Origin of the sequence: Ochrobactrum sp. XJ1, from assembly GCF_024701725.1 — a bacterium.
GTDB lineage: Bacteria > Pseudomonadota > Alphaproteobacteria > Rhizobiales > Rhizobiaceae > Brucella > Brucella anthropi.
The window spans coordinates 468,732-526,402 of record NZ_VDGD01000002.1; the positions used below are offsets into that span (position 1 = coordinate 468,732).

Below are 57,671 nucleotides of genomic sequence, written 5' to 3' on the forward strand. Positions count from 1 at the left end.
CCGTGTCCGACACCTATCAGGACCTGCTCGGTGAAGGCACCTTCACCGGCAAGGGACTTTACGACATCGATGCCTTCGAGGCAGCGCTGAAGGGCCGCGTGCCTGAGAACACGCTGCTCAGCCACGATCTTCTCGAAGGCGGCTATTCCCGCGCGGCTCTGGTCAGCGATGTCGAAGTGGTCGAGGATTATCCGACCGGCTACAATGTCGACGTATCGCGTCATCATCGCTGGGCGCGTGGCGACTGGCAGCTTCTGCCCTGGCTGTTTTCGACAAGCCGTGGCGTCAGCCACATCACGCGCTGGAAGATGGTCGACAACCTGCGCCGCTCGCTCAATCCGATCCTGTGGCTGATCGCAGCCGTCGTCGGCTGGAGCGTGCTGCCAATCGGGCCTGCTGCCGTCTGGCAGGGCTTCCTCATTCTCTCCATGTTCGTTGCGCCGACATTCGGCATTGTGACCAATCTCATTCCATCGAACATGGACTATTCGCTGAAAGGTCATGCGCAGTCGGTGCTGACTGACATCGCGCTCGGCACGGCCGATGTGGCGCTGCGCACCACCTTCATCGCCCATTCGGCGTTCCTGATGGCGGATGCGATTGTGCGTACCGTCTATCGCCTGTTCGTCTCGCATCGCAATCTTCTGGAATGGCGCACGGCTGCGCAGGCGAGAACCTCGCCCGATACGCTGCTGTTTTATTTCCAGCTGATGTGGCCGGCCATAGCCATTGCGGGTCTGGCGATCTTCATCCCGCTTGCTGCCCAAAGTCATGCGGCAATGATCGCAGCGCCATTTGCCGTCATCTGGTTTGCCTCACCGCTGATTGCATGGCTGGTCAGCCGTTCGGCGAAGCCGCAGGACACGCTGGAAGTGCTTTCTTCCGACAAGTCGGACCTGCGCCGCTATGCACGCCGGACCTGGCGTTATTTCGCCGAGTTCGCAAACGAGGAAAACAACCATCTGCCGCCGGACAACTTCCAGGAAGATCCGGCGCCGATTGTCGCGCAGCGCACGTCGCCGACCAATATCGGCGTCTATCTCCTGTCCGTCGTCGCCGCGCGCGATTTCGGCTGGATCGGCTTCGGTGAAACGCTGGACCGCGTTCAAGCCACTGTCGATACGCTTGAGAAGATGGAGAAGTATCAGGGCCATCTCTACAACTGGTACGAGACCAACACGCTGACGCCGATGCGCCCGCTTTATGTCTCTGCGGTGGATAGCGGCAACCTTGCCGGGCATTTGGTCACGCTGTCGTCGGCGCTGGAAGAATGGGCGGAAGCACCATCCGTCTACATGCAGGGCGACCTCGACGGTATCCTTGATGTCAACGACATCCTTGAAGAGACAATCGCGAAAATCCCGGATGATCGCCGGATTCTGCGTCCGCTGCGCCGCCGTCTGGAAGAGCGGATTGCCAATTTCCGCCGCGCCGTGATTTCCATCAAGGATGAGCCGGAAACGGCCTCCTTCCGCACCATCAACCTGTCGCTGTTTGCAACCGACATCGTTCGCCTGATGGACGAACTCGACGGCGAAATCGAAACCCCGGCAAGCGCTGAAGCCGTGGAATGGGCGCGCATTCTCGTCGATACCTGCAAGGCGCATACTGAGGATTCCATCGGCGAGCACGATACGGACGCGCTGCGTGAGCGTTTGCGCTATCTTGCTACCCGTTCGCGCCAGCTCGCATTCGATATGCAGTTCGGTTTCCTTGAACGGAAGGAACGCCGTCTTCTCTCCATCGGTTTCCGTGTGCAGGAAAACGAACTGGACGAAAGCTGCTACGATCTTCTGGCGTCTGAAGCGCGTCTGGCGAGCCTGTTCGCCATCGCCAAGGGCGACGTTCCGGTCGAACATTGGTTCAAGCTTGGCCGTCTTCTGGTGCCGGTGGGCTGGAAGGGCGCTCTGCTCTCCTGGTCCGGCTCGATGTTCGAATATCTGATGCCGCCGCTGGTCATGTCCGAGCCGCTTGGTTCGCTGCTTGACCAGACCAACAAGCTCGTGGTGCAGCGCCAGATCGATTATGCGACCTCGCGCGGTCTGCCATGGGGTATTTCGGAAGCGGCGTTCAATGCGCGCGATGCGCATATGAACTACCAGTATTCCAATTTCGGCGTGCCCAATCTGGGCCTGCAGCGCGGCCTGTCGCGCAATGCGGTTATCGCACCCTATGCGAGCCTGCTCGCCGCGCAGTATCAGCCTGCTGCCGCTGTCGCGAACCTGAAGCGCCTTGCCAAGCTTGGCGCGCTCGGACGCTATGGCTTCCACGATTCGGTGGACTTTACGCCGTCACGTGTTCGCGAAGGCGAACTCTGTGCTGTGGTGAAGAACTACTACGCCCATCACCACGGCATGGCGATCATCGCGGTCAACAACGTGATCTTTGAAGGCCGGATGCGCGAGCGTTTCCACTCCGATCCGGTGATCGAGGCCGCCGAACTGCTCCTGCAGGAAAAGGCACCGCGCGAAATCCCGATGATCTACGCCAAGACGGAAAATCCGATGCGCGTGGATTCGGGTGGCTTCGACGATGCGCCGATGCGGATTGTCGACAAGCCGTTCAAGGCGCCGCGCACCACGCATATGATGTCGAACGGACAATATGCGCTGATGGTGACAGCAAACGGTTCAGGCTACAGCCGCTGGCACAATTGGGACATTACCCGCTTCCACGCCGATGCGTCGGAAGACCTTCAGGGCACGTTCCTGTTCCTGCGCGACATGGAAAGCGGATACTGGTGGTCGGCAACCGGCGAACCGGTCCGCAACCCGGAAGAGGAAACCAAAACGGTCTTCACCGAAGACAAGGCGGAATTCTACAAGACCGCCGGTGACATCAAGACCGTTATGGAAGTGATCGTGTCGTCGGAATCGGACGGCGAAGGCCGCAGGCTCGACATCATCAACACGTCCGCCCGCGACCGTATGATCGAGGTCACCTCCTATGCGGAGCTGGTGCTGACCGACAGCGACAGCGATGCCGCCCATCCGGCCTTTGCCAAGATGTTCGTGGAGACCGAAATCTCCGATAACGGTTCGACCATCTATGCCAAGCGCCGCAAGCGCGCGCCGTCCGATCCGGACATCCACGTCGCGCATTTCGTGACCGATCTTTCCGGCTCGATCCGCGAAACGGAAGTCGAAACCGACCGCCGTGCCTTTGTCGGTCGTGGCCGCAGCTTGCGTGATGCGGCTGCCTTCGATCAGGGTGCCAAGTTCAACGGCAGCCAGGGTTGCGTGCTCGACCCGATCGCTTCGGTGCGTACACGTGTCCGCGTTCCGGCGCATAAAAAGGTGAGCCTCGTTTTCTGGACCTTCGCAGGCGGCAGCCGCGATGCGGTAGAACACGCCGTGGCGCTGCATCGGCATCCGGAAACTTTCGCCCGCGAATATTCGCTGTCATGGACCAGCTCGCAGGTGCAGCTCTACCATATCGGCATCAAGCCTGCCGAAGCTGCCGACTATCAGAAGGTGGCCGCCTATCTGCTCTATCCGGAGCGGACATTGCGCCAGCCGCCGGAAACCATCGCCAGCGGCCTCGGCAAGCAGTCCGACCTGTGGCCGATGTCGATATCCGGCGACTATCCGATTTTCGCATTGCGTATCGACAACGAAGCTGATCTCGACGTGTTGCGTGGTGTGCTGCGCGCGCAGGAATACTGGCGCTCGAAGGGCCTAACCGTCGATGTCGTGGCGGTCAACGAGCGTGCCTTCTCCTATGCGCAGGACACACAGCGCGCCATCGACTGGATCGTGGAAGGTTTCCGCGCCCGTGGTGGCGGTCAGCCGCACATCTTCGCGGTGCGCCGCGACCAGATGAGCGACGAAAGCTACAACACGCTGCTCGCCTCGGCGCGCATCGTCATGCATGCGCAGAACGGCTCGCTGGCCGAGCAGCTTCGTCGCAGCGAGGAAATCACCGTCGATCTGGCGGCGCGCGATGCCAAGACTGCCATTGGCGGTCAGGCTTCGGCTCAGGGGCTGGGTGCTGCGGGGCTTGCGCCTGTCGCCATCGAACGCGGGACGGAAGAACGCCGTCCTGTGGTCAAGCCTGTAGTAAACCGTCCTGCGCCGTCCGGGGACGATCTTCGTTTCTGGAATGGTTATGGCGGCTTTGCCGAGGACGGCAGCTATGTAGTGCGCGTCAACAACCGCACCAACACGCCGCATCCGTGGATCAATGTGATCGCCAATCCGAATTTCGGCTTCCATGTCTCGGCGGAAGGTTCGGCCTTCACCTGGGCAGGCAACAGCCGCGATTATCAGCTCACCCCATGGGCGAACGATCCGGTCACGAACCGTCCGGGCGAGGCGATCTATGTCCTCGACCGTGAAACGGGCCGCACCTTTGCGCCAACGGCAAGCGTGCTGCGCGATGAGGCCGTGACCTATGAAGCGCGTCATGGCCACGGCTATTCGAGCTTCGGGGCACAGCATGGCGAATTGGCACTCGACCTCACCCACATCGTGGATGCGGACAAGCCGGTGCGCCTATCACGCCTGACCGTGACCAATAACGGGCGTTCCAAGCGCAAGCTGCGCGTCTATGGCTATGTGGAATGGGTGCTAGGCAATGCCCGCTCCAAGAATGTGCCTTTCATTGTACCTTCGCAGGACGAGGAATTGGGCGCACTCTTTGCAGGCAATCCGTATCATCCGGACAAGTCCGGGCAGATCGCCTTCTTTGCGGCAACCGAAAAGCCGCAATCCGTCACTGCTGACCGCAGCGAGTTCATCGGCACCACCGGTTCGGTGGACAAGCCGGAAGTCGTGCTGGCTGGCAAGGCGCTTTCGGGTACGGTCGAAGCAGGCCGCGATCCATGTGCGGCGCTCGCTCTTGATATCGAAGTGGGGCCGGGTGAAGCACGCGAGATCGTCTTCCTGCTCGGCAATGCCGCCGATCAGAGACAGGCGAAGGCGCTGATCGCCGAAACCCGCAAGGTGTCGTTCGGTGACAAGCTTGCTGCTGCCAGACAGCAGTGGGAAGGCCTGTTCGACCGCGTTCAGGTGAAAACGCCAGACCCTGCTTTCGACCTTCTGGTCAATGGCTGGCTGCCCTATCAGGCGATTGCCTGCCGTATATGGGCCCGCGCTGCCTTCTATCAGGCAAGTGGTGCGTTCGGCTTCCGTGATCAGTTGCAGGACACGCTGTCGCTGCTTCTGATCGATCCGACGCTTGCCCGCGCGCAGATACTCAATGCGGCATCACGCCAGTTCCCGGAAGGCGATGTCCAGCATTGGTGGCTGCCAGCGACCGGGGCGGGCGTCCGCACGCTGATCTCGGACGATGTTGTTTGGCTCGGCTATGGCGCTTCGCTTTATGTCGAGACGACGGGCGACCGCTCGATCCTCGATGAAAAGCTGCCGTTCCTCGAAGGGCGCAAGCTGGAGGAGGGCGAACACGATGCCTTCTATCAGCCGGAAATCTCCGAACAGACGGCAAGCCTTTATGAGCATTGCGCCTTGGCGCTCGACCTTGCTGTCGAGCGAACCGGCAAGCACGGTCTGCCGCTGATCCTCGGCGGCGACTGGAACGACGGCATGAATCTCGTCGGCGTGAAGGGAGAGGGCGAGAGCGTTTGGCTTGGCTGGTTCCTCGCCTATACGCTCGGTAAATTCATCCCGATTGCCGAAGGGCGCAAGGACAAGAAGCGCGTCGATATCTGGAAAGCACATCTGGAAAGCCTGACCGAAGCGCTCGACCGCGATGGTTGGGATGGCCAGTGGTATCGCCGTGGTTTCTACGACAACGGCGCACCGCTTGGCTCGAAGGACAGCGACGAATGCCAGATCGATGCCATCGCGCAGTCGTGGAGCGTGTTGTCCGGCGTTGCCGATCCGAAGCGCGCCGAACAGGCGATGGCCTCGCTTGAAAAGTACCTGCTGGATGACGAGGGTGAATTGCTGCGTCTCTTCACGCCGCCTTTCGACAGGACCATTCAGGAGCCGGGCTACATCAAGGGGTATCCACCGGGCGTTCGTGAGAATGGCGGCCAGTACACCCACGGTGCGACCTGGGCCATTCTGGCGCTTGCCCGCATGGGCAAGACGGCTGAAGCATGGCGTCTGTTCTCGCTCATCAGCCCGGTCAGCCATGGTCGCAACCCGGATATCTACCGCGTCGAGCCTTATGTGATTGCAGCCGACATCTATTCTGTCGAGCCGCGTCGCGGGCAGGGTGGCTGGACCTGGTACACCGGCTCCGCCGGCTGGTTCTACCGCGTTGCGACGGAGGGTATCCTTGGCGTCACAAAACGCGGCGACCGCCTGCATCTCGACCCGGCCTTGCCGCCGGAATGGGATGGCTATGAAGCCGAGCTCCGCTTTGGCGAAGCGCTCTACCGCGTGAAGGTCGTGGTAGGTGCCCCCAGTGCCAAGGACAAGGTGGTGAAGCTCAACGGTCGCAAGGTCGGCAAGCCGGAAGAGGGTGTGCCGATCAAGCCGGACGGAGAACACGAAATCGTCGTAGAGCTTCCCAAACAGAAGTGAACCGATTAAAAAGGGCGGGTGAAAACCCGCCTTTTGCACGACTCGGCGAAGTAAAGCCGGATGTTTGTGCTATCGGAAACATGCTTTTTCTGGAGGCCGTCATGGCCAAGACTGATATTGCGCGCCGCGTCTACAATCACGCATGGAAGCTCGATCCCATTGTCCGCAGCCTTCTGGATACGGACTTCTACAAGCTTCTGATGCTGCAGATGATTTGGGGCCTTTACCCCAAGGTGGACGCAACCTTCTCGCTCATCAACCGCACGACATCGGTGCGCCTTGCCGACGAAATCGATGAGGGCGAATTGCGTGCGCAGCTCGACCATGCCCGCACGCTGCGTTTCTCCAAGAAGGAAATGATCTGGCTGGCGGGTAACAGTTTCTATGGCCGCAAGCAGATTTTCCAGCCCGAGTTCCTGAACTGGCTGCACGATTTCCAGCTTCCGGAATATGATCTGCGCCGCAAGGACGGCCAGTACGAGCTGCATTTCCATGGACCGTGGTCGCACACCACCATGTGGGAAATTCCCGCACTTGCCATCATCAACGAGCTGCGTTCGCGCGCGGCGATGAAGAACCTCGGACCGTTTTCGCTCGACGTGCTTTATGCGCGCGCCAAGGCGAAGATGTGGAGCAAGGTTGAACGCCTGCGCCAGCTGCCGGGGCTGAAGATTTCCGACTTCGGCACGCGCCGCCGCCATTCCTTCCTGTGGCAGCGTTGGTGCGTCGAAGCGCTGAAGGAAGGCATTGGCGATGCCTTCACCGGCACCAGCAATGTGCTTCTGGCTATGGATACCGATCTTGAAGCACTTGGCACCAATGCGCATGAATTGCCGATGGTGCTGGCAGCTCTTGCCAAGAATGACGAGGAACTGCGCTCAGCCCCCTATCGCGTGCTGCAGGACTGGAACCGTTACTATGGCGGCAATCTTCTGATCGTTCTGCCCGATGCTTTCGGCACGGCTGCCTTCCTGCGTAATGCGCCGGACTGGGTTGCCGACTGGACCGGCTTCCGCCCCGACAGTGCCCCGCCCATCGAAGGCGGCGAGCGCATCATCGAATGGTGGAAGTCACGCGGCAAGGACCCGCGCGAAAAGCTGCTGATCTTTTCCGACGCGCTCGATGTGGATACGATCGAGGAGACTTACCGTCACTTCGAAGGGCGTGTGCGTATGAGCTTCGGCTGGGGCACCAACCTCACCAATGATTTTGCAGGTTGCGCTCCGAAGGAAATCGAAGGGCTGAATGCCATCTCGCTGGTCTGCAAGGTGACGGATGCCAACGGCCATCCGGCGGTCAAGCTTTCCGACAATCCGCAAAAGGCGACCGGCGATCCCAAGGAAGTGGCTCGTTATCTCAAGTTCTTCGGAAATGAGGAGCGGGTGGAGCAGCTCGTCCGCGTGTGACGAGCTGCAACGAGCGATTAAAGCGCGTTTCGATCTGACTGGATCAGATCGGCGCCCTAATCTTTTGTTTTGACGCGCATCTTATCCGAAAACCGTTTCACACTTTTCGGGATGCGCTCTATTCCATCAACCGTGCGGTGCCGGAAACGCGGATAGAGCCGCCGCGCTCATTGCCGATCTGGGCGCGCAGATGTGACGGACTGCCCATATCCTCGCCCTGAAAGACTTCGATCTCGCCGCCATGCGGCCAGCCGCTATCACGCAGATAGGCGGCAAAGGCCGCCGTGGCCGCACCCGTCGCCGGGTCTTCATAAACTCCGCCGGAGGCAAACGGGTTGCGGCTGTGGAAGCGCTTCGGCGTCTCGGAATAGATGAGCAGGATCGTCGTCCAGCCTTGCCGCTTCATCAGGATGCGCCCGCGCGCCATGTCGTAATGCATCGAAGCCAGCTTTTCGCGTGAACGAAGCGGAAGCACGATATGGTCCGCCCCGGCATGGATCAGGGCCGGTACCAGACCGGGTGCCAGATCATCCTGTTCGAAACTGAACAGTGCCAGCGCCTGTTCCACTTCCGCATCGTTGGCGGCACGCTGGCGCGTCGGTGGCGATTGCAGGCTGGCCGCAAACAGCTCGCCTTCCTTGCGGCCTTCGACGCTGATATCGCCATTGTTGAGCTTGAGTGCGAAACGTCCATCGCCCATGCGCATGGCCAACGCAGCGCCGAGAGCAATGGTAGCGTGACCGCAGAACGGCACTTCCATTTCCGGCGCAAAATAGCGAACGCGCCAGCTGTCGTCCTCCGGCGCAGCAAAGGCGGTTTCGGAAAAGCCCACATCCTTTGCGATTTTCTGCATATCTTGCGGGGAGGGGAGGCGATCGGCGATCAACACTCCAGCGGGATTGCCGCCCTGATTGCCTTGCGAAAAGGCAGCAATGCGCAATACGTCCATGGTTTCTCCTCGCCAGTCTGATTCGTGTCCCGCCCACCCCTATAAAAGGCGTGAAATGTGGCTGGTCAAGCAGTCTGTCGGCTAGCGGAAACTATCAACAGCATAGGTCGTTCCATCTCCTCCGACAGTGCTGGCCATGCCGCGATCTGCTCTGGCGACGGATGCCATTCCTCTAGCCGGTTGATGGCAAATCCGGCCTCAATCAGCGCATTAACGGAGGTGCTGAGGCGGCGGTGATATTTGATGACACCCTCTGCCAGCCAATCGGTCCGCCTCTCACCTTCCACTGCATAATGATAGACCGGCCAGCGCTTCTGGCCGTTGCCTTCCTCGATCCAGCCCGGCGTAAGCGGCGCCATGAAGATCGGATGCTCAATCGTGAAAACAAAGCGACCTTCTGGCCGCAAAGCTGCATGGATCGCTTTCAAAAGACGCGGGAAGTCGCGGATATAGTGAAAGGCCAAAGAACTGTAGACGAGATCGAAGCTTGCTTCTGGAAGTTCCAGCCTTTCCATGTCGGCCTGAATGTAGCGAATGGCGTCATCCTGTGTGTCACGGCGTGCGCGTTCGAGCATGTTTTCTGAAAGGTCGTAGCCGGTGAGGGAGGCAGCTCCCTGTTCGCGAGCAAAGCGGCAAAACCAGCCGAAACCGCAACCGAGATCGGCAACGTCACGGCCGGTCAGATCGGGCAAAAGTGAACGGACAAGTGGCCATTCAGGCGCGCCTTCCAGCCCAAGCACGGAACGTGGCAACTGGCTGTAAGCGGCGAAGAAGTCGTCGCGATCATAAATATTCTGGGCCATGGTCTATCGTTCGGTCAGTGCGAGTTTTGCCCCGAGCGCGACGAAGGCGGCAGCAAAGCTGCGGCGCATCCATGCAAGCACAGCGGGGCGCGAGATGATCTGGTTACGGACGGCGGCTGCGAACACACCGTAGAACGCAAATACCACGAATGTCATCGCCATGAAGACGAGAGACAGTTCCACCATACGGGCAACCGTCCCGCCCTGCTGCGTATTTACGAACTGCGGCAGGAAGGCAAAGAAGAATATCGACAGTTTGGGGTTCAGCAGATTGACGAGGATCGCCGACCAGATGACCTCACGGTCCGAACGCGGCGCGTCGTTGGTTTCGATCTTCAGTGTGCCATGCTCCTTGAGCGTCATCCACGCCATATAGAGCAGATAGGCAACGCCTGCATATTTGATGACCTCGAAAGCAAGTGCGCTGGTATGGAGCAGAGCCGCCAGCCCTGTCACGGCAGCCAGCATATGCGGCACGATGCCGAGCGTGCAGCCGAGCGCGGCAATGACTGAGGCCCGTGCGCCACGGGACAGCCCTGCCGCAAGCGTTACCAGCACGCCAGTACCAGGCGATGCAACGATGATGAAGGATGTCAGCAGAAATTCGATGCTCATGATGTTCTGGACTCCTGTTCGGACCTTGTCGGAAAAGGTCGACGCAGGCCGGACGCATCATGTCACGGCTTTGCCTTGCGTCAATCCTTCATCTCATGCGCCCATGGCGGGTTTGCACCTGCACGCGAGACGGTGACGGCAGCAGCCCGGACCCCGAGCGCGACGGCGGAATGAATCTGGTCTTCAGTCAGTCCGGCAAGCGCGTCCTTGTCGAGAAGGCCCTGATTGTGAAGGCTGGCGAGAATGCCCGCATTGACCGTGTCGCCGGCGCCAACGGTGTCAATCACGTCCACATTCACACCCGGCACGCGCACGGTTGCCTCGGTCGTATAGGCGTCAGCGCCATGCGCGCCCTTGGTAATGACCACCAGTTTCGGTCCGAGCTTCAGCCATTCGGCTGCGATTTCGTCGTGGCTGCCCTTTTCGCCAAACCAGGCGAGATCTTCGTCTGAAAGTTTCACGATATCGGCGAGCGCGATCATGCGCTTCATGCGCGCCAGATGTTTTTCGCGGTTGGTGATGAAGCCAGCACGAATATTCGGGTCGAGGAACATGACCCGCCTTGGTGCCTCACGCGTCATCAGCGCTTCATAGACGCTGCCGCAGGGTTCGGAAATCAGGCTGATGCAGCCGAACAGCATGGCGTCGATGGCATCATCGACATAGGGCATGTCGCTCTCGGCCAGCATGCGGCCAGCAGTATTTTCATCATAGAAGGCGTAACGCGCCTGCCCATCGACCAGACGCACGAAAGCCAGTGTCGTTGGTCGATCTGAGATTGCGGCAAAGGAATAATCGACATTGGATCGCGCCAGATTATCGCGCAGCACCTCGCCGAAAAAATCGGAGGAAATGCCTGAAAAGAAACCGGTTGGGACCTCAAGGCGTCCAAGTGCGATGGCCGTGTTGAAGACGGAGCCACCCGCGAAAGGCTGGAATGCGGTCTCTCCCGCTGCGGTTTCGCGTGGCAGCATGTCGATCAGGGATTCGCCGCAGCAAAGGATCATGAAGGCACAACTCTGTTGTTAAATCGATTGAAACAGACATAAGCACCAAAGCGCGAAGAATTTCAATCTCCGCGCTTTGTTAAGATGTCAGACGTGCTGGCCGCCATTGATATGAATTTCCGAACCCGTCACATAGGATGAGGCCTCGGAGCAGAGGAAGTAGATGGTTTCCGCCACTTCCGATGTCTTGCCGAGGCGGCGCATCGGAAGCTGTTCCACCAGCTTGTCGGTTCCCGGTGAAAGGATCGCCGTATCGATTTCTCCCGGTGCAATGGCATTGACGCGGATACCGTAAGGGCCGAAGTCGGAGGCCATTTCGCGGGTCAGGGCAGCAAGTGCGGCCTTCGATGTAGCATAGGCGGTTCCGGCAAATGGGTGCACGCGGCTACCCGCGATCGAGGTCACATTGACGACCGAGCCATGTGCAGCCTCGAGTTCCTTGAACAGGCCACGTGCCAGCATGATCGAGGCAAGGAAGTTGACCTGAAATACATCGCGCCAGACCGCCATGGGCGTTTCGATGGAATTCATGCGGCGTCCGCCCTCCGCCTTCGGCGAAATGCCTGCATTGTTGACTAGTGCATGAAGCTTGCTGCCATCGGCTTCGAGACGGCGGCGGATTTCGGCGATTGCCTTGCCGACATCTTCCTGATCGGCGAGGTCGACCTTGATGTGATCTTCCGGACCGGCAGGCCAGGGGCAATTGTCGGAAAAATCCTGTCGCGAGCAGGTGATGACGCGCCACCCGGCCCGCGAAAAACGCTTCACCGTCGCATGGCCGATGCCACGGCTGGCACCGGTCAGGACCAGAGTTTTACGTTCGGTATCCGCCTTGGGAGTATCGGAACCGGCAACGTCTGTTTTGGTGACTTGGGACATGGAAACCTCGCTCTCCAATCTTGAATAGACCAAGCCGCTCAAGATTTCGAGGGGAATTAAAGCGCATCACGAAAAGTGTGAAACGGTTTTCGGAAACTGTGCGTGTTAGCGGAAATAGTGAGAGCGTTGATCTGACTTAATCAGATCGAAACGCGCTCGAACAAGCTTGTATTGAAGCTGCTTCACTTGATCGCGAGTAAAGGCCGCCAGTGGCGGCCTCTATTGATGTTACGGTGAATTACCCATGATGATATCGAGCAATGTCGTTGATTTTCCTGGCTGCTGCGGCTGCCCGCCGCCCACGTCGCCTGGCGGCATCGGGCGGTAATTGTCATTGGCATTGGCCGGGTAAGTCGCAGCGCCGGGCTGTTCGGCGAGTGGGCGGCCCGTCTCATTCGACTGCTGGATACCGCTGCGGGCAGCGGAATCCGGAGCAGGTGGCCAGTAGCCGTCATCACCATTAGCCGCCATCGGCTGATTGCCATAGGAATCCTGAGGCATCATGCCGGGATCGTAAGGCGCATTCGGATCGATGCCGTCGCTGCCACCGGGAACGACGTTCTGGATATCGTAATGGCCGGGAAGCTCGGCAATCGGCACGCCCTTATGTGCTTCCTTCATGAAGTTTTTCCAAGCGGCGACCGGTAGGGTCGAACCGAACACGCGCTTCATGCCCTTGCCGTCATCATTGCCGAACCATACACCGGTTGTGAGGTTGGCCGTATAGCCGACAAACCACGCATCGCGGAAATTCTGGCTGGTGCCGGTCTTGCCTGCTGCGGGCCAGCCGAAGGCGGCGCGCTTTGCCGTCCCGTCTTCCACCGTGCGCCGCAGCATGGCGTTCATCATGCCGACATTGCGTTCATCGATGACACGCGGGCCAACGCCATCTTCCTTCTGATAAAGAACCTTGCCGTCGGAATCCGTCACCTTGGTGATGAAATAGACCGGCGCGCGATAGCCGCCATTGGCAAAGGGCACATAGGCATCGGTCAGTTCCAACAGGGTCACTTCCGACGTGCCGAGTGCCAGCGAGGCATTGGCTTCGAGTTTGGACTGAACGCCAAGCCGATGGGCCGTGTCGATCACGGTCTGCGGGCCGACTTCCATCACGAGCTGCGCCGCAACGGAGTTCAGTGAATGAGAAAGGGCGGTAGCCAGCGTCACCTGTCCCATATATTTGCCGTTATCGTTGCTCGGCGTCCATTTGCCGATACGAACCGGAGCATCGTTGCGTACCGAGTCCGGTGTCCGCCCCTGTTCGAGCGCTGTCAGATAGACGAAGGGCTTGAAGGATGATGCAGGTTGGCGGTGAGCATCGGTGACACGGTCGAACTGGCTTGTGGCATAATCGACGCCGCCGACCATGGCGCGAACTGCGCCGGTACTGTCAATGGAAACGAGCGCGCCCTGACTGGCGTTCATCTTTGTACCGCTCTGGGAAATCTGGTCCTTGATCGCCTCTTCGCCTGCGCGCTGCAGGTTCAGATCGATGGTGGTCTGGACGGTGATGTCTTCCTTCGCTTCACCGATCAGCTCGGGTAGTTCCGCCACAACCTTGTCAGCAACATAGTTTTCCGAGCCCTGCCAGTAGGATGGCGCACGCGTCATCGGTTCGCTTTCGGCGATGGCCATCTGGCTGTCGTCGATCATGCCTTCCTCGCGCATGGCACCCAGCACCAGCTTGGCACGTGCAGCGGCGGCTTCCGGATCACGGGCAGGTGACAGACGAGACGGTGCCTTCAGAAGACCGGCAAGGGTTGCGGCTTCCATCAGGTTCACATCCTTGGCGGGCTTGCTGAAATAACGCCGGGAGGCCGCATCAACACCGAAAGCACCGGAACCGAGATAGACCCGGTTCAGATACATCTCGAGAATCTGGTCCTTGGTGTATTTGTGCTCAAGCCAGAGCGCGAGCATGACTTCCTGCACTTTACGCTCAAGCGTGCGGTCGGGAGAAAGAAACAGGTTCTTGGCAAGCTGCTGGGTCAGCGTTGATCCGCCCTGAACAGCGCGGCCCGAAACAACGTTGGTTACTACCGCGCGGGCAAGGCCGATGGGGTCAATGCCGAAATGCGAATAGAAGCGGCGATCCTCGATAGCGATGACGGCCTTCGGGATAAAGGGCGACATTTCATGCAAGCCCACGGCCTCGCCGCCGGTAGTCCCGCGATTGGCGATCAGGTTTCCGTTGACGTCAACGATACGCACATTCGGTGGACGATCAGGAATGGCCCAATCCGTCGTCGGCGGCATCTTGGCTGCGAAATAGACCAGCATGCCTGCAAAGGCGATACCGCCCCAGAGGCCAAGTACGAGGCACCAGTAGATCGAGCGGCGCAGAAAGCCGAAAAAGCCACGCGGCTTCTTCTTGCCACGTCGTGAAGCGCGTGGTTCCGGTTCTTCTGATTGCCTGCGTCGGCGCTGCTGTGAGCGTGCCATGCGATCCTCCTCGTCGACGCGAAAAACCTCGTCATCTTTTTTCTCTTCGCCACCGAAGGAAGGTTCGATGCGCCGGTTTTTATCGTCACGCGATGTCATGTCAGCCTGGATCCGCCCACCCGTTTGCCGGTCCAATCGTGATGTGGACCGGTCATTCTGAATAATGTCTGCGTGCTTTACGGGATTTTGTGCCGCAAAAGCAAATAAGGGCCTAATCCGGTGCAGGGTAAATGCGGCAGTTTAAAGGGACGTAAATCGTTCACACACAAAAAAGGCTCCGCGGCGGCGGAGCCTTTTCTCAGTTATAAGCCCGATTATGTGCTTATCCCAGGGCGACGAAATGCTAACGCATCATGCCCTGAAAATGCTCAATCGCCGCACAGGCTTAACCAAAACGCGATGAGCCAAACTCATCGAGTTTGGTATTAGAACTTGTAAGCAACACCGAGGCGGATATCGTTGGTCTTGAACGAACCGCGTGTCGCGGTGTTGCCAAGGTCGAAATCCTTGTTGCCGAAATCGGTATAGCGATATTCGAGGCGCAGAAGGACATTGTCGGTCGCAGCGTAGTCAACGCCGGTACCAACAGTCCAGCCGGTCAGGGTCTTGTCGTTGTTATAGTCGCTGCCGCCGACATTGAGCGAGTTCTTCACGCCGCCGAAAGCAACGCCACCGGCGATGTAGGGCATGAAGCGGTCAACGGCATAACCAGCGCGTGCGCGAACAGCGCCCGACCACTGCAGCTTCGTTTCAGCTGAAGTCTGAACAGCGTTGCTGTTCGAAATATAGTCGTGCGACTTCTTCAGGTCGTTGTAGTCGAAGTTGCCGTCAACGCCGAGAATGACGTTGTTGCCCATGTCGAAGTTATAGCCAGCATAGACGCCACCGATGAAGCCGTTCGGCTTGAACTCGTTGGACTGATCCGTGGACTTGTCGTCAAGCTTGGCGCGGCCCCAGCCCCAGCCAATTTCACCACCGATATAAGCGCCGCCCCATGAGAAGGCGGGAGCTGCCATTGGGGCAGGTTCCTGCGAAACGATTGCGTCGGCTGCATAAGCACCGGTGCTGGCGACGACTGCGAGCAGGGAAGCACCAAGTAGAATTCTGAACTTCATCGAAAACTCCTATAAAATATGTTCGATATGGATTTTTAAATAGTATTTCTATGTCATTATGTATGTAACATTATGGCAACATAAATATAGTTTAGAAATAACTAAATATACAATTTGTTATTATTCAATTTTTGCTTTACTAAAAAGCAAACTCCGAATGTTTTTCTTTCTATGTATTTTAGTTATCAATAATTTTATCCAAATAAATTCAGGCCTATGCCAACAAAAAAAGGCTCCGCGATGCGGAGCCTTTTCAGATATGTTTTCAACCAGAATTAGAACTTGTATGCGACGCCGAGGCGAACTTCGTTGGTCTTGAAGTCCTGATTGACATTCAGGCCGCCAAACTCGATGTCCTTATCGCCATAGTCGGTGTAGCGATATTCGAGGCGAACGATCAGGTTGTCGGTTGCGGCATAGTCAACGCCGGCGCCTGCAGTCCAGCCGGTAAGCGTTTTGCTTTCGGAGAAGCTGCCGATACCGTCAATGCTGCCGCTGTTTTTGATGTTGCCGAATGCAACACCACCGGCGAGGTAGGGCATGAAGCGATCAACCGCATAGCCGACACGTGCGCGAACGGCACCGGACCAGCGAAGCTTGGTTTCGAAATCGCCAACTGCGAGGTCACCGCTGTAGACATCGATGTCCTTGGAAACATCGTTGTAGGTCACATCGCCGTCGATACCGAGAACGATGCTGTTGCCGAGATCGAAGTTGTAACCGGCATAGATGCCGCCGAGGAAGCCATCCGGCTTGACGTTGCCAAAGCTATAGACGTCACCGCTGAAATCGGACTTGCCCCAGCCGTAGCCGATCTGGCCACCGATGTAAGCACCGCTCCAGGTAAAGGTTGGTGCAACCACAACCGGAACTGGTTCCTGCTCGATGACAGCGTCGGCAGCCTTTGCGCCTGTAGCGGCCACAAGGGCGACAGTCGATGCAAGAAGAAGGGCCTTGAGCTTCATGATAAACCTCCTGAAGGAAAGTCTCAGAACCAATATTTGTCCCTAATATAAGCGATTGCTGTCAAAAGTCTGTAGCAAACGAGACACATCAAGGGGAATGTCGCCAGAGCGGTACACGTTAGCGTGAGCACCCTGTGAGGAGTCTTGACGTCGTCAGGCGCAATATGGCGCAGGCACACGCAAGTTATACCGGATGTAATTCCGCCGTTGTCGCGTTATAGAAAGCGACAGAACTTGCGGGGGAAACGGAAATGCATGACACGAAGGGCATGAATGGGCGGGTCGACTGGGTCGATATTGCCAAGGGTATCTGCATCATCTTCGTGGTCATGATGCATTCGACGCTGGGCGTGGAGAAAGCAGCCGGCGCCCAGGGCTGGATGCACTATGTGGTCGCCTTTGCCAAACCCTTCCGTATGCCGGATTTCTTCATGATATCAGGCTTGTTTCTCAGTCTTGTGATCGACCGGCCATGGCGGCGTTATCTTGACCGCAAGGTCGTGCATTTTCTCTATTTCTATATTCTGTGGCTGACGATCCAGTTTGCGTTCAAGGCGCCGGGCATTGCCAGCGAAGCCGGAGTTTCCGGTGTGGTGAACGCCTATCTGATGGCTTTCATCGAACCGTTCGGAACGCTCTGGTTCATCTATATCCTGCCTGTTTTCTTCATCGCGACGCGGCTTTTGAAGCACGTGCCGGTAGGCGTGACCTTTACGGCGCTGGCATTTCTCGAAATCCTGCCGATCCATACGGGTTGGATTATGGTCGACGAATTCTGCTCCCGTTTCGTCTATTTCTATGCGGGCTATGCTTTTGCTCCCGCCATCTTCCGGGCTGCGGACTGGCTTCGACAGCGCCCGCTCATCGGTGTTGCCGGACTGCTGGTCTGGGGCTTGATCGAATACAAGCTCGTCTTCATGCCCGTGCCGGAAAGCCTTGTCGCGCTGATATCACCCGCAAGCGACCTTCTGGATGGGCGGGGCGCAATCAGCGATCTGCCGGTCGTTTCACTTCTCCTGGGTCTGGTGGGTGCGCTGGCAATCATTTCCATATCTTCGCTCCTCAGCCTCCTGTCGGCCAGAAACTGGCTGCATCGAGGCTTGAGCTGGCTCGGTGCGCATTCGATTGTCGTCTATCTGGCTTTCTTCCTGCCGATGGCCATTGCCCGCACAGCGTTGCTGAAACTCGGCATTGGCGATATCGGTACAGTCTCGCTCCTGACGACAGCCAGCGGCGTCATCGGTCCGGTCATTCTTTATGGCTGTATCCAGTGGAGCGGTTACGGACAGTTTCTGTTCCGCCGTCCCGGCTGGGCCTATATCGATCAGGCGCCGCAAAAGAAAACGGCGGCTACCGCCGCCGTTTGATCTCATCACGAATGGGCGAAAATGTCGTCCTCGGGCCAGCCCATCAGATCGAGTTCCGAGCGCGTTGGCAGGAACTTGAAGCAGGCTTCGGCCTGTTTCGCACGGCCATCGCGTTCCAGCCGCTGTTCGAGCACGGCTTTCAGACGATGCAGATAGAGCACGTCGGAAGCCGCATATTCGAGCTGCGCAGCTGACAGTGTTTCCGCTGCCCAGTCCGATGATTGCTGCTGCTTGGAAATCGAAACGTCGAGAAGCTCGTTGCAAAGCTCTTTCAGGCCATGGCGGTCCGTATAGGTACGGGTCAGCTTCGATGCGATCTTGGTGCAGAACACAGGTTGCGGCGTGGTGCCGAAAGCCTGCGCCAGCACGGCCAGATCGAAGCGGCCAAAATGAAAGATCTTGGTGATCGAGCGATCCTTCAGAAGCTTGACCAGATTGGGGGCCTTCTTCTGACCGGTTTCAATCTGAATCACGTCTGCCGTGCCGTCACCTGGCGAAATTTGCACCACGCAAAGCCGGTCGCGATGCGGGTTCAGGCCCAGCGTTTCGGTGTCGATGGCGACCGCATCGACCTGATAGTTGTCGAGGTTCGGCAGATCGTTCTTGTGAAAACGGATAGTCATTCAGTTATCCTTACTTCGCGGCGATAGCCGCCATAATACGCGCCCAAGAGCGTTGTCCCTTGTGGAAGGAGTTCAGCTCGTATTTTTCATTGGGCGAATGGATGCGGTCATCTTCGAGGCCAAAGCCCACGAGCAGCGATTCCATGCCGAGGAACTTGTCGAAGTCGCCGACAATCGGGATCGAGCCGCCCATGGCGATCAACACGGCTGGCTTCGGCCATTCGTCGGACAGCGCGTCCTTGGCCTTGGAAACCAGCGGTGAATCATAAGGTAGCTGGATGGCTGGCGAACCGCCATGCGGATGGAACTCCACCGAACAATCGGCTGGCAGACGTTCCTTGACGAATGTGCGGAAGGCTTCGCGGATTTTGACCGGGTCCTGCTTGTGGACAAGACGGAACGAAACCTTGGCGGAAGCTTCTGCTGCAATGACAGTCTTGAAGCCTTCGCCGGTATAGCCGCCGGTGATGCCGTTGACTTCAGCGGTCGGGCGCGCCCATGTCAGTTCCAGAACGCTGCGGCCTTTTTCGCCGGATGGAATGGACAGACCGATCGGACCGAGGAAGTTTTCAGCCGTGCGGCCAAGGCTTTCCCATGACTTCAAAATCTGCGTCGGTGTTTCTTCGACGCCCTCATAGAAATCGGGAACTGTCACGCGCCCGGTTTCGTCGTGCAGGTCGGCCAGAATTTTTGTCAGGATATGGATCGGGTTTGCCGCAGCACCGCCGAAGAAGCCGGAATGGAGATCGCGATCGGCTGCCTTGATGACGATCTCCTCGCCGACGAGGCCGCGCAAGCCCACGCTGATGGCAGGTGTTTCTGCGTCCCACATGGCCGTGTCGCAGACGAGTGCCACATCGGCCTTCAGCTCTTGCTTGTTGGCGTCGAGGAACGGCTTCAGCGATGGCGAGCCGGATTCCTCTTCACCTTCAAACAGGAGTGTCACCTTGACTGGCAGATTGCCATTGATCGCCTTGTAGGCGCGGCAGGCTTCCACAAAGGTCATCAGCTGGCCCTTGTCGTCGGACGTGCCGCGACCGGTCAGGATCTTGCGGCCATTACCCACGTCCTTGATAGCCGGATCGAAAGGATCGTTTTCCCAAAGATTTAGCGGATCGACCGGCTGCACGTCATAGTGACCATAGAACAGCACGTGCGGCGCATCCGGTGTCGCGCCTTCATGATGGGCAACCACCATCGGGTGGCCGGGCGTGTCGCGCACACTGGCATCGAAACCGATTGTCTTCAAATCTTCGACGAGCCATTCCGCAGCCTTGCGGCAATCGGCCTTGTAGGCCGGGTCGGTCGAAATCGACTTGATCCGCAAAAGATCGAACAGGCGATCGAGGCTCTGATCGAGATTGGCGTCGAGATGGCTGAGTACTTTGTCGAGCGATTGCGCAGACGATTGCTGGGACATGGAAACTTCCTGACGAGTCGTAACGTAAACTGGCGGCACACTACAACCAGCGTCGTCAGGATGAAACCCGGTTTGGAAGAAAGAAGAGCCTCGATAAAATGAATTGGCCGTTACGGTGAGGGGGTACCGCAACGGCCATGTCACTACACTCAAAGCGGCAGCCCGGAGAGGGGAATGAGGCTACCGCTAGCATCCGGCATCCAACGGGGGACGGGTCAGAAAACCGGCGACCGACGAACTGTCGATGACTGAGATTTGGCCTTTCAACTGTGGCTATTCAAGGGCACGGAAGATTACAAATCTGTAACAAACGTGTTACCGCGACGTGATGGGTTTTCTTTCACGTGGACGGATGTTTCTCCTGACACGGGAGTGGTTTTCTTTAGGCGTCATTTCCTCTAATTCTAGCTTATGAAAAAAGGCGATCATCTCTTTCTCGTTGACGGCTCGGGCTATATTTTCCGCGCCTATCATGCCCTGCCACCGCTGACCCGCAAGACGGATGGTCTGCCGGTCGGCGCCGTCTCGGGCTTCTGCAACATGCTATGGAAGCTCTTGAAAGATGCGCGCAACACCGATGTGGGCGTGGTGCCGACCCATTTTGCGGTCATCTTCGATTATTCGTCGAAGACGTTCCGCAATGAAATCTATCCTGAATACAAGGCCAATCGCACCGCGCCGCCGGAAGATCTCATTCCCCAGTTCGGCCTCATCCGTCAGGCAACGCGCGCGTTCAATCTGCCCTGCATCGAGAAGGAAGGTTTCGAGGCTGACGACCTGATCGCGACCTATGCCCGTATTGCCGAGCAGGCTGGCGGCGATGTTACCATCGTTTCTTCCGACAAGGATCTCATGCAGCTCGTGACGCCAAGCGTATCGATGTATGACAGCATGAAGGACAAGCAGATTTCGATCCCGGAAGTGATCGAGAAATGGGGCGTTCCGCCGGAAAAGATGATCGACCTGCAATCGTTGACCGGCGACAGCACCGACAATGTTCCTGGCATTCCCGGCATCGGGCCGAAGACGGCGGCGCAATTGCTGGAAGAATTCGGCGATCTCGATACGCTTCTGGCCCGCGCTTCCGAAATCAAGCAGAACAAGCGTCGCGAGAACATTCTGGCGTTTGCCGACCAGACGAAGATTTCGCGCGAGCTGGTTACACTCAAGACCGACGTGCCGCTGGATGTCGATCTGGACAGTCTGGTGCTGGAGCCGCAGAACGGCCCGAAGCTGATCGGCTTCCTGAAGGCTATGGAATTCACTTCGCTCACTCGCCGGGTGGCCGAAGCGACTGACACCGACGCATCGGCTGTCGAGCCGTGCCATGTGGAGACAGACTGGGGCGCGGACGCTCATGGTCCCGATGTCGATATTCCCGCCAAGGCTGATAATGCTACGTCGCAACCGACATCCGCTGTCGCTGCCTCGGATCAGGGCTACACGCCGAAGGCGCTCGCAGAAAAGCGGGCGACAGAGGCAACCGCACAGACAATCGATACGAGCGCTTATACCTGCATTCGCGATATCGCCACGCTGAAACTCTGGCTCGCAGAGGCGGTTGAAACCGGTGTTTTGGCCTTCGATACGGAAACGACGTCGCTTGATCCGATGCAGGCGGAGCTGGTTGGTTTTTCTCTGGCCTTGGCGCCGGGCAGAGCCGCTTATATTCCGCTCCAACACAAGTCTGGCACCGGTGATCTTCTCGGTGGCGGCATGGTCGAAGGACAAATTCCGCTGGATGAGGCGCTGGCCGCTTTGAAGATCGTGCTTGAGGATGCTTCCGTTCTCAAGATCGCGCAGAACATGAAGTATGACTGGCTGGTCATGCGCCGCCATGGGATCAATACAGTCTCGTTCGACGATACGATGCTGATTTCCTATGTGCTTGATGCTGGCACGGGCAGCCATGGCATGGACCCGTTGTCCGAGCGCTGGCTCGGTCATACGCCAATTCCCTATAAGGATGTGGCGGGAAGCGGCAAGAGCGCTGTCAGCTTCGATATGGTCGATCTCGACCGTGCTACGGCTTACGCGGCGGAAGACGCCGATGTGACCTTGCGCCTGTGGCAAGTTCTGAAACCGCGTCTTGCAGCTGAAGGGCTGATGTCGGTCTATGAACGTCTGGAACGTCCGCTGATCGATGTTCTGGCGCGCATGGAAGAACGCGGCATTGCCGTTGACCGCCAGGTACTGTCGCGTCTTTCCGGCGATCTGGCACAGGCTGCCGCTGCCTATGAAGACGAGATTTACGAACTGGCAGGCGAAAGATTCAATATCGGTTCGCCCAAGCAGCTTGGCGATATTCTGTTTGGCAAGATGAGCCTGTCGGGCGCGTCGAAGACCAAGACCGGTCAATGGTCCACGTCTGCGCAGGTGCTGGAAGACCTTGCTGCCGAAGGTCATCCGCTGCCGCGCAAGATCGTCGACTGGCGTCAGCTCACCAAGCTCAAATCCACCTATACCGATGCGCTGCCGGGGTTCATCAACCCCGAGACCAAGCGTGTTCATACGTCCTATGCGATGGCGTCCACTTCGACCGGACGTCTTTCGTCATCCGACCCGAACCTGCAAAATATTCCGGTTCGCACCGCGGAAGGCCGCAAGATCAGGACGGCCTTCATTGCCGAACCCGGCAACAAGCTGGTTTCTGCCGATTACAGCCAGATCGAACTGCGCGTGCTGGCCCATGTGGCCGATATCGCGCAACTGAAGCAGGCCTTTGCCGACGGCATGGACATTCACGCCATGACGGCATCCGAAATGTTCGGCGTGCCGGTAGAAGGTATGCCGTCGGAAGTGCGCCGCCGTGCCAAGGCGATCAATTTCGGCATCATCTACGGCATTTCTGCATTCGGCCTTGCCAACCAGTTGTCGATTCCGCGCGAAGAAGCAGGGCAATATATCCGCACCTATTTCGAGCGCTTCCCCGGCATCAAGGATTACATGGAGGCGACCAAAGCTTTCGCGCGCGAGAATGGCTATGTTGAAACGATTTTCGGGCGTCGTGCGCATTATCCCGATATCAGGGCATCCAACCCGCAGGTTCGTGCGTTCAATGAGCGCGCGGCCATCAATGCGCCGATACAGGGTTCCGCCGCCGACATTATCCGCCGCGCCATGATCCGCATGGAAGATGCGCTGGCGGAGCAAAATCTTGCCGCGCGCATGTTGTTGCAAGTGCACGATGAACTGATCTTCGAAGTGCCTGATAATGAAGTCGAAAAGACCATACCGGTCGTTCGTCACATTATGGAAAACGCGGCAATGCCTGCCGTCTCGCTTGCGGTGCCGCTGCATGTTGATGCGCGCGCAGCGCATAACTGGGATGAGGCGCATTAGAGCGCATTCCGAAAAATGTGAAACGGTTTTCGGGCCAAATGCGCGTCAAAAAGGACCAGAGCGGCGGTACGATTCAATCGGATCGAGTTGCGCTCAGAGGTTTGGCCGGTTGACCTGAGCGGTCCAACCCTATAGGGAAGCATCAATTCTGTTGCTTCGGTGGTCGTCAGGGGAGTCGTGGACAAGTGGGTTCACGACCAATGGGTATACGGCTTGAGAAGCTTTTTTCGTGAAAGTGGTTCATGTCTTTGCCCGAAACCATCGCTCCGGCTCTGTCCGGAGCATTAGCCGCTCGCGGTTATAATACACTCACCGCCGTTCAAAACGCCGTTCTGGCGCCTGAAACGCTTGATGCCGATCTTCTCGTTTCCGCACAGACCGGATCTGGCAAGACGGTCGCTTTCGGCCTCGCAATGGCCAACACCATCCTCGAAGACGAGCTGCGTTTCAGCGATGCCGGTGCGCCGCTTGCCATGATCATCGCGCCGACGCGCGAACTGGCACTTCAGGTTCGCCGCGAGCTGGAATGGCTTTATGCCGATACCGGCGCGCGCATCGCATCCTGCGTTGGCGGCATGGATATCCGCACCGAGCGTCGCGCGCTGGAACGTGGCGCTCATATCGTTGTCGGTACGCCAGGACGTCTGCGCGATCATATTACCCGTGACGCTCTCGACATGTCGGAGCTGCGTGCTGTCGTTCTCGATGAAGCCGACGAAATGCTCGACATGGGCTTTCGCGAAGATCTCGAATTCATCCTCGGCGAAGCACCGGAAGACCGCCGCACGCTGATGTTCTCGGCAACCGTGCCGAAGCAGATTGCCCAGCTTGCCAAGCGCTTCCAGAACGATGCACTTCGCCTCACCGTCCAGAGCGAAACCAGCCAGCACGCCGATATCGATTATGTCGCCATGCCGGTGCCGCCGCATGAGCGCGACCACGCGATCATCAATACGCTGCTCTATTACGATTCACAGAACTCGATCATTTTTTGCTCGACCCGCGAAGCGGTGAAGCATATGGCAAGCCGGCTTTCCAATCGCGGCTTTGCCGTGGTTGCGCTGTCGGGCGAATTGAGCCAGGCCGAACGCAACAACGCCTTGCAGGCAATGCGCGACGGTCGTGCCCGCGTCTGCGTGGCAACCGACGTTGCCGCGCGCGGCATCGATCTGCCCAATCTCGACCTTGTCATTCATGCCGATCTTCCGAACAATCCCGAGACGATGCTGCATCGTTCGGGGCGTACGGGTCGTGCCGGTCGCAAGGGCACCTGTGTGCTGGTTGTACCGTTCTCGCGTCGCCGCACTGCAGAGCGCCTTCTGCATATGGCGAAGCTCGATGCGCAGACGGTTCCGGCACCAAGCATCGCTGCTGTTCAGGCCAAGACCAATGAGCGTATTTTGAATGCGGAAGTCTTCAACCAGCCGGTTGAAGAAGAATATCAGGATCTCCTGAAGGCGCTGACCGAGCGTTATACGCCGGAACAGATTGCCGCCGCTTTCCTCAACCGCGAAGTGGCCTCCTATCCGGCGGCGGAAGAAGTTTCCGATGCACCGGTGCATCCGGTTGGTGGCAAGAAGCCCAGAGATCGTTTTGAAAAAAGCGAACGTTCTGATCGTGGCGACCGCTTCGAACGGGGCGAGCGTCGTGAGCGTGGCGAGCCGGGCGAACGTTTCGACCGCAATGCACACTTTGACGGCGTTTGGTTCTCGGTTTCTGCCGGTCGCAAGCATCGCGCCGATCCGAAATGGCTGCTCCCGCTCATCTGCAAGGCGGGCGATGTTTCAAAGCGCGATGTCGGTTCGATCAAGATTTTCGACAATGAAACCCGCTTCGAAATCACGGCTTCTAAGGCCGATGAGTTCCGCCGTTCGGTCGAAGAACGCGGCACCGGTGAAAAGGGTCTTGTGATCCGCACTGCCGTTGCAGGTGCAGGCGGTGACGCTGCTCCGCGCGAAGGCAAGGGCGGTTTCAAACCACGCGGCGACAAGTCCAAGGAAGGCGGCTTCCGGGATGGCTACAAGAGCGACGGCTATAAAGGCGACCGCTCGAAAGGCGACAAGTGGGACAAGCCACGTGATTTCTCCCGTGGAGACGACTTCAAGAAAGATGGCTTCAAAAAGGGCGGTAAAAAGCCTGAAGGCGGCGGTTACAGCAAGAAGCGTCGCGGCGAGTAAATAACCACGATAAAAGAAAAGCCCGCTAAATAGCGGGCTTTTCTTTGGGTATTATAAAACCCCGAGAAGCTTTCCGGCTTTTCGGGGTTTGTGTTTTTTAAACGTCCAGATTGGCAACGCTCAGCGCGTTTTCCTGAATGAACTCGCGCCGTGGTTCCACATCGTCGCCCATCAGGCGCGAAAAGAGTGAATCGGCATCGGTCGCATCCGTCACCTTGACCTGCAGCAGCGAACGCACGTTCGGATCGAGCGTGGTTTCCCAAAGCTGTTCGGCGTTCATTTCGCCCAAGCCTTTGTAGCGCTGCAGGGTCAGGCCCTTGCGGCCCGTCGCAAAGATTGCGTCGAGCAGGCCCATCGGGCCGGAAAGTGTCTCCACCTTGTCCTTGCGGCGCAGCACAGGCGGCTCGGCAAAGACCTCTGACAAACGCGAAGCCACGCGGTCGATCTGACGAGCATCGGCAGAACCGAGCAATGCCATGTCGAGAATCGCAATGTCCTTTACGCCGCGCACCATGCGCTCAAAGCGATAGCCGCCATCTTCTGTCACATGTGCTTCCCAACCACGTTCGGTTTCTTCCGAGATCATGTCGAGACGCTTTGCAACAGTATCGGCGGAACGCTGTGCGGTTGCATTGTCCCTTGATGCATCCGGATGCAGGAGCCCTGCGATGGCAGCCTGCTCCACCACGCGACGGTCATAGCGCGTGTGAAGACCCGCCAGAAGCTGACGCATGGTGCGGGCATCTTCCACCACCGAACGCAAGTCAGGCCCGGCGCGAACTTCGCCGCTTGCCATTTCCAGCGTGGCTTCTTCAAGACCTGTCTCAATGAGGAAGTCTTCGAAGGCAGCCTCGTTCTTGATGTATTGCGAGGACTTGCCACGCGAGACCTTATAGAGCGGCGGTTGGGCGATATAGATATGGCCGCGCTCGATCAGTTCCGGCATCTGCCGGAAGAAGAAGGTTAGCAGCAATGTACGAATATGCGCGCCGTCGACGTCAGCATCGGTCATGATGATGATCTTGTGATAGCGCAGCTTGTCCGGGTTGAAACCGTGCGTTTCATCCTTGCCGATTGATGTGCCGAGCGCAGTAATCAGCGTGCCAACCTGATCGGACGAGATCATGCGGTCGAAGCGGACGCGTTCCACATTGAGGATCTTTCCGCGCAGCGGCAGGATGGCCTGGTTCTGGCGCGAACGACCGCTCTTTGCGGAACCACCTGCCGAGTCACCTTCGACGATGAAGATTTCAGACTTGGCCGGATCGCGCTCCTGACAGTCGGCAAGCTTGCCGGGCAGGGACGTTACGCTCAGATTGCTCTTGCGGGTGATGTCGCGGGCCTTGCGGGCAGCTTCACGGGCAGCGGCTGCCTGAATGACCTTTTCAACCACGACCTTGCCACCAGCCGGATGTTCTTCCAGCCATGTCGAAAGCGCTTCGTTGACGAGGCTTTCCACAACCGGGCGAACTTCCGAGGAAACCAGCTTGTCCTTGGTCTGCGACGAGAACTTCGGATCAGGAACCTTGACCGAAAGAACGGCGGTCAGGCCTTCGCGGCAGTCATCGCCGGTCAGCGTCACCTTTTCCTTTTTGGTCATGCCCGAAGCATCGGCATAGCCCGTCACCTGACGGGTCAGCGCGCCGCGGAAACCGGCCAGATGCGTGCCGCCATCGCGCTGCGGGATGTTGTTGGTGAAGCACAGCACCTTCTCGTGGTAGGAATCGTTCCACCACATGGCGACTTCAACCGTCATGCCGTCTTTTTCACTGCGGATATAAATCGGCTCTTCCAGAAGTGATTTCTTGCTCTGGTCGATATATTTCACGAACTCCACAAGCCCGCCGTCATAGTGCAACTCATGCTCGACCACGTCCGCATGGCGGCGGTCGGTGAGCTTGATGCGAACGCCGGAATTGAGGAAGGCGAGTTCGCGCAGGCGGCGCTCCAGCGTATCGAAATCGAATTCGACCATGCTGAAGGTATCGGGCGAGGGCAGGAAGCTGACTTCCGTACCCGTCTCCGCACCGGCATCACCGGTTACCACGAGTGGGGCATCGGCCACGCCATGGGTAAAGCTCATCTCATGAATCTTGCCGGCACGACGGATCTTCAGCTTCAGCCAGATCGACAGCGCGTTCACAACCGAAACGCCAACTCCGTGCAGACCACCGGAAACCTTGTAGGAGTTCTGGTCGAACTTACCACCGGCGTGAAGCTGGGTCATGATGACCTCGGCTGCTGAAACGCCTTCTTCCTTATGGATGTCAGTCGGAATGCCACGACCATTATCGGTCACGGTGCAGGAGCCGTCCGGGTTGAGGGCGACGGTGACAAGCGTGGCATGTCCTGCCAGCGCTTCGTCGATCGCATTGTCCACGACCTCGTAGACCATATGATGCAGGCCGGAGCCGTCATCCGTGTCACCGATATACATGCCGGGACGCTTGCGAACAGCATCCAGGCCTTTCAGAACACGAATGGAATCCGCGCCATACTCGGCGGGGGCTTCGGAATTCATCTCGGGCATCTCGCTCATGAAAATCTTTCGAAAAACGCGCTGCGAATGCAGCTTCAAAGATATGTCGAATCACGCGACAAACATGGCTTTAATATAGGTGCTAAAGGCTTTTTTTCCAAATTTTGGCGGTAAATTTGCCGGGGATTCCGGCAGTTGGTTCATATGAGAACAGTACCGGTGCCGCTTGGCTTCTGGAACCGCCACAATTGACGCTTATATCGGGTTTGACGGGGGCGTTCTCGACCTGTTTTATGACGAAAGGAACGCTTGATGGAAATTGCGAACGTCATGAGCGAAAGACCGGTTCCATTTGTGCCGCCCGCACCGCGCCCGCGCGAAAAGCCGGTGGGGCGTTTCGAGATGATGCGCGTCGTCTACAAGAACCCGCTCGAGCTTTGGGGTGAACCTTCCTATAACGAGCGGTGGATTTCCGTCAGCTGGTTCGGCATGAAAACCATCATCGCCAATGATCCGGGGCTGATCCGCCATGTGCTGGTCGACAATGCAGCCAATTATCCCATGTCCGCCATTCGTCAGCGCGTGCTGCGCCCCTTGTTGCGCGACGGCCTGCTGACGGCTGAAGGCCAGGTGTGGAAGCGGTCGCGAAAGGCCATGGCGCCGGTTTTTACCCCGCGCCATATCGGCGGCTTTGCCGAGACCATGCGTAACCGCTCGCTCCAGTTCGTCGAGCGATACAAGACCCCCGGTACGATTACCGATGTCGCCCATGACATGACGCTCCTGACCTATGATATTCTGGCGGAGACGCTGTTTTCCGGCGAGATCGCAGGCGATCCAAACGATTTCGCACATCAGATCGACAAGCTGTTCGAGACCATGGGGCGGGTCGATCCGTTCGACCTTCTGGGGCTGCCCGACTGGTTGCCGCGTCTCACACGTCTGCGTGGACAGCAATCGCTTGGCTTCTTTCGTGAGCTGGTCTCAAACACCATCGGGCTGCGTAAAACGCGCATGGACAGGCAAGAAGACGTGCCGAGCGACTTCCTTACCCTGCTGTTGCGGGCCGAAGGACCAGACGGCCTGAGCCGCTCCGAGATCGAGGACAACATCATCACCTTCATTGGCGCCGGTCACGAGACGACCGCTCGCGCGCTCGGCTGGACGCTCTATCTGCTCGCCAAGGCGCCGCACGAGCGTGAACGTATCGAAACGGAAATTGACGGCTTTTTTGCAAAAGGCGGTCGGGATCTGCCGCCGCAGGAATGGCTGGCATCGCTGCCTTTCACGCGCGCGGCTTTTGAAGAGGCGATGCGGCTTTATCCGCCTGCGCCGTCGATCAATCGCGAGGCGGCGACCGACGATACTTATGACGATCTGAGAATCCCGAAGGGCGCGACCGTTCTGGTCATGCCATGGGTCATTCATCGTCATCGGCTCTACTGGAGCCAGCCGGACGCCTTCATGCCTGAACGCTTCTGGCCCGAAAACCGCGACAGGCTGGACCGTTTTCAATATCTGCCATTCGGTGCTGGCCCGCGTGTCTGCATCGGTGCAAGCTTTGCCTTGCAGGAGGCGGTCATTGCACTGGCCATCCTGCTTGACAGGCATCGTTTCGAGGTGCTGGAAACGACGAAACCGTGGCCGGTGCAGAAGCTCACCACCCAGCCGCAAGGCGGTCTGCCGATGAAGGTGGTGAAGCGTTAACTAGCTCTTGAGGCGTTCGGCGTGCCATTTCAGATGGTCGTCCATGAAGGTCGATATGAAGAAATAGGAGTGGTCATAGCCCTCGCGCATATTGAGCGTGATGGGAATGCCTGCCTTCTTGCAAGCCTCTTCCAGAAGCCACGGACGCAAGCCATCATCGAGAAAACCGTCTGCGGTACCCTGATCGACCAGAAATTCCGGGAACCGATAGCCGTCTTCGATGAGCAGCGTGGCGTCATAGGCGCGCCAAGCCCGTTCTTCCGGTCCGAGATATTTTTCCAGTGCCGGTCTGGACCAGCCTGCAGTAGAAGGTTGGACGATGGGTGCAAAGGCGGATGCTGACTTGAAGCGATCCGGATTCTTGAGCGCAATTGTTAAAGCGCCATGTCCGCCCATGGAATGGCCGGTGATCGCCTGTCGCGACATATCGAGCGGGAACTCGCGTCCCACCAGATCGGTCAATTCCTTCGTGATGTAGCTATACATCTGATAGTTTTTGGCAAATGGCTCCTGCGTGGCATCGACGTAGAAACCAGCACCTTTGCCGAACTGCCAGTTGTCCGGCTCATCCGGAATGTCATCGCCGCGCGGGCTTGTATCTGGGCAAATAACGGCAATTCCCAGTTCTGCGGCCATTTGCCGATATTCGCCTTTGTCCATGACATTCTGATGCGTGCAGGTAAGGCCGGAAAAATACCAGAGTACCGGTACCGGACCGTCTTTTGCCTGCGGCGGCAGGAAGACGGCAAAGGTCATGTCGCACTGGTTCGTCTCGCTTTTGTGGCGATAGACGCCTTGCGTTCCATCAAAGCACTTTGCAGTCGAAATCGTTTCCATGAAAAAATCCCAGTTTTGTTCAGCTTCCGAGCGCCACCGCGACATTGACGGAAGCGGCAACCAGCACGGTGTTGAAGAAGAAGGAGACGATGCTGTGCAGCAGCGTGACCTTGCGCATGGCTGGCGTCGTAACACTTGTGTCGGACGTTTGTGCCGTCATGCCGATGACATAGGCGAAATAGGCAAAATCCCAACCGGAAGGTTCAGCTGTTCCGGGGAATTCGAAGCCGCCGCGATAACGACTGGCATGGCTGGTGTCATCGCCAGCCGGTTCACCCGGTTGCCAATATACGTGCGCATAATGCAAGGCCGTCATCATATGAATGGTGAACCAGCCGAGTGGCACAGACGCAAGTGTCATTACGAGCGAGAACGTATCGGCCTTAGTTTCACTGTTGATGAGAATGAACAGCGAGACGATTGCGACGAGAACTGTTGCAAAGGTCACCAGAAAGATGATCCAGACAGGTTCGTCAGCGCTCGCAGCGTGCTTTTTCAGGAAGCTGGCAGTGAGCTTTGGCAAGGCAGATGCCGCCAGCCCCAGATAGAGCACGAAGAAGCAGTTTGCGCCGATGACCGGGGCAAGAGGGCTTTTGAGAAGCCAGGCGACGATAAATGCTGCGACGCCGCCAAGGGCGCCAAGATAGAACGACATATGGCGGCGCAGCAAAAACATCAGGCAACCGCTTCCCTTGGTTCCAACCTCATATCAACATGCGGAATGCCGTCTTCGAGATATTCGTCGGAAATTGCCACGAAGCCGAACGAGCCGTAGAATTTCCGTAGATGGCTCTGCCCGCCAAGTTCGACCGCCATGCCCGGAAAACGGTTATGAGCGAATTCGACAGCCTCTTTCATCAGGCGCTGGCCGAGCTTGTAGCCGCGATAATCCGGTGCCACGACGACGCGCCCGATTTTCACCGGCTTGCCAGCTTGTTCAGGTGGCAGAACTCGCAGCGATGCTGCAAGTTCCTCGCCGTCGAGAATGCGCAGGTGAAACGCCTCGAAATCCTTGCCGTCGATTTCCGGGTAGGGGCATTTCTGCTCCACCACGAAAACGTCCACGCGCAGCTTCAGCATCGCATAAAGCGCGCGCGGGCTCAGATTGTCGAGTTCATCCCATTGGGAAACGAGAAGCTTTTCACTCATCAGTAGACAATCACCGAACGGATGGACTTGCCTTCATGCATCAGGTCGAAGGCCTTGTTGATTTCATCGAGCGGCATGGTGTGGGTGATCAGATCGTCGATGTTGATCTTGCCGTCCATGTACCAATCGACGATTTTCGGCACATCCGTGCGACCGCGTGCGCCGCCGAATGCGGTGCCTTTCCAGACGCGGCCTGTGACCAGCTGGAACGGACGCGTGGCAATTTCCTTGCCCGCTTCCGCCACACCGATGATGATCGATTCACCCCAGCCACGATGGCAACATTCCAGCGCCTGACGCATGACGTCGGTATTGCCGGTAGCGTCGAAGGAATAGTCCGCGCCGCCATCGGTCAGGTCCTGAATGGCCTGCACCACCTTGTCATTGCCGACTTCGCGCGGATTGACGAAGTCGGTCATGCCGAACTTCTTCGCCATCTCGACCTTGGATGGATTGATGTCCACGCCGATGATCTTGTCGGCGCCGACCATGCGCGCGCCCTGAATGACATTGAGGCCAATGCCGCCAAGACCGAACACTACGACATTGGAACCCGGACGAACCTTGGCGGTATAAATCACTGCACCAATACCCGTGGTCACGCCGCAGCCGATATAGCAAATCTTGTCGAATGGCGCGTCTTCACGCACCTTGGCAACCGCGATTTCCGGCAGAACGGTGAAGTTCGAGAAGGTCGAGCAGCCCATATAATGAAACACTTCGCCGCCATCGCAGGAAAAGCGCGTGGTCTTGTCCGGCATCAGGCCCTGACCTTGCGTAGCGCGGATCGAGGTGCAGAGGTTCGAGCGCTGCGACAGGCAGGTTTTGCACTGGCGGCATTCCGGCGTGTAAAGCGGGATCACATGATCGCCCGGCTTGACCGAGGTCACGCCTGCGCCCACTTCGCGAACAATGCCCGCGCCTTCATGGCCAAGGATCGCCGGGAATTTGCCTTCGGAATCGAGACCCGAAAGGGTGTAGGCATCTGTATGGCAAACGCCCGTCGCCATGATTTCGACCAGCACTTCGCCAGCCCGTGGACCGCCAATCTCGACTGTTTCGATGGTGAGCGGCTTTTTCGCCTCCCACGCAACGGCTGCGCGTGATTTCATGACGATGTTTCTCCCTTTCAGTCTATCTTAGAGCAACGCACTCATTTGAGGTAGGTGCGTAGAATCCGCATGATTTCGTCGATTTGTGTATCGGGATCAGCTTTGGTTTCCTGCCCAAATGTCTCGCGAAAATGGCTTTCCAGCACTTCCGCCATCAACCCGTTGGCCGCACCGCGCAGTGCTGCAATCTGCTGCAACAATGCCGCGCATTCCGTGCCAGCCTCCACCGCACGCTCCAGCGCTTCGGCCTGTCCGCGAATGCGACGCAGGCGAGTCAAGGCACGCTTCTTGTCTTCCGGTGAATGCGGCATGGAAACTCCCGATTTCAGCGAAATCTATATACTCTAGGGGAGTATGTCAATTGTTGGTTGCCAGCCGCAGATGCAGGAGTGGATAGGGGCGTCCCTGGTCGTCTGTCTCCGAACGCCCGGTTTCGACAAACCCCATATGCCGGTAAAAGCCGACACCCTGCAGGTTCTGCTCGTTCACATCGACTGTCAGCGGACTGCCGAGCGTTTTTGCATGCGCTATCATCTGTTTGCCGATGCCTTTGCCGCGCTGATCAGGTGCGATGAACAGGCTATCGATATGATGCTCGCTCATGCCCATGAAGCCGACCGGCTTGCCAACGTCTTCAATAAGCCAGACTTCGACGTTCGGCAGATATTGCTCGGCCACCAGCTTTTCGATTTCCAGAAAATCATCGCGGCTCAGGAAGTCATGCGTAGCGAGAACGCTGGCGCGCCAGATTTCGGTCAACGCGGGCGCATCGGCCTTGTTCGATTTTCGAATATGGATCATGTGCGTTCCCTGTGTGATAAGCACGAAAGTGGAAGCCTTATCTGACGGAAATTATTTTGACGAGCCTGCCTGATCTTCCTGTGACACGAATTCTGCCTCAGCTGGATGAGGCATTGGCGCATCATGCGAGCGCAGTCCTTGTCGCGCCGCCCGGTGCGGGCAAGACGACACTGGTGCCTATTCATATGCTGAACGCGGACTGGCGCAAGGATGGCATGATCGTGCTGCTTGAACCGCGTCGTCTGGCGGCACGTGCAGCCGCTCGCCGCATGGCGCAGCTCCTGGGCGAGGAACCGGGTGAAACGGTCGGCTACCGGATGCGCCTTGAAAGCAAGGTATCAGGGAAAACCAAGATCCTCGTCGTTACCGAGGGCGTCTTTGCGCGCATGATCCTGGACGATCCAGACCTTAAGGGTGTCGCCGCAGTCCTGTTTGATGAGTTCCACGAACGCAGCCTCGATGCCGATTTCGGTCTGGCGCTGGCGCTGGATGTGCAGGCGGCACTGCGCGATGACCTCAAGATACTCGTCATGTCGGCGACGCTTGATGGTGCCCGTGTTGCTTCGCTTCTGGGCGATGCGCCGGTGATCGAAAGTGAGGGGCGCGCGTATCCCGTCGATACTCGCTATCGCGATCGCAAGACGGATGAACGGGTCGAGGACGCGATGGTGCGTGCTATCCGGGATGCGCTTGCAGATGAAACCGGCAGCATCCTCGCCTTCTTGCCGGGGCAGGGCGAGATTGAGCGCACGGCAGCAAACTTGGAAAAATTCCTGCCTGCCAATATCATTCTGGCGCCGCTTTACGGTGCAATGGAAGGCCGTGATCAGGATGCGGCGATCAAGCCTGCACCGACAGGCCACCGCAAGGTGGTGCTGGCGACCTCGATTGCAGAAACCTCTATCACGATTGATGGCGTGCGCGTGGTGATCGATAGCGGACTTGCACGCCAGCCGAAATATGAACCGGCCACGGGCCTCACCAGACTTGAAACCGTGCGGACTTCGCGTGCGAGCGCCGATCAACGTGCCGGCCGTGCGGGTCGTACCGAGCCGGGCATTGCCATTCGCCTCTGGCATCAGGGGCAGACGGCGTCGCTCCCCGCTTTTTCACCACCGGAAATTCTGGAAGCTGATTTGTCGGGCCTTGTGCTGGATGCGGCTGCGTGGGGTGTGACCGATCCGGCAACATTATCGCTGCTCGACAAACCGCCGGCACCTGCGCTCAAAGAAGCCAAGGCGCTGCTTATGCGGCTCGGTGCGCTGGATGAAGCGGGACGCCTGACTGCAGATGGCGAGGCCATGCGTGCGCTGGCCCTTCCTGCACGCCTGGCACATATGGTGGCCAAAGCTGGCAAACGTGGCGAGGCGCAGAAGGCGGCTGAACTCGCTGTGTTGCTGACCGAACGTGGTCTTGGCGGCAATGAAACCGACCTCGACACCCGCATGTCACGGTTTCGCAATGACCGTTCGGATCGTGCGCAGCGTGCAAAAGGACTGGCGAGGCGGCTTGCCGCAAATGTCCCGAACAAGGGTGAGGTGGCAGGCTCAAGCGTAGGTCGTATGCTCATTGATGCTTATCCGGACCGCATAGCCAAGGCTCGCGGGCAGATGGGGCAGTTTCTTCTGGCCAATGGACGTGGCGGCGAGGTCGATCCCGCTATCAGCCTCAGCAGGGCGCCATGGCTGGTGGTTGCAGATATGTCTGGAAGAGCGGGCCGTGCCCGCATTCTTTCTGCCGCGGAAGTTTCGGAAACCGAAATCCGCGCAGCCCTTGGTAACAGGATCGAAAGTGGACGACAGGTCGTCTATGACGCGGAAAAGAACGCCCTGCGGGCTCGTGAGGCTGTGCGCATCGGCGCGATTGCTCTCTCTGAAAAGCCGCTCGCCGCTCCTTCGGGAGCTGCCGCCGACGAAGGCGTGATTGCCGCCGTGCTTGAACATGGCCTCGATATTCTGCCATGGGGCAAGGAAACCGATATTCTGCGTCGTCGCCTTGGCTGGCTTCATCGCGGCCTTGGTGATCCGTGGCCTTCGATGGATAGCGACCATCTCATCGAGAGGCTGGACGATTGGCTGCTGCCCTTCCTGACGGGCGAAGCGCAACTTGACCGCATTCCGGGGCACGTGTTGAAGAACGGTCTGATGAGCCTTGTACCCTTCGATCTGCAGCGTAGTGTCGACCAGCTTGCGCCGACGCATTTCGAAGTGCCGACCGGATCGAATATTCCGATCCGCTATGACGCCGAAGAGCCGGTGATCGCAGTTCGTGTACAGGAGCTTTTCGGTCTTGGGGTGCATCCGGCCATCGCCAATGGCAAGGTGCCGCTCTTGCTGGAACTTCTTTCTCCAGCTCATCGTCCGATCCAGATTACCCGCGATCTTCCCGGCTTCTGGAAGGGATCATGGGCGGATGTGCGCGCCGACATGCGCGGACGCTACCCGAAGCATGTCTGGCCGGAAGACCCGGCCACTGCGGAAGCGACGCGTCGCGCCAAGCCACGCGGAACCTGATTCCAACCTGCGACCGGATAACGCAGTTCCGCTTGCGTTGAGACCCGACCTTGTCTCATAAGGAGCGAGTAGAGGGACTCATGCACGCAGAATTCGAGAATCGCGCTTCCAATCTTTCGCGCCGCCCGCGCCTGACCACGTTGATACGTGTGCGCTGGCTGGCCATCGCCGGGCAGACCGCCGCCGTCATGTTCGTGGCGCTCTATCTGCAATTTCCTTTTGCAGTCGGCATCTGTTTTGCTCTGATCGCCTGTTCAGCATGGCTCAACCTTTATCTGGCCTTCCGCTTTCCGACCAACCACCGGCTCAATCCGGCGGCGGCAAGCCTGGTTCTGGCGTTCGACGTTCTGCAACTGGCAGGGCTTCTTTATCTCACTGGCGGGCTGCAGAATCCTTTCATCATTTTGATGATCGTGCCCGTCATTATCTCGGCGACGTCGCTTTCGGCTCGTCATACGCTGGTACTCGCCTTGCTGGTGGTTGCCTGTACGTCGGTGCTTACCATCAGGCACGAACCGCTGCCCTGGTATCCGGGCGAAACGCTGGACCTGCCGTTTCTGTTCGTCATCGGCATCTGGTGCGCCATTATTTCGGCGCTCGGATTCACTGGCGTTTACGCCTATCGTATCGCCGAGGAAGCGCGTCAGCTGGGCGATGCATTGAGCGCTGCCGAACTTATTCTCCAGCGTGAACAGCATCTGTCGGCGCTGGATGGTCTGGCTGCCGCAGCCGCCCATGAATTGGGCACACCGCTGGCAACGATTGCACTGGTGGTAAAGGAAATGCAGCGCGCCCGCACCACCGATCCGGGCCTTGCCGAAGACATCGCCTTGCTCCATTCCCAGACCCAGCGTTGCCGTGAAATTCTTCAGCGGCTGACCAGTCTTTCCTCGGAGGGCGAGGAACACATGTCGCGCCTGCCGCTCTCCTCTCTCATCGAAGAGGTGATTGCGCCGCACCGCAACTTCGGTATCACGATTGACGTGCAGAAGACGGAAGGTCCGAAACCGGAACCCGTCACCCGGCGCAATCCCGGCCTTCTCTACGGTCTCGGCAATCTGGTGGAAAATGCCGTCGATTTTGCACGTGGTACGGTCAACGTGACCTGGGGCTGGACCGACGGTAATGTAAGCGTGACCATTCAGGATGATGGCGAGGGGTTCAAACCGGAAATCCTCGACCGTATCGGCGAGCCCTATATGACGAGTCGCGACAATACGCGGAACGGCGGCGGACTCGGCCTTGGTCTGTTCATCGCCAAGACTTTGCTGGAACGCTCAGGCGCGCATATCACCTTCCGCAATCGCAACAATCCCGGACAGGGCGCAGAAGTGAAGGTGGTGTGGCCGCGTTCAGCATTCACATCAGGCTGAAGAAGGATGCAGCATGACGATTCCGCTTGAAATCCAGAGGGCGACGGAGGAGTTCGACAAGTTTCTCCATACGGCTCGGGATGAGGCAGGGCTTGCTACACGCAATCAGGCCTATACGATGGTGGAAGCTGTGCTGCTCACCTTCCGCCACCGGTTAGAGGTCGATCAAGCGATTCGCTTTGCCACGATATTGCCACCCGTTCTTCGTGCTGTTTTTGTAGCAAACTGGGATATTGGTGAAGCGAAACAGCCATTTCTGAGCCGACAGGCATTGACCTGTGAAGTGCAGTCTCTGCGCAAAGATCATAATTTTGCACCGGATTCAGCTATTTACGATGTTGCCAAGGCGCTGCGTGCGCATATCGATCAAGTGGAGCTGGACAGCTTTCTGGCCGGGCTATCCGCCGAGGCCCGGCAATATTGGGCCATCTGAGCAAAAGACTGCGGCTTACGCACGATTTTGCTATCAATTCCTTGTGTCCATTTTTAAAAATATTATGAAAATACAATGGCTTGCATTGTTCCTGCGTATGGGCGAATGCTGAAATTGCTTCAACAATTCAATGGCTATTTGACTTTTTGACGCAGGGGTATCAATAAGGAAAGAAAAATACAGGCAGGAAGCACCCGATGGACGACTTGAAGCAGGAAGACACCGAAGCCATAGGCAACGATCCGACCCTCCTTCTGGTTGATGACGACAAACCCTTTTTGCAGCGCCTTGCCCGCGCCATGGAGAGCCGGGGTTTTCAGGTGACAACTGCGGAATCGGTTGAGGAAGGCATTGCTGCCGCCAAGGCCGCCGCCCCGGCCTATGCGGTCGTGGATATGCGGCTCGGGGATGGAAACGGCCTCGACATCATAGAAGCTATTCGCTCGCGCCGTGCCGATACGCGCGCCATCGTTCTCACCGGATACGGCAATATCGCAACTGCTGTGAACGCTGTTAAGCTCGGCGCAATCGACTATCTGTCGAAGCCTGCCGATGCGGATGAGGTCTTCGCAGCATTGACCCGCCGTCCCGGCGAAAAGGTTGCGCCGCCGGAGAATCCGATGTCTGCCGACCGGGTTCGGTGGGAACATATCCAGCGCGTCTATGAAATGTGCGAACGCAATGTCTCCGAGACCGCACGCCGTCTCAACATGCATCGCCGTACATTGCAGCGCATTCTGGCCAAACGCGCGCCTCGTTAACTTGGACAGCTAAATCAATCTATTTCTGTCTCGGGTACATCGAGACCCGCAAGTTCGGCGATTGTCAGGCGGGCGGCGCCCGCCCGCGCAAAGCGCAGCATCAACGCCTTTCGGGTTGCGCCGGGCAATTTATGTTCTGGCGCATCACGCATAATTTCCGCCCCATATCCATCAGAGAGAATGAAGCCGCATTCCTGCGGAAATATTTCGCGCGGCACCGCCGGATGAGTGGCGAAGAACAGCCGGTCGCAGTAAGCGCGATATTCGGGCCATTTGTGATCTGCCTTCCAATCCTCGATCGACGATTTGATCTCCACGATCCAGATTTCACCCTTGCGGTTGACCGCCATCAGGTCGGCGCGCCTGCCGGATGCCAGCGGCAGTTCAGGCAATGTTGCAAGCCCCATTTCCAGAAAAAGACGCTGCACGCCACGCCGCACCAGCATGGCGTTGTCCGACTGTCGGCCGTCGGAAAGAGGATGGGTCTGGTTGGGAATCACGATTGGCATGGGCGCATTTTGTGCGTGGATTCAGATCGAAACAATCGGAAAACTGGGACGAGCCGTACGAAAACCGCGCTACCAAGGCAAACATGGCCAAAAAATGTCTTATTCAAGGAATTTTCAATTTACGGTTAACGCCTGGTTAACAATACTACCGCATCTTCGACAAGAATGAGCGATTCGCTTCTATCTCCGGCCCATCGTGGTCCCATTGACGGAATGAACCAATCTGGGGGAATGCATGAATTCTCGCGTCCTTAAATTGACGACGGCTCTTTTTCTGGCAGGTGCATTGGCAGGCTGCTCGACCGTAGGCGGCACTTTCTATACTGCCTCCTATTCTTCGGTCACCGACGCTGGCTATGTCGTCCCGGCCATCCCGAGTGAAAAGATCCAGGCGCAATATCGCCGCCAGATCGTCAAATATCCAACGGACGAAGCCCCCGGCACGATCATCGTCGATACGCGGGAAAAGTTCCTCTATCTCATTATGCCGGAAGGCAAGGCCATGCGTTACGGCATCGGTGTCGGTCGTGAAGGATTTGAATGGTCCGGTACGGCGCGCGTCGCCATGAAGCGGGAATGGCCGACCTGGACGCCGCCTTCCGCCATGATCAAGCGCCAACCGGAACTGGCAAAATATCGCAACGGCATGGACCCCGGCCTGCGCAACCCACTCGGTGCGCGCGCTCTATATCTCTACAACAAGGGTGGCGACACGGGCTATCGTCTGCACGGAACGCCGGAATGGTGGTCCATCGGCAAGGCAATGTCGTCCGGCTGCATCCGCCTCATGAATCAGGACATCATGGATCTTTACGACCGCACCGAACAGGGTGCCAAGGTCATCGTGAAGCAGTAGGTCCAGATGATGACAGATATGAAAAAGGCCGCTTCAAGCGGCCTTTTTCTTTACAAGTCTCAGTAAGATCAGATCTGTTCGACCTGCTGCACTTCCGGCACGAAATGGCGCAGGAGGTTCTGAATGCCGTGCTTCAGCGTTGCAGTCGACGACGGGCAACCAGAGCATGCACCCTTCATGTTCAGGAACACGGTACCGTTCTCGAAACCGCGGAATGTGATGTCGCCACCATCCTGTGCAACTGCCGGACGAACGCGGGTCTCGATCAGTTCCTTGATGATCTCGACGGTTTCGGCATCGGCTTCATCGAAAAATTCTTCTTCGCCATGAGCGGGGGCAGCGTCTGCATTGCTGTTGCCAGCCATTGCAGGTGCGCCCGACATGAAATGTTCCATGATCGTGCCAAGAATGGCGGGCTTCAGATGCTGCCACTCGCCGTCTTCCTTGGTGACGGTGATGAAGTCATAACCGAAGAAAACACCGGTCACGCCCGGAACCGAAAAAAGCTTGGCTGCGAGCGGCGATGTGTTGCCCGCGGTGGAGGCATCGCGGAAATCGGCGGTACCTTCCGGCATCACGACCTTGCCGGGAAGAAACTTCAGGGTCGCCGGGTTGGGCGTGGTTTCAGTCTGGATGAACATGCCAGTTGTCCCGCTTTCAGATTTTGGAACGATTCTCGTAAGCGCAGATACTCATGGACGCAAGTGCTGTCCCGATGCTGCGTGTATCAGTTGTCATCAATATAGGGTGATTAGGTCACCGCATCAATGTCATCGTCGCTCATACCTGCCGGAATGACCGTAACCGGGATCGGGAACTGGGAGCGGCTGGCCAGCGATTGCACGAGAGGGCCGGGGCCTTCCTTGCCCGAACCGGCAGCCAGAACCAGAATGGCGATGTCCTGATCTTCTTCGATGAGGCTAATCAACTCCGAGGCGGTTTCGCCCTCACGGATGTTGATTTCCGGCTCGATGCCCTGGGCTGCACGCACAGTTGCGGCGAATTTTTCCAGCGCTGCGCGAGCACGTTCCTGCGCTTCGGAGCGCATGATTTCGCCGACGCCCAGAATTTGCTGGAAATCAGAGTCATCAATCACGAAAAGCAGGATGAGAGAGCCGCCCGTATTTTTTGCACGGCGCGCGGCATATGCAACGGCGCGCCCGCATTCGGGCGTCTCATCGATGACGGCAAGAAACTTGCGGCGGTGACCGGCTTCCCGGCTAAGTCGTTTTGATACCATGGCCGCAATTTGCCATCGGGATTGACCGTCTGCAAGCTGACATTTGGTAGGTACTTGAAGATCGGATGATGATTTTCAAGTGAAGAGCGGCGGCAGCAAAAATGTTGCCGCTCGCTTGATCATTGAGAAGTTTAGTTCTGCAGCCAGCCGACGATGTCGCGAACATGGCGCATGGTCTGTTCGGCAATCACGCCAGCCCGCTCACCACCGTCGCGCAGAACGCTGTCGATGTAAGCCGGATCAGCGACCAGACGGCGCATCTCATGAGTGATCGGCGAAAGCTTTGCCACCGCGAGATCGGCAAGCGATGCCTTGAATTCGGAGAACTGGCGTCCGCCGAATTCGTTGAGCACGTCTTCCTTCGATTGAGAGGAAAGTGCTGCATAGATGCCAACCAGATTATCGGCTTCCGGACGACCGGCGAGACCGTCGAGCTCGGTGGGCAGGCCGTCCGAGTCGGTCTTTGCCTTGCGGATTTTCTTGGTGATGGTCTCTTCGTCGTCGATCAGGTTGATGCGCGACAGATCGGACGGATCGGACTTCGACATCTTCTTGGTGCCGTCGCGCAGCGACATGATGCGCATGGCAGGGCCGGAGATCATCGGTTCCGTCATCGGGAAGAAGCCGGAAACCTGCTCGTCACCAACCTGCATATCCACGCCCACGCCGAGCGAAGCGATGCGATCCGAATAATCGTTGTTGAATTTCTGCGCAATGTCGCGGGTCAATTCCAGATGCTGCTTCTGGTCCTCACCCACCGGCACTGCGGTGGCGCGATAAAGCAGGATGTCGGCGGCCATCAGACTTGGATAAGCGAACAGGCCGAGCGAAGCGTTTTCGCGGTCCTTGCCTGCCTTGTCCTTGAACTGGGTCATGCGGCTCATCCAGCCGATGCGCGCGATGCAGTTAAATACCCATGCCAGCTCTGCGTGCTGCATGACGCGGCTCTGGTTGAAGACGATGCTTCTCTTCGGGTCGATACCGGCAGCAAGGAAAGCTGCGGTGACTTCACGGGTCGATTGCATCAGCTCAGCCGGATCGGGCGAAATGGTCAGCGCGTGCATGTCCACGACGCAATAGATGCATTCCTGCGTTTCCTGAACCTCGACCCACCGCTTGATCGCCCCAAGGTAATTGCCGAGGTGAAGATTTCCGGTCGGTTGGACGCCGGAGAAGACAAGCGGTTTGAACGTGCTCATGGCTTTATCCTAAAAAAGTTAGCCCCGCCGGTGGAGAGCGGGGATTTTGAATGCTGGTCTTTTCGCAGAGACGCAGCCGCCTTTCAAGCTTGAATTATTGCTCGCTTTCAGGGGCTTTCTTTGCCGTACCGCGCTTGATGTTGCGACGGATCATTCCCGTATTGGCGCCACCCAGACCGAATGCCAAACCGAAATAGACCACCATTGCCGCAACAACGATTGCGGTGACGGTTCCCGCCCGCAGGGCAAATGGCGCTGCGGAGGAAAGCTCGTAGGCAAAATGGCCGATGGCATAGTGGATTCCGAATGCCATGATCGCGGCAGCGATGAGGAGACGCGGAATACGGGTGAGCAGCGGAATATCCCGTCCCCAATGGCCGCGCTTCACGAGCATGGCGAACAGCAGGATAGCGTTGACCCATCCGGCAACGATTTCAGCCGTGGCGATGCCGGTCGGACCGAAATGCGGGAAAAGCGTGATGGCGAGCGAGACGTTCACCGCCACCGAAATGGCAGCGAAGATCATCGGTGTGCGGGTGTCTTCGCGGGCAAAGAAACCGGGAATGAACGCCTTGATCAGCACGAACGCGGGCAGGCCGAGGCCGTAGATGGCCAGAATATTGGAAACGACAAGCGTGGAATCCGGGCTGAACTTGCCGCGTTCGAACAGAAGCCGGACGATAGGTTCCGACATGACCAGAAGAGCGGCAGCGGCTGGCAACGTCAGAAACAAGGTGAACTCGACTGAGCGGTTTTGAAGGTTCGACGCTTCTTTCATGTGCCCGCCACGCAGCGCGCGTGACAGTTCCGGGAGAAGCACGGTTGCGACGGCGATGCCGACGACGCCGAGCGGAAGCTGATAGATGCGGTCCGCATAGACGAGCGACGATACCGCGCCTTCCATGCCGGATGCGATATTGGTGTTGATGAGCAGGTTGATCTGCGTGATGCCGCCGGTGATCGCTGCGGGCAGTGCCAGCACGAGAAGCCGTTTGACGTTCGAGGTCAGGCGTGGACGGCGGAAGCCGATCTTGATGCCTGCATTGCGCACGGCAATCCACACGATGGCAAGCTGGACCAGACCTGCAGCCATCACGCCCCACGAAAGGCCATAGCCGACCGAAAGCGCGTCATAGCCACGCCACCACGCGAAAGCCAGAACCCCGATCAGGATTATATTGAGGAATACCGGCGCAATGGCCGCTGCAAAATAGCGATGCAGCGAATTCAGCATCCCGCCCATCATCGCCGCCAGCGACATACAGGCGAGATAGGGGAACATGATAACGGCGAGACGCACCGTATTGTCGAACTTCACCGGATCGTCGGTGAAACCCGGTGCAATTATCGTCCGTACGATGAAGGGCATCGAAAGTTCCATCACGATGGTCAGGAACAGAAGCACCGTGAAGAGAACGCCGAATACTTCTTCGGAAAAACGGCGCGCGCCGTCCATGCCGTTCTTTTCGATTTCCTTGGCAAAAAGCGGCACGAAGGCTGAATTGAACGCGCCTTCGGCAAAGAGCCGGCGAAAGGTGTTCGGGAACCGGAAAGCGGCATTGAAGGCGTCGGCTACCGGACCGGTGCCGAGCGCTGCCGCCATGAACATCTCGCGTGTGAAGCCGAAAATGCGGCTCATCAGCGTTCCGGACGCGACCGTGGCGAACTTTTTGACCAAACTCATTTACTGAAAAACCTATGCTGCGGCCTGAGATGAGCGGCCGTTTGTCTTGCTGCCATTTTCGCCGCTGAGAACACCAAGCAGCTTGCGCCTGATATTGCCCTGACGGGTGGCGTTTGAAATCTTGTGGCCCACAAGGTCAGTCACATAAAAACTGTCGATCACTTTCTCGCCGAAGGTGGTGATATGAGCCGATGCAATATCCAGCGAAAGGTCGGAAATAAGGCCAGTCAGTTCTGAAAGCAAACCGGGCCGGTCCAGACCTTCCACTTCAATGACGGTAAACTTGTTCGAAAGCGTGTTGTTGATCTCGACTCGCGGTTCCACCTTGAACGCCTTGGCGGCCCTCTTCGGCTTGGTGCGCTTGGCCAGCACGTCGGGCAGATGGGCCTTGCCGGACAAAACATCCTCAATGACCTTGCCGACGCGTTCGGCACGGCGGCGCTCGTCGTCATCAGTGTCGAACTCGCGGCTGATGAGAATGGTATCCAGTGCGCGTCCATCGCCAGTGGTGAAAATCTGCGCGTCGACGATGTTGGCGCCAGCCGCTGCGCAGGCGCCGGTGATGATCGACAACAGACGCGGATGGTCAGGCGCCAGTACCGTGATTTCCGTAACCGCCTCGAAAGTATGCGGCTTGGCCATGGTGGCCAGCGCCCGCTCGTTGCGGTCGGCTTCGCGAATGAAATGGGCGTGCCGGACCTGATCCTCGAGGCTGACAGTCAGGAAATAGTTGGTGTAATGAAGCGCCAGATATGCATCGCGCTTGTCCTTCGGCCAATCAGAGAGCCGGTCCGCCAGCGCCTCTCGCGCCTGATGGTCGCGGTCGGCACGGGACAATTCCGAAAAGCCACCGGTCAGGACCAGTTCGGTTTCGTAGAAGAGCGTACGCAGAAGCTGGCCCTTCCAGCCATTCCACACGCCGGGACCAACCGCCTTGATATCGCAGACGGTCAGGATCAGGAGGAGCTTCAACCGCTCCATGGTCTGCACGGTGTCGGCGAAGTCGATGATGGTCTTGCGATCGTTGAGATCACGTGACTGCGCGACCATGCTCATGGTCAGATGTTCGCGCACAAGCCATTCAACGGTTTCTGTTTCGGTAGGGGTAAGACCCAGCCGTGGTCCCAGCCTGCGGGCGATGCGTGCACCAGCAACGGAATGATCTTCCGGGCGCCCCTTGGCGATGTCGTGCAAGAGCAGCGCCACATAAAGCAGGTTGCGGTCGCGCTTGACTGTCGTGATGAGGTGGTTTGAAAGCGGGTGCTCGTTTTCAAGCTCACCATGCTCGATTTCCGACAGCACGGCGATGCAGCGTAGCAGATGCTCGTCCACCGTATAATGGTGGTACATGTTGAACTGCATCATGGCGACGATCTTGCCGAAGTCAGGAATGAATTTTCCAAGCACGCCGGATTCGTTCATACGGCGCAGGATGAGTTCGGGGTTGCGCGGCGAGGTCAGGATTTCGAGGAAAAGCTTGTTCGCTTCGGGATTTTCACGCAGATCGGAATTGATGAGTTTCAGTGAGCGCGTGAGGCTCTGCATTGCTTCGGGGTGAAATTCCAGCCCGTGTTTGTCGGCCAGATGGAAGAGGCGGATGATATTGACCGGGTCTTCCTTGAAAACGTCTGGCCGTGCGATGTTGATGCGGTGATTTTCCGAAACGAAGTCGCCGTCAGCGGAAAGCTTACGCTTGCGTCGCGAGAACGTAAGGAAAATGCGGTTGAAGCCCGGTACATGCTTGGCCTGCTGCTCCTCCAGCGCTGCGCTGATGATGCGGGTGAGATCGCCCACATCCTTGGCCACGAGGAAGTAATGCTTCATGAAACGTTCGACATAGTTCTGGCCGGGATGCGCCGTATAGCCAAGGCGTTGGGCGATTTCCGGCTGGATGTCGAAGGAAAGGCGTTCTTCTGCCTTCAACGTCGCGAAATGCATATGGCACCGCACCGCCCAAAGAAAATCTTCCGCCTTGTTGAACAGCTTCAGCTCGGCTCGTGACAGAACGCCGAGCTTGACCAGCTCTTCTTTCGTTTTGACACGGTAAAAATATTTGGTGATCCAGAACAGCGTATGCAGGTCGCGCTGGCCGCCCTTGCCTTCCTTGACGTTCGGCTCAACCAGATAGCGGGTTTCGCCTGCCTTGCGGTGGCGCTGGTCGCGCTCGGCAAGCTTGGCCTGGATGAATTCCGGGCCGGTATCCTTGACGATTTCCTCGTCGAAGCGGGTAACAAGCGTTTTGAAGAGCTCGCGATTGCCGGTGAGAAACCGCGCATCGAGAATTGCCGTGCGGATCGTCATGTCTTCGCGCGAAAGCCGGATGCACTCATCGATATTGCGCGTGGAATGGCCGACTTTCAGTCCCATGTCCCACAGCATGTAGAGCATGTATTCGACAACCTGCTCGCCCCAGGGGGTCTGCTTGTAGGGCAGCAGAAACAGAAGATCGATATCTGACCCCGGCGCCAGCCCGCCACGCCCGTAACCGCCGACCGCGACGATAGCCATGTTCTCGGCCTTCGACGGGTTGACCATCGGATAGGCTTTGGTGGTGGCGAATTCGAACAGCGCCTCGATCAGCGTATCCATGAGAAAGGACAGGCGTTTGGCGCAGAGCGTGCCGCCGCCATCCTTCATCAGCATGCCTTCGGCATTGGCGCGACCGCGCACCAAAGCGTCCTTCAGAGCCTGAAGCACCACTTTTCGCACGGTAGGACTGGTGTAGTTTTCGTCCGTGGAATCCGCCAGTTCGTTGAGCTTGCGGCGTAGCGTCTCGGGATTGACGATCTCTTCCAGCTTAAGGTCGTGTGCGCTCATGCGGCATGTAGATCCGGTTTGCGGAGAAAAGGATAGTGGACGATGGCTATCCTATAGCCGCTTTTGTGGATGATGAATATCCAAAAGCAAAGGCCGGGAAAACCCGGCCTTTGTATTACTCTTCGCTGATCTTTCAGTTCGTCGCGTTATAGGCGGTAATTGCCGCCATATTGACGATGTCGGAATCCTTCGCTCCGATGGTGACGATCTGCGCTGGCTTGTCGAGGCCGACGAGCAACGGGCCGATAATCGTTGCGCCACCCAGTTCCTGCAGCATGTCGGCGGCAATCGAGGCCGAATGATTGTCCGGTGTGACGATCACATTGGCCGGGCCCGACAGGCGGATGAACGGATATTGTTCCATCAGCTTCGGGTTCAGCGCCACATCAGCACTCATTTCGCCGTCGAATTCGAAATCGACATGACGCGTTGCCAGAATGCGGACGGCTTCCTGTATGCGCGCGGAGCGTTCACCGCCCATATGACCGAAGGTCGAGAAGGCGGTCAGTGCGACACGTGGTACATAACCCATGCGGCGCGCCATGCCCGCAGCTTCAACCGCAATATCGGCAAGTTCCGCTGCGGTCGGCATTTCATGAACGGCGGTATCGGCGATGAACACCGTGCGTCCACGGCAAAGTGCGATGGAGACGCCAACCATGCGGTGGCCGGGCTTGGAATCGATCACGCGACGCACATCGTCGAGACCCGTCGCGTAATTGCGGGTCACGCCCGTTACCATACCGTCGGCATCGCCGAGCGCCACCATACAGGCCGCAAAATGATTGCGGTCATTATTGATGAGGCGGTGGCAATCGCGCGTCAGGTAGCCCTTGCGCTGCAGTTTCTCGTAGAGATAGTCGGCATAGGCCGCATTGCGGCTCGAAAGGCGCGCATTGATGATTTCGATGCCGGGACGGTCGAGATCGAGACCAGCAGCTTTGGCTGTATCCCTCACCCGTTCTTCGCGGCCAACCAGAATAGCGGTGCCGAGGCCCTGATTGACGTAGGAAACGGCGGCACGCATCACCTGTTCTTCTTCACCTTCGGCAAAGACGATGCGCTTCGGCTGACGACGCACGCGCTCATAGATGCCGCGCAGCGTCGAGGCGATCGGATCGCGACGTGCCGACAGTTCGCGCTTGTAGCCTTCGATATCGGCAATGGCACGCCCGGCAACGCCGGTTTCCATCGCTGCCTTGGCGACGGCAGCCGAGACGGATGCAAGCAGACGCGGATCAAACGGCACCGGAATGATGTAACTTGAGCCGAAGCGCGGACGGCTGCCCTGATAGGCGGCGACCACATCGTCCGGCACGTCCTCGCGGGCAAGTTCGGCCAACGCATTGACGGCTGCGATTTTCATCGCATCGTTGATGGTGGTTGCACGTACGTCGAGTGCGCCACGGAAGATGTAAGGAAAACCAAGGACATTGTTGACCTGGTTCGGATAATCCGAACGACCGGTGGCAACGATGGCGTCATCACGGATGCGCGCCACTTCTTCGGGCGTTACTTCCGGGTCGGGATTGGCCATGGCGAAGATGATCGGGTTCGGCGCCATGGAACGGACCATGTCTTCGGTGAATGCACCTTTGGCCGAAAGGCCGAACACGACATCCGCGCCGTTCATGGCATCTGCGAGGGACCGCTTGTCGGTTTTCACCGCATGGGCGGACTTCCACTGGTTCATGCCCTCTTCACGGCCCTGATAGACGACGCCCTTGGTGTCGCACAGGATGACGTTTTCCGAGGCAAAGCCCATCGCCTTGATAAGCTCGATACAGGCAATACCCGCCGAGCCCGCGCCATTGCAGACGAGCTTCGTCGTCTTCATGTCGCGGCCGGTCAGATGCAGCGCATTGATCAGGCCGGCAGCGGCAATGATGGCCGTTCCATGCTGGTCGTCATGGAAAACCGGAATGTCCATCAGTTCGCGCAGGCGCTGCTCGATGATGAAGCAGTCGGGCGCCTTGATATCTTCCAGATTGATGCCGCCGAACGACGGTCCGAGATAGCGCACCGCATTGATGAAGGCATCGATATCGGTCGTATCGACCTCAAGATCGATGGAATCGACATCGGCGAAGCGCTTGAACAACACAGCCTTGCCTTCCATCACCGGCTTGGATGCGAGCGCACCCAGATTGCCGAGGCCGAGAATGGCGGTGCCGTTGGAAATGACGGCGACGAGATTGCCCTTGGCCGTATAGTCATAGGCGCGGGCGGCGTCTTCAGCGATTGCCTTCACCGGCACGGCAACGCCCGGAGAATAGGCGAGCGACAGATCGCGCTGCGTGGTCATGGGCTTGGTGGGGTTGATCTCCAGCTTGCCCGGGCGACCCTGCGCGTGAAAGTCTAGCGCTTCCTTCTCACTGGCTGTGGGTGCGCGTTCTGATGTGTTGCCCTTCGGCGTCGAGGCTGGCATGTTCCCTCCGGTTTCATCTGCGGGAGAACCTCGATAGCGCCAGTCACGCATCGTGTAAACAGTGCTTCGAGGAATAGATATTCATCCAAAAACGATGGAATACGAAATTTTATAACTTTAGCCTCGCCGGCTAAGCAATAAATGAAGGTTTTTAGATGGAAACGACGGCTAACGAACACGGCTCGGAAGCGGAAGAAAACACCGCCGAGGCAGCGCCCGTTCGCCTGACGCCCATGATGGAACAATATATTGAGATCAAGGCGGCGAATGTCGATTCGTTGCTCTTCTATCGCATGGGCGATTTTTACGAGCTGTTCTTCGATGATGCAGTGGAAGCCTCTGCGGCACTCGGCATCACGCTCACCAAGCGCGGCAAGCATCTGGGCGAGGATATTCCCATGTGCGGCGTGCCGGTCCATGCCGCCGACGATTATCTGCAGAAGCTGATCGCCAAGGGCTATCGCGTCGCGGTCTGCGAACAGGTGGAAGACCCGGCAGAGGCGAAGAAGCGTGGCTCCAAATCGGTGGTGAAGCGCGATGTGATCCGTCTCGTCACACCGGGCACGCTGACCGAAGAAAAGCTGCTGGATCCGTCCGAAGCCAATTTCCTGATGGCGATGGGGCGTACGCGCGGCGATGGTGCGCTGGCGCTCGCCTGGATCGACATTTCAACCGGAACTTTCCGTGTGGCGGAAACCACGCCGGACCGGCTTTTCGCCGATGTGATGCGGGTCGACCCGCGCGAACTGGTCGTGGCTGACAGCGCCTTCCATGATGAGGAGCTACGCCCGGTCTTCGATCTGGTCGGCAAGGCGGTAACGCCACAACCGGCGACCCTCTTTGACAGCGCGGCTGCGGAAGCGCGCATCCAACGCTATTTCAACGTCGCGACATTGGATGGTTTCGGCCAGTTCAGCCGTCCTGAACTTTCAGCTATTTCCGGGGCAATCGCCTATATCGAGAAGACGCAGATTTCCGAGCGCCCACCCTTGATGCGGCCCGAACGCGAACATGAGGGCGGCACGCTTTTTATCGACCCGGCCACACGCGCCAGTCTGGAACTTGCCCGCACCATGTCGGGCAATCGAGATGGCAGTTTGCTGAAGGCGGTTGATCGCACGGTGACGGGCGGCGGCGCGCGACTCCTTGCCGAACGCCTGACTGCACCGCTGACCAATCCGAAGGAAATCGCGCTGCGGCTCGATTCCGTTTCCTGGTTCCTGAGCGAGCAGTCGCTCTGTGAAGCCATGCGCGCGGAACTGAAGGGCGTGCCGGATATGCCGCGCGGTCTCTCGCGCCTTGCCGTCGGGCGCGGTGGTCCGCGTGATCTGGGCAGCCTTGCCCGAGGCTTCGAGGCTGCGCATGTCATTGCGAGCCTGCTGGAAAGCGCTTTGCTGCCCGACGAACTGGCACATGCCCGCGATGCCGTCAGTGCCATGCCCGCCATCTTTACCGCCCATCTCGACCGGGCCTTGGCCGACGAATTGCCGCTTCTGAAACGCGATGGCGGTTTTGTGCGCGGAGGCTATAATTCCGAACTCGATGAAATGCGGGCTTTGCGTGATCAGTCACGCCGGGTGATCGCCGGTCTGCAGGCAAATTATATCGAAGAAACCGGTATCAAGTCGCTGAAGATCAAGCATAACAATGTGCTTGGCTATTTTATCGAGGTGACGGCCAACAATGCCGGGGCGATGACGGATACGGATGAAGCCAAGAGCCGTTTCATCCATCGCCAGACCATGGCCAATGCCATGCGCTTTACCACGACCGAACTGGCGGAACTGGAAAGCAAGATCGCTAATGCTGCCGACCGCGCATTGTCAATCGAGCTTGCCGTGTTCGAGGAATTGACGGCGGAAGCGGTCTCCCATGCTGATAGCATCCGTGCCGCCGCATCGGCGCTTGCTGTTTTCGACGTCTCGGCAGCGCTTGCTGTGCTGGCGGAAGAGCAGGGTTATTGCCGTCCACAGGTCGATGACAGCCTGTCCTTTAACATTGTTGCGGGGCGTCATCCGGTCGTAGAGCAGGCCCTCCGGCGTCAAGCGGCCAATCCGTTCGTCGCCAATGATTGCGATCTCTCGCCGCAAGCAGACGACGGCAATGGCGCGATTTGGCTTCTGACCGGCCCGAACATGGGCGGTAAGTCAACCTTCCTGCGCCAGAATGCGCTGATTGCGATCATGGCACAGATGGGCTCCTTCGTGCCTGCGGGTTCTGCACAGATCGGTGTCGTGGACAGGCTGTTCAGTCGTGTCGGTGCTTCCGACGATCTGGCACGCGGGCGTTCAACCTTTATGGTTGAAATGGTGGAAACGGCTGCGATCCTCAATCAGGCAGGCGAACGCTCGCTGGTGATCCTCGATGAGATCGGGCGCGGTACAGCCACTTTCGACGGATTGTCCATTGCTTGGGCAGCGGTTGAATATCTGCATAAAAAGAACCGTTGCCGGGCTTTGTTTGCCACGCATTTTCATGAAATGACTGCACTTTCAGAAAAGCTTGAGCGGCTTTCCAATGTCACCATGCGGGTCAAGGAATGGGACAATGATGTCGTCTTCCTGCATGAGGTGGCGAAAGGGGCAGCTGACCGTTCCTATGGCGTGCAGGTCGCGCGTCTGGCGGGGCTGCCCGAAGCGGTTGTCAATCGCGCGCGCGATGTGCTGCACCAGCTTGAAGCGGGCGAGACCTCGGGCAAGGCTGACAAGCTGATCGATGATCTGCCGCTGTTCTCTGTCGTCTTGCAGCAGGAAAAGCCGAAGCTGCAGGTTCAGGGGAAAGATAGTGAACTGACCAAGGCTGTCTCTGCAATCAGTCCAGACGAACTGACACCGCGAGAAGCGCTGGACCTGATCTACAAATTAAAGGAACTGTTAGGCAGGGCGTGACGGGTTCTGGCCAGGTAGGGTGCCCCAGTCTGTTTGAGATTCTGGTTATGACGAGCCGAAAATGGTGATGTTTGCGACCCGAAGCGGAGTGTACTTTTGCGTACATGAGCACTGGAAGCGCAAAACAGCGCCATTTGTAGGCCGTCAGAACCGGAATATCTACAGACTACACAAAGCGGTTCGCTTCCGCGCCGTAATAGGTGATGTAGCGGCTGGAAATGCGCTCAATCGGCAGGATGATGAAGACATCGGTTGTGCCGAATGCCTCGTCGATCACTGCGCCGTCGCCGATCATTGCGCCGAGACGCAGATAACCCTTGACCAGTGGCGGCATTGAGAACAGCGCAACCTTGTTGTTGATGGCTTCCTTCGGCATCAGGTCCATGGCCTGATAACGATTGGGCAGGGCACGAACGTCCCAGTCATCGGTGGCACGGCAGTTGTGATGGAGGAACGACAGGCCGAGCGCGTGCGCTGCAGGCACCGCGCCGTGGAATGAAGCACAGCCGAACATCACATCGATGGAATGGCGGCGGCAATAGGCCCAGGCACCTTGCCAAAGAAGCTCGACAGTGCGCTTGGAGCGGTATTCCGCCTTCACGCAGGAGCGTCCTAGTTCAAGCAGGCGGAGGTTCGGGCGTGAAAGGGCCAGACGCTGCACGTCATATTCATCGGCAGAATAAAAGCCGAGCGCCTGTTCCGCCTGATCGCTACGCATCAGACGATAGGTGCCGACAATCTGCTGATGCTCCGGCACGGGCAGGGCGGTGTCGTAAACGAGCAGATGATCGCAAATAGCGTCGAAACGGTCAGCGTCTCGAAGCTCCACCGCTTCGATGCTTTCCCTGCGCGCGCCCATTTCGTCGAAGAAGACGCGGAAACGCAATTCCTGCGCGGCTTCTACCGCCTCGCGTGAATTTGCAAGCCGTACTTCCAGCGATCCGATGCGTCCCAGAACGATGGGATCGCCGTTGGACGCGAACAGCGCCTGTTGTGCTTCTAAGCCTGACATGACCGTATCATCAATGATTTGCTGGTCCATTCCAAGCAGTACTGTCATGATGATGGCTCCTGATTTGTCTATTCACGTATTCCTGAACGGCTTTCCCACGGATATTTCAGCGAGAGCTAGCCAATTCCAATCCTTGTTCAGCCGATTGCATGGACAGGGTGTCCAGTTCGACCGAAGCAGTACAGATTCAGTGCTACGCGACGATGACAGAAGCATGTCACCAATGTGTCAATTCGGATGACTGGACCTTATCCTCTTCAAAAAGCTTTTAATTTTAAGAGATCAAATTATGCGAAAGGCAGGGACTGTTCAACCCGGCGGGTTAGCGGGCAGCCCGTTCGCGCCGCCAGCCGAGGAATTCCTCCAGAATTATGAGACCTGCACCGATTGTAATGAAGGTGTCGGCGAGGTTGAAAACTGCGAATGACCAGGTTGGCAGGTGAAACAGAATATAATCCACGACGTAACCGTGCATCACGCGGTCGATAAGATTGCCGATGGCGCCGCCAACGACAAGTGCAAAACCGTAGCGTGCGAAGATGCGGTCCGGCGCGTTGGTCCACCACAGATAAAGTACGAACAAGATAACTGCTGCGGTGATTGCGACCAGTCCCCAATCATGCAGCCATGCCAGCATGGAAAAGGCGATGCCCTCATTGTGCGTACGAAACAAGGCAAGGAACGGTAGCAGGTCGATCTGCTGGCCGTAGCCCATCCGTGTTTCCACCAGATGTTTGACACCCTGATCGATCAGTATGGTGAGGACAACGACGAACAGTGAGGACCAGACTGCGTGTCGCTTCATCCGGAAACCCTTTCATCGAGCGTGAGTGCGTCGCGACGAATTTCGTAGAGCATGACGCCGGTGGCAATTGCAAGATTGAGGGAATCTGCACGGCCTGCCTGCGGAATGCGTGCGAGCTTGTCGCAAGTATCGGCCAGACTGTCCGGCAGGCCCTGCTGTTCGTTGCCCATCATCAGCACGACCGGCTTGTTGGCATAGGGAATGGTGCGATAGTCGACCGCACCTTTCAGATGGGTGCCGACGACAAGGCCGGAAATGCCCTTGCGCCAGTTGAGGAAGTCGGCTTCCGTCACTTTATAGAGCGGCATGGAAAAGACCGAGCCCATCGTGGCGCGCACGGTTTCCAGCGAATAGGGGTCGGTGGTGTCGCCGATCAAAATGATGCCCTTGGCGCCGACCGCATCGGCGGTACGGATGACAGTGCCCAGATTGCCGGGATCGCGCACGCGGTCGAGCGCGATATAAACATCGTTGTTCTTCGGCTTGAGGTTTGTGAGCGGGCGATATTGCTGTTCGAAAACACCAACCACCATTTGCGGGTTGTCGCGGCGGGTAATGGCAGCCATGATCTTTTCGGTCACTTCCAGCACCAATCCGCCCTTGGCGAAGGTGCGGGCGGCAACCTGCTCGACCATCTTGTTGCCCTTGCCGGATTTGGCGAAGACCAGCGTCTTGATGCGCCAGTCCTGTTCCAGTGCGTCGATGACGAGCTTCAGCCCTTCGGCCAGAAACACGCCCTGCTGGTCGCGGAATTTTTTCAGCGCCAGCGAGCGGAGATCTTTCACGATAGGGTTGGTGAGGCTGGTGACTTCCTTCACCTGACCTACCTTGGAATATTCGGCACGAGAGCCGCCTTTGGAAAAATCGTCGTCACGGCTCATTTTGCTACCCAGCGGCTGAACATGGATGTGGAAAGCGCGCGTCCTCCCGACTGATCGGCGGAACGTTCGCGCAGAATAAGTTCGCCCGATTCGACCGTACCACCAAGGCCGGTGAAACGGTCGCGCATCAGTTCGTGAATGGCGAAGAAGGATGCGCGGATCGAATAGGCAGTCAGGATGACGGCGAGCGGCTTTGGCGTCAGGATGGACCGGCATGTATCGACCATTGCGGGCAGATGCTCGAACAACTGCCAAACCTCGCCGCTCGGCCCGCGCCCGTAGGCAGGCGGATCAAGCAGGATGATGTCATAGAAACTGCCGCGCCGTTCCTCACGCTGAACGAATTTCATCGCGTCTTCACAGATCCATCGGATTGGCTTGTCCGAAAGCCCGGCCATTTCCTGATTTTCACGCGCCCAGAGAATGGCCTTCTTGGAGGCATCCACATGGGTCACTTCCGCACCTGCACGTGCCGCTACCAGTGAGGCGACGCCCGTATAGCCGAAAAGATTGAGCACCTTAACGCTGCGTCCGGACTTTACCCCATCTCGGATAAGCCCATCCATATAGGACCAATGCGCGGCCTGCTCTGGGAACACGCCGACATGGCGGAACGAGGTGAAACGGCCATGAAAGGAAATGCCATCGTGCTGCATTGGCCATGTTTCGCCGAGCGGCACTTTCGGAAAGGCCCAGCGTCCCATGCCTTCCTCGTCGGTATTCCCGGTGAAGACGGCGTCGGCCTGGTCCCATTCCTTCTGCGGCAGGCTCGGCAACCAGATTGCCTGACCTTCCGGGCGGACGATCCGATAGGGACCATATTGCTCGAGCTTCAACCCGTTGCCGCTGTCGAGAAGCGCATAATCGGGCGAGGGTTCCGTTTCGAGGATGAGTGGCAGTTGTTCTCCCGGGCGTGCACCGGCATAAGGCTTGATTTCGCGAAGCGGAGTAGCGGGCTTGTCGTCTACGGGCTTGGGTGCGGCCTTGGCGAATTGGGGGCGCGGCTTTTTGAAAGACGAGCCTTTATTGTCAGACTTGCCATCAGATCGGCCTTCAAATTTGCTTTCTGAACGCGGCGCATCATGTCTTGCGCGCTCGAAACCACGGTCCTGTTTGCCGCCCGACGGCTTTTTGCCTTTTCCCTTTGGCGCTTTCACCCGAAACTCCAATCATCATGATTGGGGTCTAGGTAGGATAAACAGGGCCGGTGTGAAAGGGGAAAACGACGTTCAATCGCGCTTCGACCATGAAAACCCGGAAGTTTTGCCTCCGGGTTTGAGAATAGCAGGTGTTTCAGGAGTTCACGACCGGCATATTGCGCTTTTCGGCGGCGGTGCTCCGTTCAAGCAGGCGCGCAGCTTCCTGCTTGTACATGCGCTCCTTGCGGCGGTGCTTGCCTTGTGTGAGCCACGTCACCAGTGAGCCGATGACAACGCCGAGAAGAAGCGCGCCGAACAGCCACAGAAACAGAGGCGCATTATAGGACAGAGCGGGATTGCCCGGATTGAACGGATCGATCGTAAACTGCACCGATGCGCGATTGGCAACCGACAACGCAATCAGAGCCACTGCAAGCGGCACGAGAACGATGATGGCGATGATGCGTTTTGCCGCCATGATGTCTATCAGACTGCGCCGTTGAGACGGTCGCGCAGTTCCTTGCCGGTCTTGAAGAAGGGAACCCACTTTTCTTCCACATCCACCGTTTCGCCGGTGCGCGGATTGCGACCGCTGCGAGCAGGGCGGTTCTTCACCGAAAAGGCGCCGAAGCCGCGCAGCTCAACACGATTGCCTTCGGCAAGAGCGTTTGTGATCTCGTCGAATACCGCGCCCACGATGTTTTCGACATCGCGCTGAAAGAGATGCGGATTACGGCTGGCGATAATCTGAACGAGTTCCGATTTGATCACGGCTTTAAACCCCTGTTCTTCTGTTTGTTTCATCCGGTATCTACCGGATATTGTGTAAGTTTACCTGGCTGGCGTCAATTCGCTTCAGGCGTACCGTCAACGTGCCAAACCGAAAGAAGTCCGTCAAGAAAGATGCGTTCCTTGGCGATCTGCTTCAACATGCCGTCTGCTTCCTGCGGCACGCCAAGAAGGCGTGCACCGGCATGAATGATAAGATCGCGCAGCGAGAAACCCGTTTCACTGCTGACCGGCTTCCATTCCAGACGCGGCAAATCTTTGGAAAGCCCCTTGCTCGCAAGCCAGGCGACCGCTTCCTCTTCACCGCCCAATCCGTCGATCAATTTTTTATCGAGTGCCTGTCGCCCTGTAAAAACCGCGCCATTGGCGAGGGCCAGCGCCTGTTCATGTGTGAACGAACGGCGTTTTTCGACAATGTCCACGAACCATGCATAGGAATCCATGATCATATTGCGGATCATGCCCTTGGCTTCTTCGCTGGCCGGGCTGAAATAATTGGGTTCCGCCTTGAGTGGTGAGGACTTGATGGTTTCGACCTTCACACCGATCGTATCAAGCAGCTTCGAAACATCGGGATACTGGAACAAGACACCAATCGAGCCAACGATGGATGTCTGTCGTGCCACGATGTGGTCCGAAGCGCTGGCAATCATGTAAC

Annotated in this window: 43 protein-coding genes (2 of these 43 cut by a window edge); 12 read left to right on the top strand and 31 right to left on the bottom strand. The window is 57.8% G+C overall.

The annotated features are described in order from the left end of the window. On the top strand, window positions 1-6,491 hold the 3' portion of the coding sequence (locus FG152_RS05075) for a glycoside hydrolase family 94 protein (RefSeq protein WP_029925977.1). It extends 2,173 nt beyond the left edge of the window; only the last 6,491 of its 8,664 coding nucleotides appear in the window; the start codon falls outside the window, past its left edge; the stop codon is at window positions 6,489-6,491. A gap of 101 nt (window positions 6,492-6,592) precedes the next feature. Then, entirely contained in the window at window positions 6,593-7,897 is a 1,305-nt protein-coding gene (gene pncB / locus FG152_RS05080; RefSeq protein ID WP_010657961.1) for a nicotinate phosphoribosyltransferase, read from the top strand. Between the two features lie 118 nt (window positions 7,898-8,015). Here pncB and FG152_RS05085 read toward each other — a convergent pair whose 3' ends face one another. From FG152_RS05085 to FG152_RS05120, 8 genes are all read right to left on the bottom strand, one after another. After that, on the bottom strand, window positions 8,016-8,846 hold the full coding sequence (locus tag FG152_RS05085; protein WP_029925975.1) for a PhzF family phenazine biosynthesis protein: 831 nt from the start codon (window positions 8,844-8,846) through the stop codon (window positions 8,016-8,018). 65 nt (window positions 8,847-8,911) lie between these two features. Then, entirely contained in the window at window positions 8,912-9,649 is a 738-nt protein-coding gene (locus FG152_RS05090) for a class I SAM-dependent methyltransferase (RefSeq protein ID WP_454502824.1), read from the bottom strand. 3 nt (window positions 9,650-9,652) lie between these two features. Next, window positions 9,653-10,264, bottom strand: a complete 612-nt coding sequence (locus FG152_RS05095) for a LysE family translocator (RefSeq protein WP_010657964.1) — start codon at window positions 10,262-10,264, stop codon at window positions 9,653-9,655. A gap of 80 nt (window positions 10,265-10,344) precedes the next feature. Further along, window positions 10,345-11,271 carry a carbohydrate kinase family protein gene (locus FG152_RS05100; RefSeq protein WP_029925972.1) on the bottom strand — a complete coding sequence of 309 codons (927 nt, stop codon included), beginning with the start codon at window positions 11,269-11,271 and terminating at the stop codon, window positions 10,345-10,347. An 87-nt stretch (window positions 11,272-11,358) separates the two neighbouring features. Further along, entirely contained in the window at window positions 11,359-12,150 is a 792-nt protein-coding gene (locus tag FG152_RS05105; RefSeq protein ID WP_010657966.1) for an SDR family NAD(P)-dependent oxidoreductase, read from the bottom strand. 228 nt (window positions 12,151-12,378) lie between these two features. Next, window positions 12,379-14,691 carry a transglycosylase domain-containing protein gene (locus FG152_RS05110; RefSeq protein WP_036586089.1) on the bottom strand — a complete coding sequence of 771 codons (2,313 nt, stop codon included), beginning with the start codon at window positions 14,689-14,691 and terminating at the stop codon, window positions 12,379-12,381. 326 nt (window positions 14,692-15,017) lie between these two features. Then, a complete protein-coding gene (locus FG152_RS05115; RefSeq protein ID WP_011982346.1) occupies window positions 15,018-15,707 on the bottom strand; it encodes an outer membrane protein in 690 nt (229 codons plus the stop codon). Window positions 15,708-15,982: 275 nt separating this feature from the next. Next, entirely contained in the window at window positions 15,983-16,672 is a 690-nt protein-coding gene (locus tag FG152_RS05120; protein WP_010657969.1) for an outer membrane protein, read from the bottom strand. Window positions 16,673-16,923: 251 nt separating this feature from the next. On the opposite strand from FG152_RS05120, the gene FG152_RS05125 reads away from it, so the two are divergent. Beyond that, window positions 16,924-18,039, top strand: coding sequence for an acyltransferase family protein (locus FG152_RS05125; RefSeq protein ID WP_029925964.1), 1,116 nt, complete (start codon window positions 16,924-16,926; stop codon window positions 18,037-18,039). 5 nt (window positions 18,040-18,044) lie between these two features. On the opposite strand, the gene FG152_RS05130 is transcribed toward FG152_RS05125, so the two are convergent. Together FG152_RS05130 and FG152_RS05135 are read right to left on the bottom strand one after the other, a co-directional pair. Continuing rightward, window positions 18,045-18,662, bottom strand: coding sequence for a ribonuclease D (locus FG152_RS05130; RefSeq protein WP_029925962.1), 618 nt, complete (start codon window positions 18,660-18,662; stop codon window positions 18,045-18,047). Window positions 18,663-18,672: 10 nt separating this feature from the next. Beyond that, window positions 18,673-20,082 (bottom strand): dipeptidase, encoded by a 1,410-nt coding sequence (locus FG152_RS05135; protein ID WP_029925959.1) that lies wholly within the window; start codon window positions 20,080-20,082, stop codon window positions 18,673-18,675. A gap of 411 nt (window positions 20,083-20,493) precedes the next feature. On the opposite strand from FG152_RS05135, the gene polA reads away from it, so the two are divergent. Then, window positions 20,494-23,424, top strand: coding sequence for a DNA polymerase I (polA, locus tag FG152_RS05140; RefSeq protein WP_454502826.1), 2,931 nt, complete (start codon window positions 20,494-20,496; stop codon window positions 23,422-23,424). 242 nt (window positions 23,425-23,666) lie between these two features. Further along, a complete protein-coding gene (locus FG152_RS05145; protein ID WP_029925954.1) occupies window positions 23,667-25,601 on the top strand; it encodes a DEAD/DEAH box helicase in 1,935 nt (644 codons plus the stop codon). A 97-nt stretch (window positions 25,602-25,698) separates the two neighbouring features. Here the strand turns inward: FG152_RS05145 and gyrB are convergent, their stop codons facing one another. Then, on the bottom strand, window positions 25,699-28,140 hold the full coding sequence (gene gyrB, locus FG152_RS05150; protein WP_010657975.1) for a DNA topoisomerase (ATP-hydrolyzing) subunit B: 2,442 nt from the start codon (window positions 28,138-28,140) through the stop codon (window positions 25,699-25,701). Between the two features lie 252 nt (window positions 28,141-28,392). Between gyrB and FG152_RS05155 the strand changes: the two genes are divergently transcribed. Beyond that, a complete protein-coding gene (locus tag FG152_RS05155; protein ID WP_192799888.1) occupies window positions 28,393-29,787 on the top strand; it encodes a cytochrome P450 in 1,395 nt (464 codons plus the stop codon). Here the strand turns inward: FG152_RS05155 and fghA are convergent, their stop codons facing one another. Genes fghA through FG152_RS05185 form a run of 6 tightly spaced genes read right to left on the bottom strand, consistent with a single transcriptional unit; the run spans window position 29,788 to window position 33,686 of the window. Then, a complete protein-coding gene (gene fghA, locus FG152_RS05160; RefSeq protein ID WP_029925950.1) occupies window positions 29,788-30,624 on the bottom strand; it encodes an S-formylglutathione hydrolase in 837 nt (278 codons plus the stop codon). 19 nt (window positions 30,625-30,643) lie between these two features. Next, entirely contained in the window at window positions 30,644-31,300 is a 657-nt protein-coding gene (locus FG152_RS05165; RefSeq protein WP_029925947.1) for a DUF1345 domain-containing protein, read from the bottom strand. Continuing rightward, entirely contained in the window at window positions 31,300-31,773 is a 474-nt protein-coding gene (locus tag FG152_RS05170) for a GNAT family N-acetyltransferase (protein WP_029925946.1), read from the bottom strand. Before FG152_RS05170 ends, FG152_RS05165 begins: the two co-directional genes overlap by 1 nt. Next, a complete protein-coding gene (locus FG152_RS05175) occupies window positions 31,773-32,885 on the bottom strand; it encodes an S-(hydroxymethyl)glutathione dehydrogenase/class III alcohol dehydrogenase (RefSeq protein ID WP_029925944.1) in 1,113 nt (370 codons plus the stop codon). Before FG152_RS05175 ends, FG152_RS05170 begins: the two co-directional genes overlap by 1 nt. 41 nt (window positions 32,886-32,926) lie before the next feature. After that, on the bottom strand, window positions 32,927-33,196 hold the full coding sequence (locus FG152_RS05180) for a metal/formaldehyde-sensitive transcriptional repressor (RefSeq protein ID WP_010657981.1): 270 nt from the start codon (window positions 33,194-33,196) through the stop codon (window positions 32,927-32,929). 46 nt (window positions 33,197-33,242) lie between these two features. Then, window positions 33,243-33,686 (bottom strand): acetyltransferase, encoded by a 444-nt coding sequence (locus FG152_RS05185; protein ID WP_029925943.1) that lies wholly within the window; start codon window positions 33,684-33,686, stop codon window positions 33,243-33,245. Window positions 33,687-33,742: 56 nt separating this feature from the next. Between FG152_RS05185 and hrpB the strand changes: the two genes are divergently transcribed. The 4 genes from hrpB to regA all read left to right on the top strand — a co-directional run bounded on the left by hrpB (window position 33,743) and on the right by regA (window position 38,766). Next, the gene (gene hrpB / locus FG152_RS05190) at window positions 33,743-36,199 is read left to right on the top strand and encodes an ATP-dependent helicase HrpB (protein WP_029925941.1); all 2,457 of its coding nucleotides are present in this window, start codon (window positions 33,743-33,745) and stop codon (window positions 36,197-36,199) included. Between the two features lie 80 nt (window positions 36,200-36,279). Further along, complete coding sequence (locus FG152_RS05195; protein ID WP_010657984.1) at window positions 36,280-37,572, top strand: ActS/PrrB/RegB family redox-sensitive histidine kinase; 1,293 nt, start codon at window positions 36,280-36,282, stop codon at window positions 37,570-37,572. A gap of 13 nt (window positions 37,573-37,585) precedes the next feature. Continuing rightward, entirely contained in the window at window positions 37,586-38,005 is a 420-nt protein-coding gene (locus tag FG152_RS05200; protein ID WP_029925939.1) for a DUF2267 domain-containing protein, read from the top strand. Between the two features lie 197 nt (window positions 38,006-38,202). Then, window positions 38,203-38,766 (top strand): global response regulator transcription factor RegA, encoded by a 564-nt coding sequence (gene regA / locus FG152_RS05205; RefSeq protein WP_006465866.1) that lies wholly within the window; start codon window positions 38,203-38,205, stop codon window positions 38,764-38,766. Between the two features lie 14 nt (window positions 38,767-38,780). Here regA and FG152_RS05210 read toward each other — a convergent pair whose 3' ends face one another. Next, window positions 38,781-39,275: an MmcB family DNA repair protein gene (locus tag FG152_RS05210; RefSeq protein WP_010657986.1), complete on the bottom strand. Its 495-nt coding sequence runs from the start codon at window positions 39,273-39,275 to the stop codon at window positions 38,781-38,783. Between the two features lie 235 nt (window positions 39,276-39,510). Between FG152_RS05210 and FG152_RS05215 the strand changes: the two genes are divergently transcribed. Further along, window positions 39,511-40,131 (top strand): L,D-transpeptidase, encoded by a 621-nt coding sequence (locus FG152_RS05215; protein ID WP_010657987.1) that lies wholly within the window; start codon window positions 39,511-39,513, stop codon window positions 40,129-40,131. A gap of 68 nt (window positions 40,132-40,199) precedes the next feature. Here FG152_RS05215 and FG152_RS05220 read toward each other — a convergent pair whose 3' ends face one another. From FG152_RS05220 to FG152_RS05245, 6 genes are all read right to left on the bottom strand, one after another. Then, window positions 40,200-40,772, bottom strand: a complete 573-nt coding sequence (locus tag FG152_RS05220) for a NifU family protein (RefSeq protein WP_454502828.1) — start codon at window positions 40,770-40,772, stop codon at window positions 40,200-40,202. Between the two features lie 110 nt (window positions 40,773-40,882). Continuing rightward, window positions 40,883-41,371 (bottom strand): universal stress protein, encoded by a 489-nt coding sequence (locus tag FG152_RS05225; protein WP_010657989.1) that lies wholly within the window; start codon window positions 41,369-41,371, stop codon window positions 40,883-40,885. A gap of 131 nt (window positions 41,372-41,502) precedes the next feature. Further along, window positions 41,503-42,570: a tryptophan--tRNA ligase gene (gene trpS / locus FG152_RS05230; protein WP_010657990.1), complete on the bottom strand. Its 1,068-nt coding sequence runs from the start codon at window positions 42,568-42,570 to the stop codon at window positions 41,503-41,505. Between the two features lie 94 nt (window positions 42,571-42,664). Then, window positions 42,665-44,254 (bottom strand): murein biosynthesis integral membrane protein MurJ, encoded by a 1,590-nt coding sequence (gene murJ / locus FG152_RS05235; protein ID WP_029925937.1) that lies wholly within the window; start codon window positions 44,252-44,254, stop codon window positions 42,665-42,667. A 12-nt stretch (window positions 44,255-44,266) separates the two neighbouring features. Beyond that, the gene (locus tag FG152_RS05240; RefSeq protein WP_043062288.1) at window positions 44,267-47,071 is read right to left on the bottom strand and encodes a [protein-PII] uridylyltransferase; all 2,805 of its coding nucleotides are present in this window, start codon (window positions 47,069-47,071) and stop codon (window positions 44,267-44,269) included. Window positions 47,072-47,204: 133 nt separating this feature from the next. Continuing rightward, the gene (locus tag FG152_RS05245) at window positions 47,205-49,499 is read right to left on the bottom strand and encodes an NADP-dependent malic enzyme (RefSeq protein WP_029925933.1); all 2,295 of its coding nucleotides are present in this window, start codon (window positions 49,497-49,499) and stop codon (window positions 47,205-47,207) included. A gap of 155 nt (window positions 49,500-49,654) precedes the next feature. On the opposite strand from FG152_RS05245, the gene mutS reads away from it, so the two are divergent. Further along, a complete protein-coding gene (gene mutS / locus FG152_RS05250) occupies window positions 49,655-52,387 on the top strand; it encodes a DNA mismatch repair protein MutS (RefSeq protein ID WP_498985409.1) in 2,733 nt (910 codons plus the stop codon). Window positions 52,388-52,553: 166 nt separating this feature from the next. On the opposite strand, the gene olsB is transcribed toward mutS, so the two are convergent. The 7 genes from olsB to sppA all read right to left on the bottom strand — a co-directional run. After that, on the bottom strand, window positions 52,554-53,447 hold the full coding sequence (gene olsB, locus FG152_RS05255; protein ID WP_029375852.1) for a l-ornithine N(alpha)-acyltransferase: 894 nt from the start codon (window positions 53,445-53,447) through the stop codon (window positions 52,554-52,556). Window positions 53,448-53,721: 274 nt separating this feature from the next. Beyond that, window positions 53,722-54,204: a signal peptidase II gene (gene lspA / locus FG152_RS05260; RefSeq protein WP_010657996.1), complete on the bottom strand. Its 483-nt coding sequence runs from the start codon at window positions 54,202-54,204 to the stop codon at window positions 53,722-53,724. Continuing rightward, window positions 54,201-55,085, bottom strand: a complete 885-nt coding sequence (locus FG152_RS05265) for a TrmH family RNA methyltransferase (protein ID WP_010657997.1) — start codon at window positions 55,083-55,085, stop codon at window positions 54,201-54,203. The genes lspA and FG152_RS05265 overlap by 4 nt, the downstream gene beginning before the upstream one ends. Continuing rightward, window positions 55,082-56,242, bottom strand: coding sequence for an RsmD family RNA methyltransferase (locus FG152_RS05270; RefSeq protein ID WP_029925929.1), 1,161 nt, complete (start codon window positions 56,240-56,242; stop codon window positions 55,082-55,084). The genes FG152_RS05265 and FG152_RS05270 overlap by 4 nt, the downstream gene beginning before the upstream one ends. Window positions 56,243-56,378: 136 nt before the next feature. Continuing rightward, window positions 56,379-56,702: a lipopolysaccharide assembly protein LapA domain-containing protein gene (locus FG152_RS05275; RefSeq protein ID WP_010657999.1), complete on the bottom strand. Its 324-nt coding sequence runs from the start codon at window positions 56,700-56,702 to the stop codon at window positions 56,379-56,381. An 8-nt stretch (window positions 56,703-56,710) separates the two neighbouring features. Then, a complete protein-coding gene (locus FG152_RS05280) occupies window positions 56,711-56,995 on the bottom strand; it encodes an integration host factor subunit beta (protein ID WP_004687882.1) in 285 nt (94 codons plus the stop codon). A gap of 74 nt (window positions 56,996-57,069) precedes the next feature. Next, window positions 57,070-57,671, bottom strand: partial view of a signal peptide peptidase SppA gene (sppA, locus tag FG152_RS05285; RefSeq protein ID WP_010658000.1) — the 3' portion only. It continues 370 nt past the right edge of the window; the window shows 602 of its 972 coding nt (coding positions 371-972); its start codon lies beyond the right edge, outside the window — the gene reads right to left on this strand; its stop codon occupies window positions 57,070-57,072.

Bases quoted from the DNA above. Each gene is read 5' to 3' on its own strand.
- pncB (WP_010657961.1), top strand. From the start codon at position 6,593: ATGGCCAAGACTGATATTGCGCGCCGCGTCTACAATCACGCATGGAAG.
- FG152_RS05170 (WP_029925946.1), bottom strand. From the start codon at position 31,773: ATGAGTGAAAAGCTTCTCGTTTCCCAATGGGATGAACTCGACAATCTG.
- FG152_RS05275 (WP_010657999.1), bottom strand. From the start codon at position 56,702: ATGGCGGCAAAACGCATCATCGCCATCATCGTTCTCGTGCCGCTTGCA.
- FG152_RS05155 (WP_192799888.1), top strand. From the start codon at position 28,393: ATGGAAATTGCGAACGTCATGAGCGAAAGACCGGTTCCATTTGTGCCG.
- regA (WP_006465866.1), top strand. From the start codon at position 38,203: ATGGACGACTTGAAGCAGGAAGACACCGAAGCCATAGGCAACGATCCG.
- FG152_RS05115 (WP_011982346.1), bottom strand. From the start codon at position 15,707: ATGAAGTTCAGAATTCTACTTGGTGCTTCCCTGCTCGCAGTCGTCGCC.
- olsB (WP_029375852.1), bottom strand. From the start codon at position 53,447: ATGACAGTACTGCTTGGAATGGACCAGCAAATCATTGATGATACGGTC.
- trpS (WP_010657990.1), bottom strand. From the start codon at position 42,570: ATGAGCACGTTCAAACCGCTTGTCTTCTCCGGCGTCCAACCGACCGGA.
- FG152_RS05095 (WP_010657964.1), bottom strand. From the start codon at position 10,264: ATGAGCATCGAATTTCTGCTGACATCCTTCATCATCGTTGCATCGCCT.
- FG152_RS05265 (WP_010657997.1), bottom strand. From the start codon at position 55,085: ATGAGCCGTGACGACGATTTTTCCAAAGGCGGCTCTCGTGCCGAATAT.
- FG152_RS05090 (WP_454502824.1), bottom strand. From the start codon at position 9,649: ATGGCCCAGAATATTTATGATCGCGACGACTTCTTCGCCGCTTACAGC.
- murJ (WP_029925937.1), bottom strand. From the start codon at position 44,254: ATGAGTTTGGTCAAAAAGTTCGCCACGGTCGCGTCCGGAACGCTGATG.
- FG152_RS05175 (WP_029925944.1), bottom strand. From the start codon at position 32,885: ATGAAATCACGCGCAGCCGTTGCGTGGGAGGCGAAAAAGCCGCTCACC.
- FG152_RS05240 (WP_043062288.1), bottom strand. From the start codon at position 47,071: ATGAGCGCACACGACCTTAAGCTGGAAGAGATCGTCAATCCCGAGACG.
- FG152_RS05100 (WP_029925972.1), bottom strand. From the start codon at position 11,271: ATGATCCTTTGCTGCGGCGAATCCCTGATCGACATGCTGCCACGCGAA.
- FG152_RS05165 (WP_029925947.1), bottom strand. From the start codon at position 31,300: ATGTTTTTGCTGCGCCGCCATATGTCGTTCTATCTTGGCGCCCTTGGC.
- FG152_RS05215 (WP_010657987.1), top strand. From the start codon at position 39,511: ATGAATTCTCGCGTCCTTAAATTGACGACGGCTCTTTTTCTGGCAGGT.
- fghA (WP_029925950.1), bottom strand. From the start codon at position 30,624: ATGGAAACGATTTCGACTGCAAAGTGCTTTGATGGAACGCAAGGCGTC.
- FG152_RS05210 (WP_010657986.1), bottom strand. From the start codon at position 39,275: ATGCCAATCGTGATTCCCAACCAGACCCATCCTCTTTCCGACGGCCGA.
- gyrB (WP_010657975.1), bottom strand. From the start codon at position 28,140: ATGAGCGAGATGCCCGAGATGAATTCCGAAGCCCCCGCCGAGTATGGC.
- FG152_RS05135 (WP_029925959.1), bottom strand. From the start codon at position 20,082: ATGTCCCAGCAATCGTCTGCGCAATCGCTCGACAAAGTACTCAGCCAT.
- FG152_RS05195 (WP_010657984.1), top strand. From the start codon at position 36,280: ATGCACGCAGAATTCGAGAATCGCGCTTCCAATCTTTCGCGCCGCCCG.
- FG152_RS05110 (WP_036586089.1), bottom strand. From the start codon at position 14,691: ATGACATCGCGTGACGATAAAAACCGGCGCATCGAACCTTCCTTCGGT.
- FG152_RS05245 (WP_029925933.1), bottom strand. From the start codon at position 49,499: ATGCCAGCCTCGACGCCGAAGGGCAACACATCAGAACGCGCACCCACA.
- FG152_RS05225 (WP_010657989.1), bottom strand. From the start codon at position 41,371: ATGGTATCAAAACGACTTAGCCGGGAAGCCGGTCACCGCCGCAAGTTT.
- FG152_RS05085 (WP_029925975.1), bottom strand. From the start codon at position 8,846: ATGGACGTATTGCGCATTGCTGCCTTTTCGCAAGGCAATCAGGGCGGC.
- polA (WP_454502826.1), top strand. From the start codon at position 20,494: ATGAAAAAAGGCGATCATCTCTTTCTCGTTGACGGCTCGGGCTATATT.
- FG152_RS05180 (WP_010657981.1), bottom strand. From the start codon at position 33,196: ATGCCGCATTCACCGGAAGACAAGAAGCGTGCCTTGACTCGCCTGCGT.
- FG152_RS05145 (WP_029925954.1), top strand. From the start codon at position 23,667: ATGTCTTTGCCCGAAACCATCGCTCCGGCTCTGTCCGGAGCATTAGCC.
- mutS (WP_498985409.1), top strand. From the start codon at position 49,655: ATGGAAACGACGGCTAACGAACACGGCTCGGAAGCGGAAGAAAACACC.
- lspA (WP_010657996.1), bottom strand. From the start codon at position 54,204: ATGAAGCGACACGCAGTCTGGTCCTCACTGTTCGTCGTTGTCCTCACC.
- FG152_RS05220 (WP_454502828.1), bottom strand. From the start codon at position 40,772: ATGTTCATCCAGACTGAAACCACGCCCAACCCGGCGACCCTGAAGTTT.
- FG152_RS05130 (WP_029925962.1), bottom strand. From the start codon at position 18,662: ATGACTATCCGTTTTCACAAGAACGATCTGCCGAACCTCGACAACTAT.
- FG152_RS05105 (WP_010657966.1), bottom strand. From the start codon at position 12,150: ATGTCCCAAGTCACCAAAACAGACGTTGCCGGTTCCGATACTCCCAAG.
- FG152_RS05185 (WP_029925943.1), bottom strand. From the start codon at position 33,686: ATGATCCATATTCGAAAATCGAACAAGGCCGATGCGCCCGCGTTGACC.
- FG152_RS05200 (WP_029925939.1), top strand. From the start codon at position 37,586: ATGACGATTCCGCTTGAAATCCAGAGGGCGACGGAGGAGTTCGACAAG.
- FG152_RS05125 (WP_029925964.1), top strand. From the start codon at position 16,924: ATGCATGACACGAAGGGCATGAATGGGCGGGTCGACTGGGTCGATATT.
- FG152_RS05120 (WP_010657969.1), bottom strand. From the start codon at position 16,672: ATGAAGCTCAAGGCCCTTCTTCTTGCATCGACTGTCGCCCTTGTGGCC.